The following is a 57671-nucleotide window of genomic DNA, read 5'->3' as shown; positions in this document are numbered from 1 at the left end:
CATTTGATAAAATCCCAATCTAATTGAAATTCATTATCAATTAATTTTGTATTCTTTATTACATATAAAAGGACTATCAGATGCCAAAACTTTTTGAGTTTTTAGAACAATATAGTGATTACATTATTATCGGGCTTTTACTTCTTATGAGCGTAATCATGCTTGCTACTGTGATTGAGCGTTTTATCTTTTTAAGCCGTGTCAATGTCGCTAAATATTCCAATATCCATTCACTTGAAATTGATTTAAATCGCAATATGACGATCATTTCAACCGTTGGTGCAAACGCACCTTATGTGGGCTTGTTAGGAACAGTAATTGGTATTTTGTTAACCTTCTATCAAATTGGTCAAGCTGGCGGTGATGTCGATGCAGGTGCAATCATGATGCATCTCTCTCTTGCCCTAAAAGCAACCGCTTTAGGTATTTTAGTAGCAATCCCTTCCATGATTTTCTATAACGGTTTAGGTCGTAAAGTTGAAGTTAACCGCTTAAAATGGAAAGTATTAAACGCTCAAAAAGATAAGGAATAATTGTGAAAAAATTTGATGAAATCAACATTATTCCTTTCATCGACATTATGTTGGTGTTATTAGCGATAGTGTTGATCACCGCATCCTTTATTTCTCAAGGAAAAATTCAAGTTAATGTGCCAAAAGCCAGTTCAACGGTCGCATTCAAATCAGATGAATTAGCCAAATTATTGACTGTAACGGCAGATAAACAACTTTATTTTAATGACAAACCTATCTCGCAAGAAGCGCTTGAAAAAGAGATCGCGGGTTGGAATAAAGATCAGAAAGTTACATTAAAAATTGATGCAGAAGCCTCTTTCCAAGATTTTGTGACGATTACTGACATGTTATCGAAAAACGAAATTAAAAATGTCGCGATTGTTTCGATGAAAGATAAAGGCGCTTCGAGCAAAAATGCGCCAGCAGTGGGAGGCGTCGGAGTAGGGCATAAACAATGAACAGCCAACAAGCTAAACGATCACTATTAGGCTTGCTTATTTCTCTATTAATTCATGGTGCCATTGTAGGCGCATTGCTTTGGAACTGGCATAAGCCAAGTGAAGCTGCAAGTAATGCTACAGGTGAAATATCTACAACGATTTCGATGGAAATGATTCAGGGAATGCGAGTAGAAGAACAGACTCCAGAGCCAGAACCTGAACCTGAACCTCAACAGGCAGAACCAGAACCTGAAAAGCAAGAAGTCGTCGCGGATCCAACAAAGCAACCAGAACCCGAGAAGAAAAAAGAGCCTGAGAAAAAGCCAGAAAAACCAATAGAAAAACCGAAACCGAAACCAAAAGAAAAGCCAAAGGATAAACCTAAAAATGAGGTAAAAGCAGAGAAAGCGGTAGAAATGCCGAAGAGCTTACCGATTGGCGATAAGAATATTAATTCAACGGCTACGGCAAATTCTAAAGCAACGACCACAGGTCAACCTGGTACAAATGGCGTTCAAGGTGGCTCAGGTACCAATACGGATGAACTAAATGCTTATCGTGCGGCTATTCGACGTGAAATTGAACGGCACAAACGCTATCCTGCTCGTGCGAAGATGATGCGTAAACAAGGTGTTGTGAGCGTGAGTTTTAGCGTAGGGGCAGATGGCTCCTTATCAGGAGAACGAGTAACGAATTCCTCTGGAGATGAAAGCTTAGACAACGCAGCACTGGAAGCGGTGAGAAGTGCAAGACCTGTTGGTCCAAAACCAGCTGGATTTACCTCTTCAGTCAGTGTACCAATTAGCTTCACCATTCAATAGATAAATAAAAAGGCGAACATCATGTTCGCCTTTTCTTTTGCTAATCTTAATTAGCCCATACCGTATTTTTTCAATTTCTTACGCAATGTACCACGGTTAATGCCGAGCATGTTTGCTGCACGGGTTTGGTTACCGCGGGTGTATTGCATAATCATATCTAACATCGGGTGTTCAACTTCCGCTAATACTAATTCGTAAAGATCATTCACATCTTGACCATCTAATTGTGATAAGTAATTGCGTAAAGCTTGTTTTACTGAATCACGTAATGGTTTGTTTGTTACTTGTGATTGAGAGTTTAAAACTGAAACGGTTAACGCTTCAGACGGACTACGTTGTTGTTCTAACATTTTTCTTTATCCAAAATTGAATTTAAAAAATCTTCCAGCACAATTAACTGCTCTTTCGGTTCATTAATTGCGTTAAAAGTCTGTCTAAAAACGGAATCGGGTTGAATTCCCTGTAAATACCAAGCGACATGTTTGCGGGCTATTCGATAGCCTTTTTGCTCGCCATAGAACTGATGAAGTTCTTGAATATGACGCAAAATATGACCGCACTTTTCACGTAAACTTAGTGTTTGAATTATCGTATCATGTTCTACTAGCGCTTCCACTGCTTGGAAAAGCCACGGATTGCCTAATGAAGCACGACCGATCATTATTGCATCGGCACCTGTATACTCAAGTACCTTTTTCGCTTTCGAGGCAGAATCAATATCACCATTCGCAATGACTGGAATTGAAATTGATTGTTTGACTGCTCGAATATTGTCGTATTCCGCTTCCCCTTCAAATAAGCATTCTTTCGTCCGCCCGTGAATGGTTAAAGCTTGAATACCAGATTGTTCTGCAATTTTGCCGATTTGCACACAGTTTCGGTTTGCCTTATTCCAACCTGTGCGAATTTTTAACGTCACAGGCACATCAACGGCATTCACTACTTCTTTTAAAATTTTTTCCACTAAATCAGGAAATTGAAGCAGTGCAGAGCCCGCTAATTTTCGATTTACTTTCTTTGCGGGACAGCCCATATTGATGTCGATAATTTCAGCACCATAGGCTACATTAATTGCTGCAGCTTGGGCCATTTCTAAAGGATCAGAACCTGCGATTTGCACCGCATTTAATCCTAGCTCTTCACTATGTGCTAAACGAAGTTTCGATTTCTCTGTATGCCAAACTTGTGGATTAGTTGACATCATCTCTGAAAACGTTAATCCTGCACCATAATGGGCACATAAACGTCGAAAGGGTTGATCCGTGATACCTGCCATGGGTGCCAATAAAATACGATTTTTTAATTCATAAGAACCAATTCGCATTTTATGTTATCCCCAATTACAAGTCCTATCTCCAGCAAGTCAGGCCACAATAGCAACCGACAAGGGGTGCTATATTACGCATTTTTCTTTTTTTTGCAAAGTGAATTTTGTTCAAAAAATGCACTTTTTTTAATTGACAAAAAGAAATTAAGCCGATTTTAATTTACCTGTAATACGGCACCATTCCTCTTTCACTGCAACAGGATCTAAATCAAATGATTGTGTATAAGCATCACATACCGATTGTGCTTGTGTTTCTAAAATGCCAGATAGTCCTAGATCCCCGCCCTCTTTCACTAATTGAGAAATAATTGGGTAAAGTTCTTTTAATGGACCTGCAAGAATATTCGCCACAACGACATCCGCTTTTAAATCAGCAGGTTTATCATCGGATAGGAAAAGCTGAAGACGATCTGCCACCCCATTTTGTTCCGCATTATTACGACTTGCGAGAATCGCCTGTGGATCGATATCAATACCAATCGCATTTTTTGCGCCTAATTTAAGAGCCGCAATAGCAAGAATTCCTGACCCACAACCAAAATCGATGACAGTTTTGCCTGTTAAATCTAAACCATCTAACCACTCTAAACAAAGTGCAGTTGTCGGGTGGGTACCTGTCCCAAAAGCTAAACCAGGATCAAGCATCACATTCACCGCATTTTGATCTGGCACTTCACGCCAGCTTGGGCAAATCCATAAACGTTGACCAAATTGCATTGGGTGGAAGTTATCCATCCATTCACGTTCCCAGTCTTTATCCTCGATTTGCTCAATTTTGTAAGCCGTATTTTCATCTAGATGATGCGCTTGTTTAAGCAGACTCACAATTTCATTCATATCCGTTTCTGCATCAAACAAGGCGATCACATCGGTGTTCCCCCACAAACGCGTTTCGCCCGGAAGTGGTTCAAAAATCGGCGTATCTTGGCTATCCATAAATGTCACCGAAACTGAGCCAATTTCTTCTAAAAAGTCGCTAATTTTCTCGGCTTTTTCATTTGTACTATTTAAGCGAATTTGAATCCACGCCATCTTCTTTTCCTTTTAATTAATTTCTTTATGTAACCATTTCGGTAATAAACTTACGCCTAAGGCTGAAACCACAATAATGATAATCCCAAGTGCTGAAACAAGTGAAACCTCTTCGTTAAGTAATAATACCGCTAAAAAGACACCAAAAATCGGCTCAAGTGCGGTCAAAATTCCCGAGATTTTTGCATCTACTGAATTTAAGCCTTTATTCCATAACCAAAAGGCAAACCAACTGCATGCTACGCCAAGATAAATCAAACCGAAGAAACCAAGCCAGTTAAAATGGATATCCCAGTTTTCAGTCATCAATAAAGTAAATGGCAGCATGGTGATAGTTGCCAACACAATTGAAATGGATGTATAAGCTTGTGCTGAAACCGTTGCCACCACTTTTTTCGTCCAACGTAAACAACAAGCAAACACAATACTTGCCGCCACTACTAAGGAGCAACCCAATAAACTAATTTCACTTGAGCCTTCATTGCCTTGACCACCTAAAATTAAAATAGCCACGCCTAAAAAAGCAAAAGCGCCACACACCCAATGATACCATTTAGCACGATCTTGAAAGAAAAAATGCCCTATAAAAATCACACATAACGGCTCTAATCCAATCATGGTCGTTGCGCTCGCCGCGCTCGTATATTTTAAGCCAATAAATTGCAGCAAAAAGGTCGCGGTATAATTAAAAAAACCTAACCACCAAAGCTGTTTTCGCATCGGTTTTGAAACACCTTTCCAACGACGAAAAAAGAGCGGCATCACAATAATCGCCGCCATGAATAAACGGGCTTGAATCATCAAAATAGTATCCATCATTGTGAAGGTGTATTTAGCGGCAACAAAGGCACTACTCCAAATAAACAATGCGAGGATCTGGTAAATCATAAAGTGCAGTCCATTTTTACTGTTTTTTAGCGCCTAATTGATTGCCTAAGATAAACGCAACCAAACCAAATACAAGCGCGGGGACAATGGCATTAAAACCAAATAGTTTGATACCAAATTGAGTCAGCAGCACATAACTGCTTAATCCCACCACCATTGAACTTATTGCACCGGCAGCATTTGCTTTATCCCAATAAATGCCTAATACGATCACCCAAAGGAATGCTGCTTCTAATCCCCCGAAAGCAAATAAATTCAACCAAATAATCATATCAGGTGGATTGAGTGCTGCGAGAATTAGTAATGCCGATAAAATCAGCGTGATGACTGATGAAATACGGCTAATTCGTTTTTCATTCTTCGCCGCTTCTGGTTTACTTGCTAGATATAAATCTTTCACAAAGATTGAAGAGGATTGAATCAGTTGTGCATCGACTGTGGACATAATCGCAGACATCGGTGCGGCTAAGAAAATCCCTGCAACAATGGGCGGAAGCACTTCCAACATTAATGTTGGAATGACTTTATCTGATATGGTCAAATCAGGCACAACGGCACGTCCTAAAGCGCCCACCAAGTGCATACCAAACATAATGACTGAAAGGACAATCGTCCCAATAAGCATGCCTCGATGTAAGGCTTTACTATCTTTGAAAGCCATGCAGCGGACTGCAGTATGCGGTAAACCAACCACACCGAAACAAACTAAAATCCAAAATGAGGCCATAAATTGAAAATCAAGCATCTCATTCGGACCGTAAGGGCTTACTAAACTCGGATCAATTTCAGTTAATTTATTGACCGCACTTTCTACGCCACCGAGATGGTAAATCACGCCCACTAATAGCACGATTGTGCCCAAAATCATTACCGTACCTTGAATTGTATCGGTTAACACGACGGCTCGGAAACCACCAATAAACGTATAAATACCAACCGTTAAGGCAAAAATAAGCAAGGCGTGAGTATAAGGAATCCCTATCGTGGTTTCGAGCAATCTTGCCCCACCAATAAATTGCACAACCATAGCAGCAAAGAAGGCAAGCAACAATGCTAGACTGGAAATCCAAACGAGATATTTATTTTTATAACGATAGAGAAATAAATCATTGATAGTAAGCGCATTGGTCTCGCGAGAAAGTAATGCAAACTTTTTGCCCAATGCACCTAAGGCTAACCAAACAGCCGGTACTTGGATCATGGCGAGTAATACCCAACCTAGCCCATATTTATAAGCTGCCCCAGGTCCACCAACAAAAGAACTGGCACTAGCATAAGTGGAAGCCGTTGTCATCGCAAGCACAAAGCCCGTCATGGAGCGATTTCCTACATAATATTCCGTAAGGAAATCACCTTTACTGCGTTTTACATAAGCAAATAATGCCGCACCAAAGATAAAGACTAAATAGATAGCTAAGGGGAGAATAATACCTAAATTCATTATTTATTCTCCTTTGACTCAACATCTAGCGGAATATCTAAAAAGACAATTTTGACAATCCAATACCCAATGACGACAAACAAAATAGGTAAATAAATGCAGGATAATTCAAACCACAACGGAAAACCTATCGGTCCAGGCGAGTCTTTGGGTAAATAAGCACAAACACACCATCCAATTACGTAAAAAATAGCTAAACCTAATGCCCAGCGAGCTTCCTTAGCCGCTTGCTTATACCGTTGTGATAAATCCATTATGAACTCCCGTTAGAATACTTTAACGTCAATAATTATATTAAACGACAAACAAAAAAGGCAGAAATATTCTGCCTTTGCCTAGAAAATTATAAATTAATCATACATCCCTAATTTCTTCTCTAAATAGTGGATATTTGCGCCACCTTTTTGGAAGTTTTCATCTTCAAGAATGAGTTCATGAAGTGGGATATTTGTTTTGATACCATCAATAATCGTTTCAGATAATGCATTTTGCATACGACGAATAGCTACATCACGAGTATCACCGTATGTGATTAATTTTGCGATCATGGAATCATAATGTGGAGGAACGGTATAACCGCCATACACATGAGAATCCCAACGAACGCCTAAACCACCTGGTGAGTGCAAGTGTGCCACTTTACCTGGAGATGGTAAGAATGTTTTTGGATCTTCTGCATTGATACGACATTCAATTGCATGACCTTTCACTTTAATATCTTCTTGTTTGTAAGAAAGTGGTAAACCAGCCGCGATACGCAATTGTTCTTTCACCAAATCCACACCAGTAATCATTTCTGTTACTGGATGCTCAACTTGAATACGAGTATTCATTTCGATGAAATAGAACTCACCATTTTCATATAAGAATTCAAATGTACCTGCACCGCGATAGCCAATTTCAACACAAGCCTTCGCACAACGAGAACCGATATCACGACGAACTTCTTCGGTAATACCTGGTGCGGGTGCTTCTTCCACAACTTTTTGGTGACGACGCTGCATTGAACAATCACGCTCAGCAAGATAGATTGCATTACCGTGTGTATCCGCTAAAACTTGGATTTCAATATGGCGTGGATTTTCTAAATATTTTTCCATATAAACCATGTCATTATTAAATGCTGCTTTTGCTTCAGCTTTTGTCATCGCAATTGATTCTTCAAGTGCATCTTCGCTACGAACAACACGCATACCACGACCACCGCCGCCGCCAGATGCTTTGATAATAATTGGATAACCAATACGTTTTGCAATTTCTTTATTTTTCGCGATATCGCTACCGACAGGACCATCAGAACCTGGTACACAAGGCACGCCCGCTTTTTTCATTGCTTTAATCGCAGAAACTTTATCACCCATTAAACGAATGACATCTGCTGTTGGACCGATAAAGATAAAACCAGAACGCTCTACTTGCTCTGCAAAATCCGCGTTTTCAGAAAGGAAGCCATAACCTGGGTGGATAGCATCTGCACCTGTTACTTCTGCCGCTGCAATAATAGCAGGAATATTCAAATAACTTTTTACAGATGGTGCTGGCCCGATACAAATCGTTTCATCCGCAAGTAATACGTGTTTTAAATCACGATCAGCGGTAGAGTGAACCGCCACAGTTTTAATGCCTAATTCTTTACAGGCACGTAAAATACGCAGTGCAATTTCACCACGGTTAGCAATCACAACTTTTTCTAACATAACAATTTCCACTTGTGTGAAAAAATGGCGAGAAAGCTCGCCATTTCAGATTGATAGGGATTATTCGATAACGATCAATGGTTGATCAAATTCAACCGCTTCGCCATCATTTACTAAGATTGCTTTTACCACACCAGCTTTATCTGCTTCGATACGGTTCATCATTTTCATTGCTTCAACGATACAAAGTGCATCGCCTACTTTGACTGTTTGTCCCACTTCTACGAAAGCTTTCGCTTCTGGGCTTGGGCTACGGTAGAATGTCCCTACCATTGGTGAACGCACTTGGTGGCCAGAAATTTCAGCCGCTGGCACTTCAGCAGGCGCTGCTGCCGCTGGAGCAGCGGCAGCAGCCGCAACGGGTGCTACAGGCGCCGCTGCATATTGAATTGCAGCCGGTGCAACAGCTGGTGCCGCACGACTAATACGTACTGTACCTTCTTCTTCTTGCACTTCTAATTCAGTGATACCCGATTCTTCTACTAATTCAATCAGTTTTTTGATTTTACGAATGTCCATACGCTCTTCCTAAAAATATTAATGAATTTTCAACCGCACTTTCAAAATTCACTCCAAAGTGCGGTCATTTTGAAACCTGTTTTTTGTGTCGGCAAGATTACCGCAAAATCACGCAATTTGCGATAAATTTCTGCGAAAATCTGTAAATTTTGTGAAATTTTATGCTTTTTTATTTAAAAAATCTAACGCGAATTGGAGAGCAAACTCATAGCCTTTCGCACCTAAGCCACAAATCACCCCTTCAGCCACATCACTAAAGTAAGAATGGTGACGGAATGGCTCGCGCTTATGTACATTAGACAAATGGATTTCAACAAAAGGAATTGACACAGCAAGCAACGCATCGCGCAATGCAACACTGGTATGCGTATAAGCTGCTGGGTTAATTAAAATAAAATCCACTTTCTGAAAACTTTGATGAATCTTATCGATTAACTTTTCTTCGCTATTTGCTTGAAAGCACTCCAAATTCACATCATGCTGCGCCGCAAGTTTTGCCACATTTTCTTCAATGGCAGACAACGAAAGCGAACCATAATGTTTCGGCTCTCTTGCGCCCAACATATTTAAGTTCGGGCCATTTAACAACAAAATATTGAATTTTTTTGACATTTTCACATCCTTTAACTTGTGCGAATTATAGCGATTTTTTGTGTAATGGTGGTCTTATCTCTAGACGATTTTGGTAATAAATTCTGAATTTAAATCAATTAGCGGTAAATCTGAGCCTGGCCACGCACGTAATACCTGATGTTGCATCAAATTTAACGTATCTAATCCTGGTGTTACATTGGGTGTATATTGTGCCGCAATACGAGCAAGTTGAGTCAATCCTAAGCTACTTTCAATACTCGAGCTAATCACTGCTTTTATGCCTAAGCTATGTGCTTGCGCAATCAACTTTTGACAATCTTGTAGCGAACCAACCAATGTTGGTTTAATTACAATGGCACTTAAGTGCGGTTCTTTTTCTAAAAGAAAATCTGGCTCACGTACACTTTCATCCCAAGCAATATTAATGCCTGTTTGAGCTGCAAACTGGAGGCTTTCTTCACGGGTTTTACAAGGTTCTTCCAAAAACTGAATACGTGAACGATGTTGTGGTTTTACTTTCTCCGCAAATTTTAACGCCTTTTCCAACGTCCATTGGCGATTCGCATCTAGACGTAATTGTAAATCAGGAATGGCTTCAAGAAACATATCCGTAATCAAGCCATCACGATTCGCTTCATACATACCGACTTTGATTTTAGCGACTTTGTCACCTGGCATTTGATTAAGTTCTGCATATAACTCATCAGGATCACCATAGCACAAAGGCGCGGTATGATAGTTACCTTCCTCATTTAAATAACGTTTCATCTCATCCATCGCCGTGCTAATACCAAAGGCAACAGAAGGATAACAGCCGTCAAGTGGAACTCTTGGTGCTTCGCAGCTTGCATGACACCAATTCGTCAGCCATTCAATGGCTTGCTCTTGCGCTTGTTCGATGGTTTCTTCACTAAACTCAGGTAAAGGTGCAATTTCCCCCCAGCCATCACGGCTGCAAGCTACACGCACAATCAAGCCTTCACGACGTTTTAAAAAACGTCCACGTAAAATTAACTGACTATCGACGGGAATAGAATAACGATAAAGATTAAATGATTTGGTTTCCATCTTATTCTCCTTGATGACAAAAGTGCGGTTAAAAATACACAGATTTTAACCGCACGCATTCTATTTAAAAGGCACTTGTTTCATAAATAATTTACGTTTTACTCTCATAAATTCGTTTATGATTCTTTCAAAGACTGAAAATTTCGTTTGATTTTCACAAACCGACTCTCTACCTTTTTGCAAACTACTTTCAAAAGGCTTATCCGGATTCACAACAAAATCTTGCACACAAATCCCTGGTGAAAGCTGAACCACTTTGTAATCCTTTAAATTCAAAAAATGCTCAAAGATAAGAGAATCAATGGCCACCTCAAGGGGTTTATTTTTTACCTGTTCGAGAAGATATTTAGCGCCTTTCGCTGTCACGGTATAACCCGCCGTTCCTGATTGCTTAAATGTTATGGGATAAATCTTTCTATCATACTTTGCTGATCTAGGCGCGCGAAATACCATTCTTCCATTAGCTTCAAGCTTCAATACATCAATATCATCAGGCAAATAATCGACTTCTAACAGCTCTTTTGCATTCTCGCCTAAGTAAATATCATCTTCAAAAATATTGATATAATCCAAGTTCTTTTCTACTGCTAAATTCCATAGTGAGATATGACTTAACGCACAACCGATTTCCCCATCCCATAATTTAGCTTCTGAAGAGCGATCTAAAATAATATTAAATTTCTTTGCAACATCCTCAATACGATCTGGTGTCACTGCATCAAAAAATGAAAAAAGGATATTTTGCCGACCAAATTCTTGTTCAATATGTTTGCGACGTTTTGTTTCTCTGGTTAAGCTAATCACATAATTATGTTGTTTCACACAGGACATAAAATAATTCTAAAATATGAATAAGGATCGAGATATATCATGACAAGGCGGTTAAAAACACACTGATTTCTAACCGCACTTCTTATGATTAAAATTAAGGATTGCGTCTGAATTTGCTGAAGTCTGGTGCGCGTTTTTCGTTGAACGCGTTACGACCTTCTTGCCCTTCTTCAGTCATATAGAACAACATGGTTGCGTTACCCGCGAGTTCTTGTAAACCAGATTGGCCATCACAGTCTGCATTTAATGCAGCTTTCAAGCAACGTAATGCAATTGGGCTGTTACGTAACATTTCACGACACCAACGCACGGTTTCTTTTTCTAAATCTGCATAAGGTACTACGGTATTCACTAAGCCCATATCTAATGCTTCTTGCGCATTATATTGACGGCATAAGAACCAAATTTCGCGAGCTTTTTTCTGACCAACTAAACGCGCCATATAGCTTGCACCCCAGCCACCGTCAAATGAACCTACTTTAGGACCAGTTTGACCAAAAATCGCATTCTCTGCTGCGATGGTTAAATCACATAACATATGCAATACGTGACCGCCACCAATTGCATATCCAGCCACCATTGCCACCACTGGTTTTGGACAAGTACGAATATCACGTTGGAAATCCAATACATTTAAATGATGCACACCGCTTTCATCTTTGTAACCGCCGTAGTCACCACGAATTTTTTGGTCACCGCCAGAACAGAATGCTTTTTCGCCTTCGCCAGTTAACACAATCACGCCAATTTTTTCATCGAAACGCGCGTTAGAAAATGCATGGATCATTTCTTTAACTGTTTGCGGACGAAATGCATTGCGTACTTCTGGACGATTAATGGTAATTTTTGCAATACCATCAGTCGATTTGTGGAAACGAATATCAGTGTAACCTTCGCTGTGATCAACCCACTCAACTGGTGCATATAAAACATCATCTTTTGGATTTTGCATTGTTCTTTCCTTTATAAGTGTAAAAAGTGCGGTCATTATAGCGGAAGTTTTTTAGTTCGGGAAAGAAAATCAATTATTGAAGACTTTACAATTATGTCGTTGTTGTTAAAATTCCGCCATTCCAACTTTAGTAAGGAAATTTAAGTGAAAAAAATTATTTTTTTAAGCAGCGTTATGCTATTGAATGCTTGTAGTTTATTCGGTTCATCACAGTCAACTATTCCTGCTGAATTCGCACAAGCAGACTATCTCCTGTCTGATGCCAATGCAAAAACATGGGCTATCGCAAGTAAACAAGCTGAACAATGTATCTATCCGAATTTAACTCGCATTCAGCAACAACATTTTGCCAAAGAAGATAGCTATATTCATTCCCAATATGTCTTTTTCTATCCGTTAGAAAAAATCATCGGTGAAGACTATGTAAAAATGATTCAAAAAGATGAAAAATCAATGAATTACGCGACCTATCAATTTAAGAAGTTCCGCGCAGAAATTGGGGATGTCGATGCATTAGAGCCAAAAGCTTGCCAAATTTTACGTACTCAGGCAAAAGAAGACTTAGATGTCGTGAAAGGCCAATATGTAAATGGCATGGTAGATGAAACGAAAAATGATGATGGTACATTGAAGAAAACGGGTGATGGTATTGCCACCAATCAAAACAAATTCTTCTTTGATATTATTAAATGGGGTTCAGCCCTTCTTCTCTAATTTTTATTATTTTATATAAATTTATATCTCACTCACGGCGTAAATATTTTTACGCCGTTTTTATATCAAGAGAAAACGGTTGCGATCAAAAAAAGCTTAAATTTTCAGTAAAAAAGCAAAATAGTCATTTAAATTAAAGTCATTTTCAGCTAGTCTAACAAGAATTAGTTTTTACAAGGAGAAAACATCATGACAACGCTTTTTGATATTGCACAAAACTGGTTAAACCAAGATCCTGATGCAGAAACTCATGCAGAATTAACCGCACTTTTAACCGCGGCGAAAAATGGTGATGAAAAAGCACAATCTGAATTACAAGCTCGCTTTAGTGGCCGTTTACAATTTGGTACTGCTGGGCTTCGTGGACCATTACAAGCAGGCCCTATGGGGATGAACCGTGTTTTAGTAGCACAAGCAGCAGGTGGTTTAGCGGATTATTTAAAAGATTACGACAAACAACCTTCTATCGTGATTGGTTACGACGGTCGTAAAAACTCTGATGTTTTCGCACGTGATACGGCTGAAATCATGGCGGGTGCAGGCGTGAAAGCTTACTTACTTCCACGTAAATTACCCACTCCAGTATTAGCTTACGCAATCCAATATTTTGATACCACTGCGGGTGTCATGGTGACTGCAAGTCACAACCCTCCGGAAGATAACGGTTATAAAGTTTACTTAGGTAAAGCGAACGGCGGTGGCCAAATCGTTTCTCCTGCTGACAAAGATATCGCAACTTTGATCGATAAAGTAGCAGCAGGCAATGTAAAAGATTTACCTCGTAGCCAAGATTATGTGATGTTAGATGATGAAGTAGTTAATGCTTATATCGAAAAAACCGCTTCTCTTGCTAAAGAGCCTAAATCAGATATTAACTACGTTTATACCGCAATGCACGGTGTAGGCTATGAAGTATTAAGCAAAACCTTAACCAAAGCAGGTCTTCCACAACCTCATATCGTGGCAGAGCAAGTATGGCCAGACGGTACATTCCCAACGGTAAACTTCCCTAACCCAGAAGAAAAAGGTGCATTAGACTTAGCGATTAAAGTGGCAAAAGAACACAATGCTGAATTCATTATTGCCAATGACCCAGATGCAGACCGCTTGGCGGTAGCTGTTCCAGATGCAGAAGGCAACTGGAAACCTTTACACGGTAACGTAGTAGGTTGTTTCTTAGGTTGGTATTTAGCAAAACAATACCATGCAAAAGGCGAGAAAGGCGTATTAGCGTGTTCTTTAGTATCTTCTCCAGCGCTTGCTGAAATTGCGAAAAAATACGGCTTCCAATCAGAAGAAACCTTAACCGGTTTCAAATACATCGGCAAAGTTCAAGGCTTATTATTCGGTTTCGAAGAAGCGCTTGGTTACTTAGTTGACCCTGATAAAGTACGCGATAAAGACGGTATTTCTGCGGCGATCGTGTTCTTAGATTTAGTTCGTCACTTAAAAGCACAAGGCAAAACCTTAGCGGATTATGCCAATGACTTCACACAAGAATTCGGTGCTTATGTAAGTGGTCAAATTTCTATCCGTGTAAGCGATTTATCTGAAATTGGTAAATTAATGACCGCTCTTCGTAACACGCCTCCAGCTGAAGTAGGTGGAGTTAAAGTGGCACAATTCATCGACCACACTAAAACTGATCGTCAAAGCGACATCCTCGTATTCGTACTAGCAAACGGTAGCCGCTTAATCGTTCGCCCATCAGGTACAGAACCGAAAATCAAGTTCTATCTTGATGCTCGTGGTAAAGATCCAAAAGACGCGGATCAAGTTTTAGCACAATTTGATGAAGGCGTTCGTCAAATCCTTCGTCAAGATGCTTACGGCAAACAAGATTGCTAATTGAGTAAACTATTAAATAATAAAAAACGCTAGGTTTGATGCCTAGCGTTTTATTTTTGCTTATTTCAATGCAAGTTGTAACTTGCCCTGATGTTTTTCTAATAACGCCTCTGCTTGAGCACGATCTAGCCCACTCAAAATCATCATAATCGCTAATTTCGCATTTTGATCAGCCTGCTTTAATGTATCTTCTGCGAGAGCCTTATCGCAATCCGTGGCTTGCATGACGATACGAATGGCACGAGCTTTAAGCTTTTCATTGCTTGCCTGCACATCCACCATTAAGTTTTGATAGCATTTGCCCATTAAGATCATGGAAGCTGTCGTCAGCATATTCAGTACTAATTTTTGGGCTGTGCCTGATTTTAAGCGACTCGAACCAGTCAGCACTTCTGGCCCCACTACCGTATCAATAGCAATATCCACAATATTCGCCATCGCTGAATTCGGATTACTTGCAATCGAAGCGGTCACTGAACCTAAACTTTTCGCATATTCCAATGCACTGATCACATAAGGGGTTCGGCCACTTGCGGCAATGCCCACCAACACATCTTTTGAGGAAAATTGAATGGTTTGTAAGTCAACCACGGCTTGCGATTTACTGTCTTCCGCCCCTTCAATTGGATGACGCAATGCGCGCTCGCCGCCTGCAATAATACCTTTCACCATTTCAGGTAACACGCCAAATGTTGGCGGGCATTCAGAAGCATCGAGTACGCCTAATCGACCACTAGTCCCTGCACCAATATAGACTAATCGACCACCTTGTTGAAATGCAGCAACAATACATTCGACTGCTTGGGCAATTTGAGGTAAACATTTTTCAATTGCCAAAGGTACTTGTTTATCTTCCTGATTCATTAACTGCACAATTTCTAATGCAGACAAGCTATCCACATTCATGGAATTAGGATTCCGTTGTTCAGTAATTAAAGTTGAAAGGGTTTGTAATAAATTCTCTGCCATGGTTTATTCCTTTGGAAAAATCGCCCCTAAACTGACCGCACTTGTGGCGCCCGTCACACTCGGCAAATTAGCCGGCAAATTATGCATACGACGATAAGCCAACCAAGCAAAAGCCGCAGCCTCCACATAATCGATATCAAGTTCTAATTCAGTCGTCAGTTGAATACGCCAATCTGGTAATGCCTGTTTTAAACCATTCATGATTGCCTGATTTTTAGCACCTCCGCCACAAACAAGTAATCTGCATGGTAATGTCGTCTGAATATTATTAAGGGCTAAAACAATACTTTGCACGGTAAATTCTGCCAAAGTGGCTTGCACATCTTGTGGTAAAAGTGCGGTCGTTTTTTCTGCTATTTTTTGAATTTTATTCTCTAACCAAGTTAGATTAAATAATTCACGTCCGGTACTTTTCGGTGGTGGAAGCTGAAAGAAATCTTCATCTAATAATGCCGCTAACAAATCTGGATTCACTTGACCTGAAGCCGCCCATTCACCATTTTTGTCGTAGGCTTTGCCTTGATGCTTTTCGATCCATTGGTCAAGCAAGGTATTACCCGTTCCCGTATCAAAGCCAATGACAGGCTGTTCAGGTATCAATAACGATACATTGCTAATACCGCCAATATTCAGCATCACCGTTGCCCAATGAGGATCAAAAAATACCGCTTGATGAAAAGCGGGTACCAAAGGTGCGCCTTGTCCACCAAACGCCATATCTTTACGGCGCAAATCACCAACGACCGTAATGCCTGTTTTAGCGGCTAATAAATTCATATCACCGATTTGCATGGTAAACGGAAATTGACCTTTTGGGGAATGCCACACTGTTTGTCCATGACAGCCAATGGCTTCGATCTGTTCTGGTTTTAACTGGTATTTATGTAAAAAGGTATTTACGCAATCGGCATACAGTAAACCAAATTGATGGTCAAGTTCTCCCAGAGCCTGTAACGTAGTTGTGCCTGATTGAATAAGTGCGGTCACTTTTTCGCGTAAATTTGCCGGCATCGGTGTAAAATCTGCCGCAATTAATTTGGTTTGATTAGATTGGATATCAATAAGGGCAATATCCACTCCGTCAAGGCTGGTGCCAGACATGATGCCAAGATAATAAGTCATAGTGTTCAATTCATGAGTTTTTCAGAATTATAGCGGATTTTAAAAAAATAAAAAAAGAGAGAACATTGCGGCTCTCTCTTTTCATCATTAATGATGCTTATAAGTCATCAATGACTAAATCGTTTTTTAGCTATTGATGGAATAAGGTAATGGTTCAATTTTCAGAACGGTTCCATCTTCAGGTAAACGGAAATGCGTCCCTTCTTCTAAATCGTTATTCATCACCACGTGTAACCATAAAACGCCGTCAAAATTGACCGCACTTACGATCGTACCGGTTTTACGCCAAGCTGTTTCTAACTGCATTTCTATTTCGCTACCGATTTTCGGTGTAACCGTGGTTTCCCCCGAAAGCACATACATCGCACGTTTATTGGCGCCACGATATTTGGCACGTGCGACGGTTTCCTGCCCGATATAACAGCCTTTAGTAAAAGAAATCGCTTGTTCAATCGCTTGTAGATTTAATGCCTGCGGGATAAATTCATTTTGCGTTTCTGCGCTCAAGCTTGGTAAGCCCGCTTGAATATCCGCACAAAGCCATTGTTTTTCATCGCCATTAAAAGTGACATCTAACGGTGTTGGATTGATCAAAATTGCACGGTTTTCATCAATATCTAATTGAATCTGCGCGTAAATTCGACCGCACTTTTCACCAATCAAGCCGACAATTTGCCAATCCAATACTTGAAAGGTCACTTTTGAAAACACCGCATATTTTTTTAAATGATCGAGTGGAGCTAATAAAGCTTTCGGCATTAAAATCAAAAACTGCTCTGCTGAAAGCTTAATTAAGCGGAATAAGGAATTCATTTTACCTTTAGGATCGCAATGCGCTGTAAGCGTTGAAGCGCCAGCTGCTAAATGCACCACATCACAAGTTAATTGGCCTTGCAGATATTTTTCCGCATCCACGCCCGCCACTTCCACCAAATCATAGTGGTTTAATGAAATAAATGTTGCCATGATTTTTCCTATTCAAGGTTTTGAATTTGTTCACGCATTTGTTCAATTAATACTTTCAACTCCACAGCAGAAGCGGTAATATCGGCATTAATGGACTTTGATGCCAAAGTGTTAGATTCACGATTCAGCTCTTGCATCATAAAGTCCAGTTTACGGCCCACTGCCCCGCCTTTTTTCAAGATATTATTGGTTTCTTTCACGTGCATTTGCAGACGATCTAATTCTTCCGCCACGTCCACACGTTGCGCCAGTAAAATCATTTCTTGTTCGACTCGTTGTGGATCTAGTTGAATCTTCGCTTCTTCAAAACGTTGCAATAAACGCTCACGCTGCCATTGTAAAACCGCCGGCATTTGTGACCGCACTTTTTCAGCTTCTACCGTAATACCATCAAGACGTTGTTGAATAATGGCTTGCAATTTTTCGCCTTCACGCCCACGCATTGCAATAAATTCCACCAACAACTCATCAAAAGCTGTCAACAAATCTTGACTGATAGCATCTAAATCTTGCTCAGCCGCTTCTACCACGCCGGGATAACGCAATACGTCCGCTAAATTGATTTCGCCCTCACCAGCTTGTGCCTTAATCCATTGTAAAGATTGAATAACTTGATTCGCTAATTCTTTATTTAAATTGAGCTCAGCCGCCGCTTGTTTTTTGCTATCAATACGCAATGAACATTCAATTTTACCGCGAGTGAGATTTTGACGAAGTTTCTCACGCAAAGCATTTTCCAAGCCACGAAATTGCTCTGGCAAGCGGAAAAAGTTTTCCAAATAACGTTGGTTAACCGAACGAATTTCCCAAACTGCATCACCCCAATCTTTCTTGATTTCAAGGCGTGCAAAGGCTGTCATACTATAAATCATAAGAGCTCTCCTACTATTGTCTCTTGTCTTAATTGATTCGCCGGCTATTTTATCGGGAAAGTGCGGTCATTTCTACCGTACATTTTGTAGAAGAATTTTGTTTTCCCTACTTTACACACTGTAAAGATTAAAATACAATCATCGTAAATTTATTATTACAACCTAAGGAAGATAAAATGAACAAGACCGTGGGAAGTACCTTACTTGTTGCAGGAACCATGATTGGTGCGGGGATGTTGGCAATGCCACTCACCTCTGCAGGGATTGGCTTAACTGCGACTGTTTTCTTATTACTTGGCTTGTGGGCAGTGCTTACTTTCACCGCACTTTTATTCGTGGAACTGTATCAAACCGCTGACAGCGATGCGGGAATCGGCACACTTGCTGCACAATATTTTGGTAAAGCAGGGCGAATTATTTCCACTGCTGTTTTAATTGTCTTTTTATATGCCTTAATTGCCGCTTATGTGAGTGGTGGTGGTTCCTTATTAATGGATTTACTCCCAGCCATGGACGATAAAGATACCATGAATAAAATCGCGGTGCTTGTATTCACCATTTTCTTCGGTAGTTTTATTGTCATCGGCACCCACAGCGTGGATAAAATCAATCGCGTGTTATTCTTTGTGATGATTGCTGCTTTTATCTTAGTGCTCGCGTTAATGCTACCGAACATCAAATTTGATAACTTAATGGCGATGCCAATTGATAACGCTTTAATTATTTCTGCAAGCCCTGTATTTTTCACGGCATTTGGTTTCCACGGTTCCATTCCAAGTTTAAATAAATACTTAGACGGTAATGTAAAATCCTTACGCATTGCGATTTTAGTGGGTTCTGGCATCACATTATTTGCTTACTTTTTATGGCAGCTTTCTACGCACGGCTTACTCAGCCAAAATGAGTTTTTACAAATTTTACGTGAAGACGCCACGTTAAATGGCTTGGTGAAAGCAACCTTAGAAATCACCCAAAGCCCAATTATTGCGAATGCGGTAAAAATCTTCTCCACTTTAGCATTGGTCACTTCATTCTTAGGGGTGGCATTAGGTTTATTAGAATGTATCGAAGACTTGCTCAAGCAATCTTTTGATATTCATGCAGGGCGTATTTCATTAGGTTTAATGACCTTCATTCCACCAGTGCTTTTCTCCCTTTTCTATCCGGAAGGTTTTATTCTCGCTCTGGGTTATGCTGGTCAAATGTTCGCGTTCTACGCAGTGGTTTTACCGGTAGCATTAGTTTGGAAAGCACGTGCGATTCATCCTAACTTGCCATACAGAGTGTGGGGCGGTAAAGCATTGTTAGTACTTGTATTGGTGCTTGGGGTGATTATTACTTCAATTCCTTTTGCCATCCGAGCGGGTTATTTACCTTTTGTTGTCGGTTAAAATGAGCGAAAAAAAGACCGCACTTTTAAGGTGCGGTCTTTTTTATTTGTTTTCATATACATGTGCCACTAACTGACCATTCAAGTATTCGCCAATATACACTTGCTCAATCGTCATGTTCTGTTTTTCTAACTCAGCTTTAACCCATTCTTCATCACGATCAATAATTTCTAAAACATCATCATCTAATTGTCCATCAATAATTAATGGATAACGTAAATCATCATCACCGTATCGAATAATCGAAAGTTGTCCATTTTGTTCAAATACCGCACGTTTAACCGTTTTGATTTCATAAATACCGGCAGCACGTAACTTAAACATGAGGTCATTAGCAGTAATACTGTTTTTCATACATTCAGCAGTTTTTACCTTGCCGTTTGAAATCACCCAAACAGGTTTACCATCAATCAACGATTTAACTAATTTGTTATGATTTTTGATAAAACGGAGGGTAAAAACCAATAATGTCCAAAGCACGAGCACGAGAGAGAACTGGAATACCCCAATACTATCGCTATAAATCACACCACCAATAATGCCACCTAGCACATAGTTTTGTACCTGATCCATCGCGGAAGTCGGTGCAAGGTTACCTTTTCCCATTAAGTTAATTTGGAGTACCAGTCCAATAATACCCATGGCCAATTTCAAGCCTAATAATGTGTAGCCATCCATTATTTATCCTCCTTATCAATCACAGTAACATTAGGGTTTACTAAGTTAATTGGGGATAAGGTATACGCTGAAAAATCATTATTAAAATGGACTTCGAAATACTGATCCCGAATATTTAAAATCATGCCGTTCATTAATGTACGGCTATTGGTACGAATATCTTCTTTCTGTAAATTTTGACTATCTTTCACCGAATTTAAAAATGTCACCACGCTAGAGATATCAGCTGCATAGACTTCATTTTGCTCATATTGCTTATATTGCACACCGAGCAAGAAAATAATTAATAAAAGAAAGATAATACTGAGATCGCGATATTTGGTTTGTAACCGATGACGTAAATATAAGCTTGTCACCACAAGCAATGCACCTAACGAGACAAAAATGGCGATATATTTAAAATAACCTTCAAAAGACATCGCATTTTCTAAAAAAGCAAAAGAGAAAAAAGACATTTGTCATTCCTAATTTTAAAGAGAAAAACAGGTTACCACTGTAGCACAACTAAAACTGACTAGCTATTTTTATCACAGAAATTAAATTCGTTTTTCCGAAAAATCCCTTTTATAATGACCGCACTTTTGAAACAAAAAGAGAAAAATATGAATGCAATTCAGCCCGAAGATCAGGGATATTGGCTGCTCACCAAAGGATCGACACTTTATTGGCAGGAAAATGATCTGCCTTTCGGAACAGCAAAGGAACTCGGCCTCACAACGCAAAAAGCAATGTTGCTCGGGAAATGGAAATCACAACCTTTATGGCTTGTGGCAGAAAATGATCAAGATGAACGAGAATACCTTTCCTTACGGAGTTTGTTATCTTTACCGACTGAAGATTTTTATTTATTAAGCCGAGGCGTGGAAATCAATCATTTTTTGAAAACCCACCAATTCTGCGGAAAGTGCGGTCAAAAAGCGGAACAAACTCACGATGAGCTAGCGGTTCAATGCACAAGTTGTGGCTATCGTACTTATCCCGTTATTTGCCCTTCGATTATTGTCGCCGTTCGCCGTGGCACAGAGATTTTATTAGCCAACCATAAACGCCATTACACGCCAGGCAAAGCAGGTATTTACACCACGCTAGCCGGTTTTGTAGAAGTGGGTGAAACCTTCGAAGATGCCGTTCATCGTGAAGTGTTTGAAGAAACTGGTATTCGCGTGAAGAATATTCGCTATTTCGGTAGCCAACCTTGGGCATTCCCTAATTCACAAATGGTGGGCTTTTTAGCTGATTACGACAGCGGAGAAATTCAACTGCAAGAAACAGAACTGCATGATGCACAATGGTTTTCTAGTACTGCCCCCTTGCCAGAATTACCGCCAACAGGTACTATCGCACTCAAATTAATTAATGCTACGCTTGAGCTTTGTAAAGCGGAACAAAATAAATAAAGGAAAGCCCATGTCTGAATTAAAAAATGATCGTTATTTAAAAGCCTTATTACGTGAACCTGTGGATATGACCCCCGTATGGATGATGCGCCAAGCGGGACGCTATTTGCCTGAATATAAAGCAACACGTGCAGAAGCGGGCGATTTTATGTCTCTTTGCCGCAATGCGGATTTAGCTTGTGAAGTTACCTTACAGCCACTTCGTCGCTATGCTTTAGATGCGGCTATTTTGTTCTCAGATATTTTAACTATTCCTGATGCAATGGGCTTAGGCTTAAGTTTTGGTGCAGGTGAAGGCCCCAAATTTGCTCATCCAATTGAAAACAAAAGTGCGGTCGAAAATTTACCGATTCCTGACCCTGAAGGCGAACTTCAATATGTGATGAATGCTGTTCGCACAATTCGTCGCGAACTAAAAGGCGAAGTGCCACTTATTGGTTTCTCTGGTAGCCCGTGGACACTGGCAACGTATATGGTTGAAGGTGGTAGCAGCAAAACCTTCAATAAAATCAAAAAAATGATGTATGCCGAACCGCAAACCTTACATCTTTTATTAGATAAAGTAGCGGATTCCGTGATTTTATACCTAAACGCACAAATCAAAGCAGGTGCACAAGCGGTCATGGTGTTTGATACCTGGGGCGGTGTATTAGGTCATCGTGAATATTTAGACTTCTCTCTGCAATATATGCATAAAATCGTTGATGGTTTAATTCGTGAACACGATGGTCGTAAAGTACCGGTAACCTTATTTACTAAAGGCGGTGGGTTATGGTTAGAAGCCATGGCTAATACAGGCTGTGATGCGCTAGGATTAGACTGGACAGTTAATTTGGCTGATGCGAAAGCGCGTGTGGGTCATAAAGTGGCGCTACAAGGCAATATGGATCCAAGTGTGTTATATGCACCTGCAGAGCGTATTGAGCAAGAAGTGCGGTCAATTTTAGCTGATTTTGGACAAGGCAGCGGCCATGTATTTAACTTAGGTCATGGAATCCACCAAGATGTGCCAGAAAGTGCACCAAAAATCTTCGTGGATGCCATTCATGAATTCTCAAAAGCCTATCATAAATAAGCGAGAAAAAAATGCGAAATCCAATTCACAAGCGCCTGGAAAATGTTGAAAGCTGGCAACATCTGACCTTTATGGCCTGCTTATGCGAACGCATGGCACCAAATTTTGCGCTGTTTTGTCAAATGACCGAACAGGAGCAAGCAGAAAAGACCTATCACAACATTTTAAATTTAGTGTGGGAATTTCTAACCGTTAAAGGGGCGAAAATCAATTTCGAAAACCAATTAGAGAAGCTCGAAGAGATTATTCCTGATGTGAATGAATATGACTTCTTTGGTGTGGTACCTGCTCTTGATGCTTGTGAAGCGCTAGGTGAATTGTTGCATGCTATTATCGCTGGCGAAACACTTGAAAAAGCGATTCAAATTAGCCAAATTTCGTTAGGTACGGTTTGTTCTTTGTTAGAAACTCAAGAAAATCGTGATCTTTCTGAAACCGAGCTAAAAGCTCGCGAAGAAATTGAAGAGGAGCTAGACCTTCAATGGCAAATCTATCGCTTACTCAAAGACTGTGAAAAACGCGATATAGACTTGATTTTATCCCTCCGAAACGAGATTAAACAGGAGGGAATCTCCAACATTGGTATAAAAATTGAGCAATAACGTGAGATTTGTCACAAATTTTGCAAATCGGGCTTTTATTTCCCGCCAAGTTCGATTAGACTTGCCCAAGCCGTAGCAGTTAAAAGCTACGCTTATTTGAATAGAGTCAATTTTAATTTAACAGAAGGTACAAATTTATGAACAAAACAGATTTAATCGATGCAATTGCAAGTGCAGCTGAATTAAACAAAAAACAAGCCAAAGCTGCATTAGAAGCTACTTTAGCCGCTATCACTGGTAGCCTTAAAAAAGGTGAACCTGTTCAATTAATCGGTTTCGGTACATTCAAAGTGAACAAACGTGCAGCACGTACTGGCCGTAACCCACAAACTGGTGCAGAAATCAAAATCGCAGCATCTAAAGTTCCAGCATTCGTATCTGGTAAAGCATTAAAAGACGCAATCAAATAATTGGTCTTAAAACGAATTTTAATTGAACCCTGCTTTGTCAGGGTTTTTTGTTGCCTAAATTTTAGCTTTACAATCATTATTTTGCCGATATAATTCCGAACCGAAACTTATTATGGAATATAAATAATGAAACGAAATATTCAACACCGAAATACCCAACAACGCAGACATGCCATTATGCAGCTACTGCAAGAACAAGGTGAAGTCAGTGTAGAACAGCTTGTACAATTATTTGACACTTCTGAAGTGACGATTCGAAAAGATCTCACTGCATTAGAAAGTAATGGTTTCCTTCTTCGTAAATACGGTGGTGCCATTTTAATGCCACAAGAAATCATCGAAGAAGAACAAGATAATGAACTTTCGCAACGAAAGTTAGTCTTAGCAAAGGCAGCTGCAGAACGTATTCGTGATCACAATCGCATTATTGTGGATAGTGGTAGTACAACCGCTGCATTGATTAAACAACTTAATCGCAAGCAAGGCTTGGTTGTGATGACGAATTCGCTTTCGGTGGCCACCGCATTACGTTCACTCGAAAATGAACCGACACTCTTAATGACGGGAGGCACTTGGGACACACGCTCTGAATCCTTCCAGGGCAATATTGCCGAACAAGTGCTACGTTCTTATGATTTTGACCAATTATTTATTGGTGCCGATGGCATTGATTTAGAACGTGGTACAACGACATTTAATGAGTTGGTTCGCTTAAGCCAAGTGATGGCTGAAGTATCTCGCGAAGTGATCGTGATGGTGGAATCACAAAAAATTGGCAGAAAAATGCCAAATGTGGAATTAACCTGGCAGCAAATTGATGTGCTGATTACTGATAACAAATTATCTCAGGCTGATAAAGACGCCATAATGGCGCAAGGCGTAGAAGTAATTTGTGTAGATGTGGCATAAAGTGCGGTCAGAAAAATAAGACTTTTAATTTTAGTAAATAAGGAAAAACTATGTGTGGTATTGTTGGTGCGGTAGCACAACGTGATGTAGCAGAAATTTTAATTAATGGTTTACACCGCTTAGAGTATCGTGGTTATGACTCTGCAGGTGTTGCTGTTGTGGATCCAAACCATGAATTACACCGAGTGCGCTGCTTAGGTAAAGTAAAAGCCCTTGATGAAGCCGTTGCAGTAAAACCATTAATCGGTGGTACAGGGATTGCGCACACACGTTGGGCAACTCATGGTGAACCTTCTGAAGCCAATGCTCACCCGCATACTTCAGGTAACTTTGCTGTTGTCCATAACGGTATCATCGAAAATCACGAAGAATTACGTGAATTACTTAAATCACGTGGTTATGTGTTTAATTCTCAAACTGATACCGAAGTAATTGCTCACCTTGTTAATTGGGAAATGCGTACAGCCTCAAATCTTCTTGAAGCTGTCCAAAAAACCGTAAAACAACTTACTGGTGCATACGGCATGGTTGTACTAGATCGTGAGCATCCAGAACATTTAGTGGCAGCGCGTTCAGGCAGCCCATTAGTAATTGGTTTAGGAATTGGTGAAAACTTCCTGGCATCTGACCAACTTGCGCTATTAAGCGTAACTCGTCGTTTCATCTATTTAGAGGAAGGCGATATCGCAGAAATCACACGTCGTACCGTGGATATTTACGATGCGAATGGTCAAAAAGTAGAACGTGAAGTACACGAGTCTAACCTTGAAAATGATGCAGCAGAAAAAGGCAAATTCCGCCATTTCATGCAAAAAGAAATCTATGAGCAACCAAATGCATTAATCAACACCATGGAAGGGCGTATCCTTCATAACAACGTGATTGTGGATGCTATTGGTAATGGCGCAGCTGAAATTTTAGAAAAAGTTGAACACATTCAAATTGTGGCTTGTGGTACCTCTTATAATGCAGGGATGACTGCTCGTTACTGGTTTGAAGCACTTGCTGGCGTGAGCTGTGATGTCGAAATCGCGTCTGAATTCCGCTATCGCAAATTTGTCACTCGCCCAAATAGCTTGTTAGTGACTATCTCTCAATCAGGTGAAACAGCGGATACTCTTGCCGCACTTCGCTTAGCAAAAGAAAAAGGTTACATGGCAGCCTTAACGATCTGTAACGTATCAAGTTCATCTTTAGTACGCGAATCTGATCTTGCATTCATGACACGTGCTGGCGTTGAAGTCGGTGTGGCATCAACTAAAGCTTTTACCACTCAGTTGGCTGCATTATTAATGTTAGTGACTGCAATCGGTAAAGTAAAAGGCAATATCTCAAACGAACAAGAAGTGGAAATTGTAAAAGCGTTACAATCACTTCCGGCTGAAGTTGAAAAAGCCCTTGCATTTGATAAAGATATCGAAGCATTAGCAGAAGACTTCGCAGAGAAAAACCATGCACTTTTCTTAGGTCGTGGTGAGTTCTACCCTATCGCAATGGAAGCTTCATTGAAATTAAAAGAAATTTCTTATATCCATGCTGAAGCTTATGCGGCAGGTGAATTAAAACACGGTCCATTAGCCTTAATCGATGCAGACATGCCGGTTATCGTGGTCGCACCAAATAATGAATTACTTGAAAAAGTGAAATCAAACATTGAAGAGGTACGTGCTCGTGGTGGTCAGCTTTATGTGTTCGCTGATAAAGAAGCAGGCTTCACACCAAGCGAAGGCATGAAAATTATCACCATGCCAAAAGTGAATGAAATTATTGCACCAATTTTCTACACCGTTCCTATGCAATTATTGTCATACCATGTGGCATTAATTAAAGGAACCGACGTGGATCAACCTCGTAACTTAGCAAAATCGGTAACCGTAGAATAAAGTGCGGTTGAAAATTAGCACGTTTTAATACAAAAAAGCACAGGTTTAATCCTGTGCTTTTTGTTTAAATAAACCGATAACCGTTTTTTGTCACTTCCAAAATTGAGGCATAATCCTTTCGCCAATCGCCTAACACAATTCGCGTGTATGTTTCCTCCTGATGAATGGCTTCTCGATGTGTATGGCCGTGAATTAACCGATTAACGCCAAATTCTTTCACTGTTTGTGCCGTAAACGCTAAATTCACATCCATGATATCCAGCGCCTTATATTGCTTATCCTGTTTACTCTTCGCGCGGATTTTTTCTGCAATTTTTAACCGCACTTTTAATGGCAAACATAAAAACAATCTTTGTCGCCATTTTTGATGCACTTTTCGGCGAAATTGTTGATATTTCACATCATCAACACATAAGGTATCGCCATGACAAATTAAGGTTTTCACGCCATAAAGATCAACACAATAATAGTCAGGCAATAACGTTAAACCACAATCTTGAGCAAATTTTTTTCCCACTAAAAAATCTCGATTGCCATGAATGAAATAACAAGCAATGCCTTTTTCTGTAAGATTTTTAATTCGCTGCTTAACTTGTGAAATTAAAGGTGAAGTTTCATCGTCACCAATCCAAAAATCAAAAAGATCCCCCAAAATATAAACCGCTTGCGCTTCTTGTGCTTTGTTTTGCATAAAATCGTTAAAAAGTGCGGTTAATTCTGGCTGGGTTTCGCTCAAATGAAGATCTGCAATAAAATAAATGGGTTTCATAACTATTCCGTCATTTTTTTCATTAGATTAGCACACATTTTTGTGTAATTTGCTATACTTTCCAAAAATTTTAATTAGGTATTTTCTATGTTAAAAATCGCCAGAATTCTCATCGTTGCACTTTGCTGTATTTTAATTTGTGTGCTCGGTACGATCTATTCCTTTATTCGTTTCAAAAACCCAAGCAATGTGGGCGTTATGGCTCGCTGGTTTGGTCGTTTATACCCTTTATTTGGCTTAGAAGTAGAACACCGCTTTCCACAAAATAAAGAGAATATGCCGCGTTGTATTTATATCGGTAACCACCAAAATAATTTCGATATGGTGACCATCTCTTACATGGTATTACCTCGTACGGTAAGTGTAGGTAAAAAAAGCCTAATTTGGATTCCTTTTTTCGGCATTTTATATTGGGTAACCGGCAATATTCTCCTAGATCGTGAAAATCGTTCTAAAGCACACAGCACCATGACTGAACTTGCTCGTCGTATCAATAAAGACAACCTGTCAATTTGGATGTTCCCTGAAGGTACACGTAGCCGTGGTCGTGGTTTATTGCCATTCAAAACAGGAGCATTCCATGCAGCGATTGCAGCTGGCGTACCAATCGTGCCTGTTGTGTGTTCGACGACGCATAACAAAATTGATTTAAATCGTTGGGATAACGGTAAAGTGATTTGTGAAATGATGGAGCCAATTGATGTGTCAGCATACACAAAAGACAATGTGCGCGAACTCGCTTCTTACTGCCACGATTTAATGGAAAAACGCATCGCCGAACTCGATGCTGAAGTTGCACAAGGAAAATAATATGTTGCGTCTTTCTCGTCGCCAATTATTAAAAACTACCGCAATTTCAACCGCACTTGCTGCCACACCTCAATCGGTATTAGCAGCATCCCGTGAAAAATTAACCATTCCTCCGTTGATGGAAACAAAACGTGGCCGCCCAATTATTCTCAACATGGAAGAAACCGGCTACAAGTTAGATGGCTCCCATAGTGTCAGTGTATGGGGCTTTAACGGCAATTATCTTGGCCCCACTATTCGCATCAAATCGGGTTCCTTTGCAAAACTCAATTATCACAACAATTTGCCACAAAGTATTGCTCTCTCTATTCAGGGATTACAAGCCAGTGGTGAATTATTTGGTGGTGCTGCAAAAGTCCTCAAAAAAGGGGAATCTTGGGCACCCATTATCCCAATTGACCAACCTGCCGCGACTTGCTGGTATCGCTCTGCGACCCTGGCGAACTCGGCTTATCAAACCTATCGCGGCATTGTGGGAATGTGGTTGATTGAAGATGATCAAAGCCTAAAATCACAACTTCCTCACAAATATGGTGTGGACGATATTCCATTAATCTTGCAAGATATGGAATTTAACGGCGACGGATTACAATTATTTAAGCAAAATCAACCGCACTTTGTCGGTAATCGTCTCCTCGTTAATGGTCAAGAAGCGCCTTATCTTGATGTCCCTCGAGGCTGGGTGCGTTTGCGTTTGCTCAATGCTTCATTAGCAAGAGCCTATGATCTCCGTTTAGATAATGAGCAAGAGATGTTACTTATTGCGAAAGATTTAGGTTTTCTACCTCAAGGTAAAGCGATTAATTCTCTCATTCTTGCACCGGGAGAACGTGCCGAAGTGTTAGTCAATTTAAGCGAAGGAGAAGGTGTATCGCTTATCTCCGGTGCTAAACGTGGTATCTTTGACAAAATCAAAAATGTGTTCAGTTCAGGTAATGATTTTGCAGATAACACCGTTTTAGAACTTCGACCACAAGGTGAAATCTCCGCATTCAGTAAAAAAATGAATGAGCAATTTAATACTGATGCCACGGCTATGCTCGAAAGTAAAATCGCCCAAGAACGCACCTTTGAATTGGATGTCACGAATGGCTTAATCAATAAACAACGTTTTGACCCGCGTCGTGTTGATGTTTCGGCTAAAGTCGGCACCGTCGAACGTTGGATTATCAACAGCTCGCTGCCTGTGGGCTTCACCATTCAAGGCGCTAAATTTGTTATTGAAAGCCAAGATGATGTCAACGTTGATGTGTCGGAGCTAGCCTGGAAAGACACGGTTTGGGTGAAAAAGAAAGTACAAATTTTAGTAAAATTTGAACAACCTTCGTCAAATACTCATCCATTCTTATTTGGCTCATCCAATTTAATGCTGGCAGATATGGGATGCCTTGGTATAATGATTGTTCAATAAAATAATGATATAAAAAGGAATCTAACATGAAAAAAATCTCAACATTCGCTTTAATTGCGACCTTATTCTCAACTGGCACATTTGCTGTAGCACCAGAATCAAAAGACACAGCTAAAGATACTGCAAATGAGCCCACTATTTATCTCTCGGTGTTTGATAGAACTCAGGAGCCATCACCTGATTTAAATAAAAAAGAAACCTCTCGTTCTAATAAAACTGAGAAAGTATGTTGGGTAGCAACGGGGAATTTTGGTAAAAAAGCAACGGTAAGTGAAACCTTTAAAGCTCAAGCCCAAAGTGAATTCACTAGTTCGATTGAGAATGCAAAAGTGGTGTCATCACCAAATAAAAAACTCCATACTATCACTTATACCAGACCAACATTAGAAAATGGTAAATACATGATGAACTGCTGGACATTCGACCACCGAGATCCAATCGGCAAATATGTGCTGACTGTCAAAATCGGTAAACACGAATTTGAAAAACAAGTTTTCCATGTGACTGAGTAGTTAAAAATAGACAACGAAACGATCGCACTTATATGTGTGCTCTTTTAAGGCTAAAGCAAGGACTGTCTGAAATTCAATTTTCAGACGGTCTTTCTTTTCTCTGCTTTACGACTGATAATAACTCCATTCATCATTCAAGGAGTAACCCATGCACCAAGCACAACAAATCTTTGATTATGCGGCTAATCAATATGCGACACAGCCAGAATATCTTTGGGAAAAATACCCCGAATATGCCATCTTGCGCCATGGTAATGCCAAAGGGAAATGGTATGCGCTTATTGGCAAGATCAGTAAAACTAAACTTGGTTTAAAAGAAGAAGGAGAGACTGATTTTATCAATCTCAAATGTCCACCCGATATGGTGAGTATTTTGCGACAATCACCTAATTTCTTGCCCGCCTACCACATGAACAAAACTCACTGGCTAACGATTATGTTAGATCATGGCGTAGAAATAGAGGAAATCTTCAAGTTGTTGGATTGGAGCTACGACTTAACAAAGTAGAAGAATTTAAAAACACCTAAAAATCTAACCGCACTTTTGTCTTTCTTTACTTTAGTCACAGCTAGTAAGATAATTAATGAAAACTATTATCAAAATACAAGTATTAGACTTGTTTCATTATAAGGAGATAACCATGACAATGAATAGACGTGATTTTTTAAGAATGAGCGCAGCACTTACGGCAGCAGGCATGTCGCCCTCTCTCTTTGCAGCAACAAAAGAACAATTTACCATTTATGGTGCACCCGCGATGCCAAGCGTGACCATTGCGGTGGCGGCAGCACAAGGTAAATTAGCCAAACAAGCGGATGTAGCATTGGAAATTTGGCGTTCGCCTGATCAGCTGCGTGCGGGTGTGGCTAGTGGGCAATTTAAAGTGATGATGAGCCCAAGTAATGTGGGCGTGAATTTACGCAATCAAGGGCAACAAGTTGGCATGGTGAATATTCTCACCAATGGGATTACGCAGTTGATGTGTAAAGGTGGGGCTATTACTTCACCGCAAGAATTGGTGGGTAAAAAAATCCTAGTGCCATTTAAAAACGATATGCCTGACATCGTATTGCAAGCTTTACTGAAAAAATTGAATATTGATATTAATAAAGTGGATATCACCTATGCAGCAACGCCAACTGAGGCAATTGGTTTGTTCTTACTGAAAGATTTCCATACGGCTATCTTGCCAGAACCGATGGCGAGCGCCGTTGTGCAGAAAGCTAAAATTGTCGGTACGGAGATTGTACGTGGCTTTGATTTAGTGAAAGAATGGGGACAGGCATTTAACACTAAACCACTTATTCCAATGGCGGGCATTATTGCTAACGAAGAATACTTCCACGCACACAAGGCGGAGTTTGATCTACTTCACCAAGATTTAAGTGATGCGTTAAACTGGATTATGGCTAACCGCAAAAGTGCGGCTGAAATTGGCGCTAATTATCTTCCTGCTCCAGAAGCCGCTATTGAAATGGGCTTAGACGGTGCGCGCTTAACGGTGACTAAAGCCAGTGAACTGAAAAATGAAATCATGCAATTCTATGAAACCTTGATGGAGTTCAATCCAAAACTCTTAGGTGGTAAATTACCAGATGATAAATTCTTCTTGGCTTAATTGGAAACTGAATCACATAACATGATTAAAACTGACAAAATCCGTAAACCACAACCTGTCCTGTTTTACATCATCGACTACCTCTGGAGCGGCTTTACTGGCTTGAGTGTGGCGATGATGGTTGTTGCCTTGTGGGCTTGGGGCAGCTCAGTATTTGGTGAATTTATGCTGCCTGCTCCCGCGGATGTTTTTCAAAAAGCCCTTGATTTGCTCGATCATTTCCAACAAAACGAAATCGGTATTTCATTATGGCGTTCTGTGGTGGGTATTGCCATTGCATTAGTCGCAGGCTTAGCCGCAGGGTTGATTGCAGGCAGCTTTAAAACGGCTATGGCATTGCTTAAACCCGTAATTACGATTTTGTTAGCTATGCCGCCAATTATTTGGGTCGTGATGGCATTATTTTGGTTTGGCTTTGGCAACCCAAGTGTACTATTTACCATTATCGTATTAGTCGCCCCGCTGACCTTTGCCAGTGCAGCCATGGGCATGGCAAGTGTAAACAAACAACATGAAGAATTGTTTGATGCGTACAAGCTCGGATTGTGGAAAAAAATCCGCTATTTATATGTTCCCCATCTCACGGGCTATGTAATTTCCAGCATTGGCGTCGCGGTTGCGATGGGCGTAAAAGTGGTAATTATGGCAGAGCTTTTGGGTGCCAATGAGGGGGTGGGAGCACAGATTGCCGATGCCAGAGCCATGTTAGATACGTCAACGGTCATGGCTTATGTGCTGTTGGTGATTGTATTTGTTTCACTCTTTGAATATTTGATTACCAAGCCATTGGAAATCCTATTTATGCCGTGGAGAAGATAATGCTGAGTTTAAAAAATGTGCGTTTTGAAATTCTCCGCGATCCCATCGTGCGCGATTTCAGTATGGATTTACAACCGGGCGAAGTGAAAACTTTATTCGGCCCAAGCGGTTGTGGTAAAACTACGGTACTGCGTTTAATTTCAGGTTTAGAAACACCAAAATCAGGCGAAATCCATAATACATTCCGTAAAACGGGGTTTCTATTTCAAGAAAATCGTCTATTAGAAAATCTCACTGCCATGCAGAATATCGCCATTTTTATGGATAATCCTAATGAAAATGAAATCATTGCGCTGGCAGAAAAGATCGGGCTTTCTTCGGGTGATTTGAATAAATACCCGACCGAATTATCGGGCGGTATGGCAAAACGCGTGGCATTTTTGCGTCTATTGCTATGTGGCTGTGATTTAGCCTTATTGGACGAACCTTTTGTCGGTTTGGATCGTGATTTACGTGATATTTTAGCCGCTATGTTAGTGGAAAAAATTGAGCAGCAAGGCATGGCTTGCATTTTAGTGACGCACGATCGTTTTGAAGCAGCTCGATTAAGCCGAGAGATTATGCAGCTTTCTCCAAAAGGGATGGATGTGCAAAATGTGATTACCTTGCCAACGCCATTATCCGAACGTAACTCAGCCTTTGAAGAAACCGTAGTCGCATGCGAATTTCAAGGAATCCATTATTATGAATAATTTCTTTACCCATCCGATGCGACCCTTCTTTGTTGGTGCTGCCATTCTTGCGATTGTTGGTGCTTTGAGCTTTTTCATCAGCCCCGATGATCTCATCCTACACCGCAAAATTTTCTTAGAATTTATGCTACCAGCCGCATACGGCGGCTTTCTGACGGCTTCCATGCTCGAATGGACAAATTACAAAGGCAATTTAAAACCTATTGCGACAATATTAGCAGTGCTCTTGCTTGCAGGATTGATGTTATTGCCATTTTCCCCGCAAACCGCCTCGTTTTTAGTGGCTGCTTATTGGCTCGCGTTGTTACTCTTTTGTGCTTGGCTGTTTTGGTTGGATCGCAATACCGACAATTTTACTTTACTGATGTTACTTGCAGCATTTATGGTTTGTCAGACAGCTTACGCCATGACTGATAGTCTGAAATTATTGCGGGCACAGGTGCATTTGAATATGGCGGCAGTGATGTTTGTATCAATTCGAGTCAGCATTCTATTAGGCGCAGAGGCACTGAAAGAAAGTACATTGAAAGATCCTGTATTTATCCCGAATGTCGTGTATAAAAATATCGCGATTACATTTTTATTACTTCATGCGGCAGCAGAGCTTTGGTTGCCTGCGCAAACAGCCGCGTTTACAGCCTTTGCCGTTGGCTTTATCTTGCTTGCCAAGTTACGCGAATTACATCATCACGAACTGCTACGTAAACATTATGTACGCACTTATTATTTCCTTCAACTGTTCGCCGCGATTGGTTATTTATGGATTGGCATAAATAAATTAATTGATGAACCTACTGCCGATCCATTACACATGGTGACACTCGGCGGTATTCTCGGCAGTATGATGATGATTTGGCTCACTGCGGGATTATGGCATAGTGGCTTTACGAAACTGGATTACCCAAAACTCTGTCGCCTTGCCGTGCTTTGTCTTTTTACCGCAGCGCTTTCGCGAGCTTGTTTAATGTATGTGGACGAGCTGTTTTTTATCGCGATTCCGGCTATTTTAATTGCTATCGTGTTTGTACTGTATCTCGCAACCTTTGTGCCGATATTCCGAAACAATGCCTTTACGGATGATCCGGAATAGTGACCAATCCGCACATCAACGTGCGGATTTTTGATATTTTTTAGACCGCACTTAATAGGCTTTTAATTGTGCCATGGCTTTACAATCTGCAGCTTGATGATCATCTTCGGTAATTAAACTTTGTAGGAAATGTTTAATTTCAGTCAGCTCGGCAATTTTTTCTTCGACTGAAACCAAATGTTTTGCCAACATACTATCCACTTCACAATGTTGAGATTGTTGCGTTTTCATCTCATTAAAAAATTTAATTTCGGCCAAGCTAAAATCTAACGCTCGGCAGGTTTTAATAAACTTTAATTGTTTCAAACTGGCTTCATCATAATCTCGATAACCATTTGCCAGCCGTTTAGGCTCCGGCATTAAGCCCATTTTTTCATAATACCGAATCGTTTCTAAATGAATACCGCTTTGTTTGCTGAGTTCATTAATTTTCATTTTTTTAAAATCAAGCCTTGACCTTGTAGTTACTACGGACTTTATACTTTATCCCAAGTTAATCAAAGACACAATGAGGAGCAATATGTCTCACCATCATTCTCATGAACATCACGAGCACGCTCATGAGTATCACGACCATATTCCACAAAATAAAAAAATTTTGGCATTCAGTTTTATCGTCATTACAGGCTTTATGATCATTGAATTTCTTGGGGGGTATTGGTTTAACAGCTTGGCACTCATGGCTGATGCGGGACACATGGCAAATGATAGTTTATCGTTATTTTTAGCCTTGCTAGCGTTGTTTCTATCTACTCAAAAACAAAGATACATTGCCCTACTTAATAGCGGCTCATTGATTGTTGTGGCATTGATGATTTTAGTTGAAGCCATTCAACGCTGGCAAAATCCCATCGAGATGATGGCATTACCAATGCTTGGCGTGGCATCTCTAGGATTATTGGTGAATCTTTTCGTTGCAAAGATAATGTTGAACAGCGATCATGATAATCTCAATATTAAAGCAGCGTATCTACATGTACTCACCGATTTATTTGGTTCCATTATTGCTATACTTTCGGGTCTCAGTACCTATTTTCTGGGATGGTTATGGGTTGACCCATTGGCAAGTATGATATTGAGTATTCTTGTGCTAAAAAGCGGAATTGGAGCATTTCGCTTGGCATTAAAAAACACTTAAAAAATTAACCGCACTTTGGTTTGATATTTCCAAAGTGCGGTCAATTTTCAGCGATTATTTCAACTCACCGCGCTCTACAATGATCCCCACATTACTTGCTTGAGCAACGGCTTTCGGTTTGCTTAATTTAAGACGTAACCATGAAATCCCGAAACGTTGTTGTAATTGTTCTGCTACTTCATAAGCCACTCGCTCAATCAATAAAAATGGCTTAGCTTGCACATAGTCTAAAATAAATTGACTGACTTCGGCATAATTGAGGCAGTATTGTACATCATCCGTTTCTGCAGCTTTTTGACAATCCCATGCCATTTCCAAATCAAAAACAAGCTTTTGCTTGATTTGTTGCTCCCAGTCATATACGCCGATTTGTGCGAAGACCACTAATTCTTCAATAAAAATACGATCCATCTCTCATTCCTGTAAAAATATAGTGGGCTTATGCTATCAAGTTTGGTTAAAATAACGAACAAGTTTTTCAAATACAATCAAGATTGTGGAGCACAAAATGAGCCTATTTGCCCTTTTTTATATGATTTTTGCTTATTTACTGGGTTCAATTTCCAGTGCAATTTTGATTTGTAAGGTAGCAGGCTTGCCTGACCCACGAAAAAACGGCTCTCATAACCCTGGTGCGACCAATGTATTGCGTATTGGCGGACGTTGGGCAGCGCTCGCAGTATTAATTTGCGATATTTTAAAAGGGATGTTACCTGTTTGGGCGGGTTATTATTTAGGGCTCACGCAATTTGAATTAGGCATGGTTGCCTTGGGTGCGTGTTTAGGACATATCTTCCCTATTTTCTTTCAGTTTAAAGGCGGGAAAGGTGTAGCGACTGCATTCGGTGCCATTGCACCCATCTCTTGGGGCGTCGCTGGCTCAACACTAGGTACGTGGTTGTTAGTCTTCTTAATTAGTCGCTATTCTTCATTAAGTGCGGTTATCACTGCACTTCTTGTACCGTTTTATGTTTGGTGGCTTAAACCGGAATTTACCTTCCCCGTTGCCTTAGTTTGCTGTTTGCTGATTTATCGTCACCACGACAATATTCAGCGCTTATGGCGAGGCCAAGAAGATAAAATGTGGGGAAAATCCAAAAAGAAATAAATAAAAAAACCTGTCGATAATCGACAGGTTTTCTTTTTATCAAAATGGCTTAGAAATCAACCGCACTTTTAAGTTTTTTCAGTGCGTTTGCTTCAAGCTGACGAATACGTTCTGCAGACACATTATATTTTGCTGCAAGATCATGAAGGGTGGCTTTATCATCATCTAACCAACGCGCTTTGATAATATCTTGGCTACGTTCGTCAAGATTTGCTAAAGCTGTTCCTAACTTTTCTGTTGCTTGTTCTTCAAAGTTTTCGCTTTCAAGTTCTGCCGCAAAGTTTGAGCTTTTATCTTCTAAATATAAAGAAGGTGCATAAGCTTCGTCATCATCGTCTGTTGGCAAATCAAAGCCTACATCAGCCCCTGTCATACGGGATTCCATTTCGATGACATCTTCTTTTGACACACCAAGCTCATTCGCCACCATATCCACTTCGTTTTCATTGAACCAACCTAAACGTTGTTTAGTTTTACGTAGGTTAAAGAACAATTTACGTTGTGCTTTCGTGGTCGCGACTTTCACAATACGCCAGTTGCGAAGGACATATTCATGGATTTCAGCTTTGATCCAATGCACCGCAAAGGACACAAGGCGAACACCCACTTCCGGATTAAAACGTTTTACCGCTTTCATTAATCCGATATTACCTTCTTGAATTAAATCTGCTTGCGGTAATCCATAACCTGAATAACCACGCGCAACATGAATAACAAAACGTAAGTGTGATAAAACTAACTTTTTCGCTGCTTCAATATCACCTTCATAATACAAACGTTCTGCTAAGCTTTTTTCTTCCTCTGCAGTCAGCATCGGATATTCGTTTGCTGCTCGAATATAACCTTCGATGCTACCTTGAGGTACTAACATCATTTGAGTTTCTTTATTCATTCTTCTCCTCACAGCATGCGGAGCTAAGCTCCAACTTATTAATCGTCTAGTTATAGCACAATATTTAAAATTATTGTAGCTTTAATTTGTTCTATTTGACAGTTTTTAGCGATTAAAAGTTCAAATTTATTACAAAAAATTTATTAAACTATTTTAATGGAATGAGTGAATAATTCAATTCTTCCGCGACGACTTTAAACAATAAGTCGATGTTAGGGTGCTTGCCTGGATTTTGTTTGGCATCTTCAACATGCTCTGCAAACCATTCTATGCCTTGCTGCGCTGAAATGCGGTCTAATTTTCCGTTAAATTTTTCTGCCAGTGCATTATAAAGACGAAGTGAACCTAACTTGCCTGGTGCAGCAGGAATATGATGAATCACGGTTTCATCGTTTAATACGTCTAAACCTGTTAGATGATCAATGGTGGGTAAAGTCTCTAAAATGTCTTTAAAGTTCATGATTGGTTTCCTCTATAAATTAACTAATGGCTTGCTCTGAATTCACTTCGCCATTCTCGCCCATAAAGCGTACTTCAGGCTGTAAATATACACCAAATTTATCTGCCACGGTTTGGCGGATATGATGTGCTAACTTAACAACATCCTGCCCAGTGGCATTGTCTTTATTAATCAGCACTAAAGCCTGCTGTTGATGAACGGCTGCGCCACCGATTTGAAAACCTTTTAAATGGCATTGATCGATTAACCAACCTGCTGCAAGTTTCACAGAGCCATCCGGTTGTGGAAAGTGCGGTAGATTTTCGACCTGTTTTTGGATTTTCACAAATTGCTCTGCACTCACTACAGGATTTTTGAAGAAACTGCCCGCGTTGCCAAATTCTTTTGGATCGGGCAATTTACTGCGGCGAATATGGCACACTTCATCAAACACTTGTTTTGCCGTTACAGTTTGAGGATCAAAATTCACTAATGAGCCATATTTTAAAATTGGTTGCCAATTTTTGGCTAATTTCAATCCAACCGCTGTAATCACATAACCTTGTGCATAGCGATGCTTAAAAATACTTTCACGATAACCAAATTCACATTCGTTCGCCTGTAAACGGAATTGTTCGCCCGTGTTGAGATTCAATACATCCACGTAATCGCACACATCTTTAAATTCTACGCCATACGCTCCAATATTTTGAATCGGCGCTGAGCCGGCACAGCCGGGAATGAGTGCGAGATTTTCTAAGCCGTCAATCCCTTGAGAGAGCGACCATTCCACTAACTGATGCCAATTTTCGCCACCATTAACATGCAAATAATGGTAATCACTATCTTCTGTATGTTGAATACCTGATAAACGGTTAACAATTACAACACCTTGGAAATCGTCTAAAAACAGCATATTGCTGCCTTGTCCTAAAAATAAGACAGGTAGATTTTCAGCTTGTGCTTTTTGCCAAGCTTGTTGGATTTGTTCAATCGATGTGGCTTCAATAATTTCACGTGCATTTGCCGGAATATTGAAGGTGTGAAACGGCTGTAAACTTTGCATTAACTTTCCTTAAAAAAACGTGTGAGGAAGCGTGATTTTAACGATAGTACCACCTTGCTCCCCTTTTGAAATACTGAACTGAGCATTTAATTGTCGACTGCGCTCAGTCATGATATTTAAACCATAATGCCCTTCTGGCTCGTCTAATGTCGGAATCCCGACACCATTATCTTGCACAAGAATTTCATATTCACCCTCGGCATTAATATGGGCTTTCACTTCAATCAGCGTGCCTTTTGAGTGTTTAATCGCATTTAACGTTGCCTCACGTACAATTTGCAGAACGTGCACTAATTCTTGTGGATTTAAACTTTGTGAGGGCAAACTGCATTCTACGGTCATTTGCATCTTCGTTTGTGAGCGCAAACTTTCGATAACTTGTTCCAAGGCAACCTGTAAATTGGCTTCTTGCACCGTTAAACGGAAGGTCGCCAATAATTCTCGTAATTGAGAATAACCATCTGATAAGGCTTGTTCAAATTCACCAATGATGGCAATACTTTTTTCTTTTGATTCCTCGTCTTCTTTCTTCAAATTATGCTTTAACAGCGTTAATTGAATTTGTAAGAAAGACAATACTTGAGCCAACGAGTCATGTAATTCCCGTGCAATAATTGACCGCTCTTCCATTAATAAGAGTTGCTCTTGTTGACGTTGCGTTTTGTGTGAATACAACGCTTTTGCCACCATTTGTCCTAGGTTTTTCATCATTCGCGGATCGGGACAAGGTAAACCGGCTTGCCATGAGAGCACTGCTAAGTTTTCATTTTCAATGGAAAGTTCTTCGACTTGAAGTGATTGTTTAGGATCTTTTTGACCAAAAGAAATTTCCCAATGTTCTGATCCGAAAATTTCTAACTCAATGTAGCGTAAATGTTCGCTGACACGAATATGATTGAGCACTTGGCTGAGAATTTTATCATTAATCTTCGTGGGCGTAAGTAACTGTGAGCTTTGATAAAGTGTTGTTAAAGAGCGGTTGGTTTGACGCAACTTTTGCGTTTGCTCATTTACCGCATCTTCTAAACGCGAATAAAGTCGCCCTAACTCAGAAGACATTTGCGTAAACACTTTCGCTAAAATACCCAGTTCATTATTGCTTTCTGTATCAAGCTGGATATGGTTAAACTGCCCCATTTGTACTTGCATGCTGGCTTTGGTCATCTGCTCTAAAGGCTTCACGACTTCGCGCTTCATATACCAAATCACATAAGACACCATCGCAAGAATCAATAGCATAGAAACACACAATACCGAAACCGCAATAATCCATTTTAGTTCAGCAAAGCGTTGTAATTCCAACACGAAATCATCGACATCTTGTACATAACTTTTTAGTTCGGCGTGATATTTTTCAATTTGATGGCTACGCGCAAAATCGGACATCACCGTCCAGCGTTTAAGGATTTCTTGATAGGACTCTCTCACACCTGATGGCGCAAAAAGCTGATTTTGCACTGTCAGCAAAGCATCGGCATTGAGACTGCGTTGATAACGCACTAAATTTTGTTCTACCGTATCCAGCGAACGTTCCATTTCCGTTAATAGCCGATAACTTTGCATACGCAAAGAACCGGAAATATTAATGGCTTCCGCATCCGATTTATTACTGGCCATCACGATAAAACTCAATGAGCTAATAATGCCCATGAAGATAATGACCACAAATAAATATTTAGCAATACGGGTAGAAACTGAACGTTTAGCGTACACGATAATTCTTCAAAATTGGAAAAAGTGACCATAGTTTAGCACAAAGTGCGGTTGAAATTGGCTGATTTTTCACAAATAAAAAACATCGGCTTTAACCCCGATGTTTTCAAAAACTTGAATTTTTTTGACCGCACTTAGCTTAATTCTTTGCCTTTTAATTCTGGCACTAAGAAGACTGTCGCCACCATGTCGATAACATAAATTACCGCCAAGAAAGCAATTGCAATACTGAATGAGTACGCAGAGACAATCGCCCCGACAACAACTGGTCCAAAACCACCAACAGCACGACCTAAGTTAAATAACACATTTTGTGCCGTTGCACGCGCTTCTGTCGGATAGGCTTCAGCCATTAACGCGCCATAACCGCCCATCATGCCGTTTACAAACATCCCCAAGAAGGCACCGGCCACTAACATTGCCGTTGGGTCAGTTAATTGAGAGTAAGTGATGATGCTGATCACTGCACCAAGTTGGAATAATAAGAAACTTGGTTTACGTCCGATTCTATCGGCTAAGCGACCAAAAATCCAAATCCCTGCCATCATGCCGCATACGGTCACCGCCGTCCATAAACCTGATTTCGTTAAACTAAAGCCAAGTTGTTTAGATAAGAAGTTTGGCATCCAAATCATAATGCCGTAGTAACCAAAGTTTTGTACGGAAGTTAACACTACTACACCTAGGCTCACTTTTGTGGTTGCTTTGTCTTTTACTAAGAGTTGGAAAGATTCCAATTTGGATATTTTTTGGATAGAAAGTGCGGTCTGTTTTCGTGAGAAAATTTCAGGTTCGTGTAAACGGGTACGTAAATACCAGGCCACAAACGCTGGGAAGATACCAACAACGAACATGCCGCGCCAGCCAATATGTGGAAGCAATACTGGGGTGAGTAACGCAGCCGCTAACACACCAACTTGCCAACCTAATGCCACATAAGACGCTGCTTTTGCACGGTGTTTTGCTGGCCACGCTTCAATGGCTAATGCCATACCGATACCAAATTCACCGCCCAAACCGATACCCGCAATGGTGCGATAAATTAATAAATCCCAATAGCCTTGTGCGATTGCACATAAACCGGTGAATACAGCGAAGAGGACGATTGTCCAAGTCAGCACGCGTACACGCCCATAACGATCGCTTAATGCACCAAATACAATACCGCCCACCACGGCACCAATAAGAGTCCAGGTAACTAATGAGCCAGATTGTGCGGGAGTTAAATTAAGATCTGCCGAAATGGCACTAAGCATAAATCCAAGAATAAGAAGATCGAATCCATCCATCGCATAGCCGACAGCTGATCCAACCAAGGCTTTCCAGCCATATTGATTGACGTTTGTCATGATTGAGGTTCCTTTTGCTACTCACGGGTAGCGTTTAAAGTGAAATAATGAGGAAAGAAATTTTCCGACGCGTAGTTTAGAGAAATTAAAGGAATTTTGCAAGAATAAGAAAAGTAAAGTGCGGTTGATTTTATTCAACTTTTTATTTTTTCAATAAAATTCGAATTAATAAGGCAATCGCTGCCGCATCATCGACTAAACCTAATGGGCCAAGCACCGCTTCAGGCAAAATATCAATGGGACTGAACAGATAAATCAGAATGATGACGATTTTAATTAACTTTGTTTTATTCATAGTCATTGGACGAAAAGAAAAAGATCAGGTAAATTCTACAACTTATCTGAATGGTGAATCATCACAAAACGTTCCCAAAGCTGCTCTTCGCTTTCTTGGTGCTCAGGATCTGGCTTGATGCAGTTTGTAATCGGGCAAACTTTTTGGCAAGTTGGCGTGTCATAATGACCAACACATTCCGTACAAAGTACAGGATCGATCACATAGATCTCCTCGCCGATTGAAATTGCTTCATTCGGACATTCGGGGAGACACATATCGCAGTTTGTGCATTTGTTTGTGATCAGTAACGCCATACTATTCCTTTATATGAGAAAGCGGCGAATTATAGCCGACAAAAGCAAAATTGACAAAATTTAAACAGGATTTTTATGAAAAAACAGGTTTCCACTCTTTCCCTTATTGCCCTTGCCGCATTTAGTATTTGGCAATATTTCACTGAACACAAAAAAGACACAAAACCCGTCCCAACAACCACACAACAACAAAGCCAAAGTGCGGTCAAAAATACCCAAGATTTTGGTAATTATGATGTCATCATGCGTGATGATGCCATTGGACAAAATAAAAATGCCCCAGTTGATTACTATATGTTAGCCTTATCTTGGTCGCCGGCATTCTGTGAAAAACAACGTGCGCAATATGGCAATAATTTACCCGATTCAGCGCAATATCAATGTAGTACAAAAAATCAATTTGGCTGGGTAGTGCATGGCTTATGGCCTCAAAATGCGAATGCACGCTCTGTTACAGATCACCCTCGTTTTTGTAAGGGTGATTTAGCGCCGCTTCCAATTGAAACGCTCGAGCCTTACCTTTCAATCTCGCCAGGCGCAAAATTATTGCAAGGCGAATGGGAAAAACACGGTAGCTGCGCGTTTGATTCAGCAGAAGCTTATTTCAAACAAGAGAAAGCATTATTTGAATCGCTTTCCTTGCCAAACGAACAATTAAGCCGTAAAGAATTATTTCAATGGATGAAGCAACATAATCCGCAATTAAAAGGCGCTTATTTAGGGGCGAGCCATAATGAACTATTCATTTGTTACAATCGCCAGTGGGAAGTAATCGATTGCCAAAAATAAGCATAATTCGCTTTTTTATTTGATCTACATCGTTACAACCTAGTCAGAACTAGGTATAATGTCCCCGTTTAATTTTAACTAACCCAAGAGGAAAGCTTATGTCAGTAATCAAAATGACCGACTTAGATTTAAAAGGTAAACGTGTATTTATTCGCGCGGACTTAAACGTGCCAGTAAAAGATGGCAAAGTAACATCTGATGCGCGTATTCGTGCGACTATCCCGACGTTAAAACTGGCTTTAGAGAAAGGCGCAAAAGTGATGGTTACCTCTCACTTAGGTCGTCCAACTGAAGGGGAATTCAAACCTGAAGATTCTTTACAACCAGTTGTTGATTACTTAAAAGATGCAGGTTTCAATGTGCGTTTAGTGCAAGACTACTTAAACGGTGTGGATGTTAAAGAAGGCGAAATCGTTGTTTTAGAAAACGTACGTGTGAACAAAGGTGAGAAGAAAAACGATCCTGAATTAGGTAAAAAATATGCCGCACTTTGCGATGTATTCGTGATGGATGCATTCGGTACAGCTCACCGTGCGCAAGCATCAACTTACGGCGTAGCGGAGTTTGCACCGGTTGCTTGTGCAGGTCCATTACTTGCAGCAGAATTAGATGCGTTAGGTAAAGCATTAAAAGAACCTGCTCGCCCGATGGTTGCGATCGTAGGCGGTTCCAAAGTTTCCACTAAATTAGAAGTATTAAACTCTCTTTCAAAAATTGCTGACCAAATTATCGTAGGCGGTGGTATTGCAAATACGTTCATCGCGGCAGCAGGCCACAATGTGGGTAAATCTTTATATGAAGCAGATTTAATCCCTGTAGCAAAAGAATTAGCAGCAAGCACTGACATTCCAGTACCAGTTGATGTACGTGTAGGTACTGAATTCTCTGAAACTGCACCTGCAACAGAAAAATCAGTGACTGAAGTGAAAGATGATGAATCTATCTTCGATATCGGTGACAAATCTGCTGAACAATTAGCTGAAATCATCAAAAATGCAAAAACTGTTTTATGGAATGGTCCAGTTGGCGTGTTTGAATTCCCTAACTTCCGTAAAGGGACTGAAATCATTTCTCACGCGATTGCAAACAGCGATGCATTCTCTATCGCAGGTGGCGGTGATACTTTAGCGGCTATCGATTTATTCGGTATTGCAGATAAAATCTCTTACATCTCTACCGGTGGCGGTGCATTCTTAGAATTCGTTGAAGGTAAAGTATTACCTGCAGTAGAAATTCTTGAAAAACGTGCGAACGGTTAATTGGAAAAAATTGCTAATCTAAGGTCTAGTTTATGATAAATAAGCCTAAAGCCTCAGCTCCCTGTCTATTAGTTAGTGTTATATTATTAACTGCTTGTAGTGATGGAAGTTCCAGTGTCTACAATACAAGGCACTTATCTGGCTCCAGTTTGGAGCGACAAGCACAGTTGGAATGTATTCATAATATTGCAGATCAAAATACAGGCACCTCTCAAGGTTATTTAGCTAAGTGTCCAAGATCTGCTAAATGGCATTCTGACAAGACAATGGAGCGTATTTATCTTAAGCGACCTATGTTTAAAAAGTGATCACCTTCTCACAAACGTCAATGATGGATTTAATCCTCCCAAACATATAAGGAAAAAGTAAAAATGGCTAAATTATTAGATATCGTAAAACCTGGCGTAGTAACAGGTGAAGATGTTCAAAAAATCTTTGCTTATGCCAAAGCAAACAACTTCGCGATCCCTGCAGTAAACTGCGTGGGCTCTGACTCCGTAAATGCTGTATTGGAAACTGCTGCACGTGTGAAAGCGCCAGTAATTATCCAATTCTCAAACGGTGGTGCAGCTTTCTACGCAGGTAAAGGTATCAAACCAACAAGCGGTGCACGTCCAGACGTTTTAGGTGCAATCGCAGGTGCGAAACACGTTCATACTTTAGCCAAAGAATACGGTGTTCCAGTTATTCTTCATACCGACCACGCGGCGAAAAAATTACTTCCATGGATCGATGGCTTACTTGAAGCGGGTGAAAAACACTTTGCAGAAACTGGCCGTCCATTATTCTCTTCTCACATGCTTGATTTATCTGAAGAGCCAATGGAAGAAAACATGGCAATCTGCCGTGAATACCTTGCTCGTATGGACAAGTTAGGTATGACCCTTGAAATCGAAATCGGTATTACCGGTGGGGAAGAAGACGGCGTGGATAACTCAGATGTCGATGAATCTCGCTTATACACTCAACCATCTGATGTGCTTTATGTTTACGACCAATTAAACCCTGTAAGCCCTAATTTTACCGTTGCTGCAGCATTCGGTAACGTACATGGTGTTTACAAACCAGGTAACGTAAAATTAAAACCATCTATTTTAGGTGCGTCACAAGAGTTCGTTGCAAAAGAACGCAATCTTCCTGCTAAACCAATCAACTTCGTCTTCCACGGTGGTTCAGGTTCTAGCCGCGAAGAAATCCGCGAAGCAATTAGCTACGGTGCAATCAAAATGAATATCGATACGGATACTCAATGGGCTGCATGGAATGGTATCTTAAGTTTCTATAAAGCAAACGAAGCATACCTCCAAGGTCAATTAGGTAACCCTGAAGGTCCTGATGTACCAAACAAAAAATACTACGACCCACGTGTTTGGTTACGTAAAATGGAAGAGTCAATGTCTAAACGCTTAGAACAATCTTTCGAAGACTTAAACTGCGTTGATGTTTTATAATCCATAAAAATAGACTAAAATGAAACCGCACTTTGTTAGTGCGGTTTTTTAGTTTTACATAATCTAAACATCGGCCATTATCTATGCAAATAACAAAACAAAATTGGTTAGCCACCCTAATAAACTTTGCGGTAACGCTTTTCTTTCTTTCGATATTTATTGTCAAAGGTGGATATAATGCTGCGCCTGCTCTATTGATGTTAATCGGTTTAGGTTATGGCGTTTATGCTTTGATCAAGAAACCACTTTTAAACTTATCGAAAGTTGATAAATGGTTAATTTATAGCTACCTTTTTTATTTTCTTACATTTGTACTTTCTCTCTGCATTAATGGGGGGAAAATGCGCGATCTTGATACTGCAAGCCGCGTTGTTTTCTTTGTTCCTGTTTTACTTTTATTATTAAAATACCCTATCAAAACTTGCGTTTTAAGTTACTCTATTCCGCTTGGTAGCATTATTTCCCTTTGCGTAGCACTTTATGATAAATTTATCTTGAATCTACGTCCGGAGCAAAACCCTCGAATTATGCATATTCAAGGTGGTGATATTTCGATGTCATTAGGCATTTTGAGCCTAATTATTGCTCTCTATGCCCATCAGAAAAAAGACGTAAAACTGACCGCCCTTAGTGTGATTGGTGGTTTATGTGGCATCGTAGGAAGTTTGCTTTCTACCGCTCGAGGCGGGTGGGTGGCACTTCCCGTCTTACTTATTGTTATCCTTTATATTTATCGCCATTCTCTTTCAAAACGTTTTTTCCTGACTTTCTTTGGAATCATTGCTATAGCAAGCGTTGGCATTAGCCAAATGCCAAATAACCGCATCATGGAACGAATTAATGTTGCTCAAAAAGATATCCAACTTTATCTAGACAAAAATAATGGAAACACCTCTCTAGGCGCTCGTTTTGAAATGTGGAAAAGTGCGATTGCAATGGCAAAAGAAAAGCCTTTATTTGGTTGGGGCATTCAAGGGGCAACAGAAAAACGTAAACAAGAAACAAAAGAAAAAATTGCCACAGGTAACATTGGGCAATTTACTCATGCCCATAACCAATATTTAGATGACCTATCCAAACGAGGAATTGTTGGGTTACTCGCCTTGCTTGCTGTTTTATTTATCCCTCTATGTACCTTTATGAAAAACCTGAAAACAGCAAATAATGAGATCAAGCTAATTGCAACGTTAGGCGTTGCCCATATTTTATCTGTGATGATTTATGGCTTAAGCCAAGGTTTCTTAGTTCATAATTCAGGTACTATTTTTTACTTTTTCTTAACGATTGTATTTTATGCTGCAATACGAACACATCAGAAGGCAGAATAATGAAAATTTTAGTCATTCGCAACGATAAACTAGGCGACTTTGTTCAAGCATTCCCTGCTTTTGCGATGTTGAAAGCCTCCAATCCCGAGCTAAAACTGACCGCACTTGTGCCGGCTTATACTGCCCCGCTCGCCCAAATTTGCCCCTATTTAGATGATGTCATCATTGATAGTGCCAAGAACGACAAAGCGGATTTCAATCGGCTTGTTAAAGAAATCAAAGAGCAGCAATTTGATGGCATGATTAGCTTCTTTTCCAATACCCATAACGGTAAATTAGCCTGGAAAAGTGGGATTCCTTATCGTCTTGCGCCTGCGACAAAATGGGTGCAAATCCTTTATAACCATCGTTTAACACAACGCCGTTCACGCTCAGAAAAATCTGAAGCAGAATACAATCAAGATCTGGCTCGAACGTTCTTAAAGAAACATAACATGCCGATTGTGGAACCCAAACCACCTTACCTTTCACTTCCTGAAAGTGCGGTTAAAAATCAACGTGTTTTTCTTCAAGAACAATTCGGTTTATCGGCAGATAAAAAATGGGTATTTGTGCATAGCGGAACAGGTGGTTCAGCAACAAGTCTTTCGTTGACACAATATGCTCAATTGATACAAGGTTTGTTAAGTGAATTTGATTGCCAGATTATCTTAACAGCAGGACCTGGTGAAAGTGAAAAAGCCCATGAGTTAGCGGCAAAAATCGACAGCCAAAATGTGGTTGTTTACGATAAGAATAAAGGATTGGTTGATTTTGCACATTCTCTGGCTTGTGCGGATTTATTCATTGCAGGCTCAACTGGACCATTGCATTTAAGCAGTGCATTCAATGTGCCAACAATCGGATTCTATCCAAATAGTCGCTCATCTCAGCCTCGTCGTTGGAAACCGATTAACGATGCAGACAAACACCTTGCTTTCTGCCCGCCAAAAGGGAAAGACGAAATGAACTTAGGTTTGATTTCTATTGATGATGCCTTAGTGGACATTATCCCCTTCGTGCGAAAGATGTGGCAAGCGAGCAATTGAGTTTAAGCATAACTGCACAATCCAACCTATTGCGGCGGCAAAAACAACGGTACCAATCCCGACTGTGCCGCCGAGAATATAACCTAATACACAAACCGACACTTCAAGGCTTGTTCTCACAATCCCCACTTTTAAATGAAGACGTTGACAAAGCCCCACCATTAAACCATCCCGCGGGCCTGCCCCCTGATGACAGGTTAAATACAATGCCGTCCCTAATCCATAGAGTAAAAGCCCAATTCCACCAAATAAAATTCGGCTAAAAAGTGCGGTTGGTTCCGGCACAATTTTCGTGGTTAAGCCAAGGAAAAAGGCAATCACAATGATATTCAGAATAGTGCCAAGCCCAAGCCTTAATTTGAGGGGAATCCAGGCTAACATCACCAAACAGCTAATCCAAAATGATGACCAACCGATACTCACTTTAGCTTGTAATGCCACACCTTGAGAAAGCACGGTCCAAGGTGAAGAACCCAAATTAGCAAGCACAATCAAGCCATCTCCAATGCCCAGTATTGCCAATGCAAATAAGAGCATCGACATCGTTTTACCTTCGACTGACCATAGCGATTTGGCTGCCCAACTGGTGTGGGGAATCACCCGTGCTTTTTTCATATTATTCCTGTTTATGTTTAACGCCGACATCATAATGGGAAACCCAATAAAACCCAAACATTTTAACGTCATATGATATAACCGAATTGACTGATAAATATCATAAATGTGATGCAGATCACATTGTCAAAATTGTCATCACTCATTCACTGACTTAAAATAAGCTACCCTTTTTAATCAGGACATTATTATGCTTGCATCTCTTCAAGATATTTTGGATACCGTAAAATCCAACACGCTCACCTATCAACAAAAACTCATGTGTTTAGGCAATATTGCCGAGCGATTATTTGACCCTCGTGAATTATTAGGTTACACGGATGAAGAATGGCAATTCCTTCAAAATCAAATGATCTGTGATTTAAATGAAGGCTATGCGATTTATCGCCCACGTTATATTTTGCCGGATTACAATGTGTATATTAAAAAAGGCTGTGAATTCCTTGAATTGCCCGCGCCAAAAGATCTTGATGAAGCATTAGATGGCTTATTGATTTTATATTCTCATGTGCCATCAATTACCACATTTCCGGTTTATATTGGGCGTTTAGACATGCTACTTGATCCGTTTATTACCGATGAAGAACAAGACTACATCAAAATTAAACGTTTCTTAAATCATGTGGATAAAACTGTGCCAGATTCATTCTGTCATGCCAATATTGGCCCTTATGACACCAAAGCAGGGCGTTTGATTTTAAAAGCGGTGATTGAGCTAGAAGCACCAACACCCAATATGACCATTCGTTACGATAAAAGTAAAACAAGTCGTGAATTTGCAGAATTAGCGGCAAAAGCGTGCTTATTAGTTTCTAAACCGTCTTTTGCCAATGATGCTTACTACATTTCTGACTTAGGCGAACAATATGGTATTGCAAGTTGCTATAACGCACTGCCCGAATGCGGCGGGGCTTATACCCTCACTCGCTTGCGCTTAGGGACTATCGCTCGCGCCTGTAAAACTGTGGATGAAATGGTCAATGAGCTTTTACCTCGTGTAGCAAAATGTGCGCTCTCCACAATGGATAAACGCCATAAATTTGTAGTAGAAGAAAGCAACTTCTTTAATACCTCATTCCTCGAAAAAGAAGGTTTTATCAAACGGACTAATTTTACGGGGATGTTTGCCATTGTAGGACTTGCAGATGCGACAAATCATTTATTGCAACAAGAAGGCTTAAACGAAACCTTTGGTAAAAGCCAACGCGGTGATGAAATTGCAACCTTGATTATGGATAAATTAAAAGAAGTCACGGATAACCATGAAGGAGTGTATGCTGAACGCACGGGCAATCGTTATTTATTACATGCTCAAGTAGGCGCAAGCAATCATGAAGAAGATAAACGTAATGCGCCAGCACATCGCATTCGTGTGGGTGAAGAACCAACGTTACTGGCTCATTTGAAACAATCGGCGCCATTCCATAAATACTTCCCATCAGGTACGGGAGATTTGTTTGCCTTTGACCAAACCTATGTGGATCATTTAGATGCCGTTGTTGATATTATCGATGGTTCATTTGCTCAAGGTTACCGCTATATCACCACTTACCTTAAAAACACCGATTTGATTCGTGTAACGGGCTATTTGGTGAAGAAAAGCGAAGTGGAAAAATACCGTAAAGGTGAAGTAGCATTGCGCGATACGACTTGGTATGGCGCTGGCACCGATGATTGCGCACAAGTCTTTGACCGTCAATTACGCGATGAACAAGATGTAAGTGCCAGCTAGAAAAAAAGTGCGGTCGAAAAATTCTTTGTTTTTTTTGACCGCACTTATTCTTTTTCTGCCTTTTCTAAAATTGCTTTGTGCTCTCGAATCAATGCCATAAACGGCTGTCCAAAGCGTTCCAATTTGATCGCACCCACCCCATTAATTTGTAACATTTCAATATTACTTGTTGGCATGTATTGTGCCATTTCCTGCAACGTCGCATCGTTAAAGACAATATAAGGTGGAATATTTTCCTTATCCGCTAGCTGCTTCCGTAAGAAACGCAAGCGAGCAAACAGATCTTTATCGTAATTTGCTACCGTATTTTTATGAGACGTATGCACAATTTTATTAATAGATGAAATGCGTGGCATCGCTAATTCAAGCGGCACTTCACCTTTTAAAACAGGACGTGCGCTTTCTGTGAGCTGAAGCGTTGCACTATTAAACTCACCGATCACTTGTTGAATAAAACCAAGATGAATCAGTTGGCGAATCACGGATTGCCAATGTTCTTTGCTTTTATCTTTACCAATGCCATAAACACTTAACTTATCATGTTGGCGTTCTACAATTTTTTGATTATGCATCCCTCGCAATACCGCAATCACATATTGCACACCGAAACATTGACCCACACGATAAATCGTTGACATCACTTTTTGCGCATCAATTAAGCCATCATATTTCTTTGGCGGGTCAAGACAAATATCGCAGTTTTGACAAGGCGTTTGACGATATTCACCAAAATAATTGAGTAACACTAAACGACGACAAGTCTGACTTTCAGCAAATTCACCAATAGCTTCTAATTTATGTTGCTCAATTTGACGTTGTGGCGTCTCTGGCTTTTCAAGCAGAATTTTCTGTAACCAAGCATAATCAGCCGGTTCGTAGAAAAGTACTGCTTCCGCAGGTAAATCATCTCGCCCCGCACGACCGGTCTCTTGATAATATGATTCAATGCTTCTCGGCAAATCAAAATGGGCAACAAAACGTACGTTAGATTTATTAATCCCCATGCCAAACGCAATCGTTGCAACCACAACTTGAACATTGTCTCGTTGGAAATCTTGCTGAACGCGTTCACGTAGTGCAGTTTCCATTCCCGCATGATACGCTGCAGCCGAGACGCCTTTATTTCGCAAAGTTTCTGCTATACGTTCCACCTTCGAACGGCTATTGCAATACACAATGCCGCTTTTTCCTTTTTGAGCTAACACAAAACGCGTAAGCTGCTCCATCGGCTTAAACTTTTCTTCCAACGTATAACGAATATTCGGACGATCAAAACTGCCTATGTATTTGTGAGGATTGTCTAATTTAAGATGAGTGAGAATATCCTGTCTCGTCGCGTAATCCGCTGTCGCCGTTAATGCCATAATTGGCGCATTTGGAAACGCTGCTTTTAACCCGCCAAGTTGGGTATATTCAGGGCGAAAATCATGCCCCCACTGTGAAATACAATGTGCTTCATCAATGGCGATAAAGGAAATTTGAGCATAAGAAATCAGCTGAAAAAAGCTGTTTGTCATCACTTTTTCAGGCGAAACATATAATAATTTTAATTGTCCTGAAATCAGCTTATTTTCAACTTGCTGTTGTTGTTCTGGCGTCTGACTAGAATTTAGAAAATCGGCTTCAATACCGTTTGCTTGGAGTTGATCCACCTGATCTTTCATTAAAGAGATCAAAGGCGAAATCACTAATGTGAGACCGGGAAAACAAAGTGCTGGAATTTGATAACACAAGGATTTTCCATTTCCTGTGGCCATCACCACTAAGGCATCCTGACCGCTTAACGCAGCGTGAATCACTTCTTCCTGCCCTTTGCGGAAAGATTGGTAACCAAAAACAGACCGCAACGTATTAAGTGCGGTCGTTTTTAAGTCTGTTTTTTGCGGGGCATGTTCCGCGAGTTCGGTCATTAGAATGTTACCGTTTCTCCGTGAGCAGCAACCGCCTCGGTTAACGAATCCCAAAAGTGTTTACCATCATTTGCCACCCAATCATTATTTTTATAGGCAAAATGGAATCCGCCCAAACGGCTCGCAAGCCAAAGTTCAAGAAGTGGTTCTTGCTTATTGATAACAATTTGTGAACGATCATCAAATGTAATGGTAAATACCGAACCTTGCGTTTCGCAATCTACATCACAACCTTGATTCTCTAGCTCTTCTTCAATTTTTTGCCAAACCTGTTCAATATTTTGGTGAAATTCTGCAACATTCATAAAATTTTCCGATTAAATCTGATAGAATGCCGTGAATTATAAAGCCTTTCGCCTCGTTGGCAAAGGCAGATTTTACTTATTAGAGAGATTGAAAAATGAAAAAATTACTTTCTATTTTATTACTCAGTGCATTCTGTACTTTAGTGACAGGTTGTGGTGTAAAAGGGCCATTATATTTTCCTGAAAAAGAACAACCGCAAAACACGCAAAAAACACAATAAAAACTGACCGCACTTAAAGGATTCCTCATGGATTTTTTCCAATATAAAAACGAGCAACTTTATGTTGAAGATTTGCCCGTCAAACAACTCGCTGAAGAATTCGGCACACCGCTTTATATTTATTCGCGCGCTACGCTTGAGCGCCATTGGCATGCCTTTGACTCAGCCTTAGGAGAGCATCCACACTTAATTTGCTATGCCGTAAAAGCTAATTCTAATATTGGTATATTGAATGTAATGGCAAAATTAGGCTCAGGCTTTGATATTGTTTCACAGGGCGAATTAGAACGAGTCTTAGCAGCTGGCGGAGAGGCTTCAAAAGTGGTTTTTTCTGGCGTGGCAAAATCTCGTGCCGAAATTATGCGTGCGTTAGAAGTGGGCATTCGTTGTTTTAATGTGGAATCTATTGCGGAACTACACCATATCAACCAAATTGCGGGTGAAATGGGTAAAGTAGCCCCTATTTCTTTACGCGTGAACCCCGATGTTGATGCCCATACTCACCCTTACATTTCTACGGGATTAAAGGAAAATAAATTTGGTGTGAGCGTAGATGAAGCACGTGAAGTCTATAAATTAGCTGCAACCTTACTTCATGTAAAAATTACGGGTATGGATTGCCATATTGGCTCTCAGCTGACTGAATTACAACCCTTCTTAGATGCAACTGATCGCCTTATTCGTTTAATGGAACAATTAAAAGAAGATGGCATCACGTTAAAACACTTAGATCTCGGTGGTGGTTTAGGCGTAACTTATACTGATGAAACGCCACCTCATCCAAGTGATTATGCGACTGCGCTGCTGAATAAATTAAAAGATTATGAAGATCTCGAAATTATTCTAGAACCTGGTCGAGCGATTGCGGCGAATGCGGGTATTTTAGTGGCTAAAGTTCAATACTTAAAAAGTAATGAAAGCCGTAACTTCGCGATTACCGATACTGGCATGAACGATATGATTCGTCCAGCGCTCTATGAAGCTTATATGAACATCATTGAAATTGATCGCACTTTAGAGCGTGAAAAAGCCATTTATGATGTTGTAGGCCCTGTATGTGAAACCTCTGATTTCTTAGGTAAACAGCGTGAGCTCGCCATTGCTGAAGGGGATTATATTGCTCAACGCTCTGCTGGAGCTTATGGTGCAAGCATGTCTTCAAACTATAATTCTCGTCCACGTACGGCAGAAGTACTAGTGGATGGAGAGAAAGCTCATTTAATTCGTCGCAGAGAAAGCCTCAGTGAATTATGGGCTCTAGAAAGTATTGCAAAATAAACAGATAGAAATAAAAAACGGTCGAGGCTTACATCTTGACCGTTTTTTGTATAACTAAATAATTCGAGAGAACTGTTGTCGTTTTGCCGCTGCTCTTGAATAGGTATCAAAGCATAAACAAATATTACGGATTAATAAGCGACCCTTAGGCGAAACTTGTAAGCCTGTTTCCGTTTCAGAAATTAATCCATCTTCAAGTAATGGTTTTAATAACTGTAAATCTTCAGCAAAGTGCTTTTTGAAATCAATATTATATTGATTTTCAATTGGTGCAAAATCAAGCTTAAAGTTACAAATCAACTGCTTAATCACATCACGGCGTAAGCAATCCTCTTCTGTCATCGCTAAACCTTTATGTAATGCAATTCCTGAATTTTCCACATCATGATAATAATGTTTTAATTCTTTTTGGTTTTGAGCATACGTATCACCCAATAAACTAATGGCTGACACACCTAAACCGAGCAAATCACATTCTTCTTGCGTGGTATAGCCTTGGAAATTTCGGTGTAATACACCTTTCTCTTGAGCAATTGCTAATTCATCATCTGGTTTAGCAAAGTGATCCATACCGATAAACTTATAGCCTGCATTGCCTAAGGTTTCGATCGTTTTCTGTAAGATTTCTAATTTTGTTTCCGGTGCCGGTAATTGATCTTCTTTAATTTTTGCTTGTCCCGCAAATCGACTTGGTAAATGAGCATAGTTAAAGATACTTAAACGATCTGGATTTAATTCAATCACTTTATGCAATGTAAACATAAAACTTTCCACATTTTGAAGTGGTAATCCATAAATTAAATCAAGGTTCGTCGATTGAAAACCTAACTCACGAGCACGAACAAGCAATGCATTCACAAACTCTTCATCTTGTTCACGGTTTACCGCTTTTTGAACCGCTTTATTGAAATCTTGTACGCCCATACTGATTCGGTTAAAACCAATATTGCGTAAATGATCAAGCATGTCGAGTTCAATCTCGCGTGGGTCCATTTCAATACTGACTTCTGCATTATCCGCAATCGTAAAATGGTCTTTAAGCATCGTCATCAAACGAGCTGATTGTTCCTCTGTCAAATAAGTCGGTGTACCACCGCCCCAATGCACTTGAGTCGTAACACGATTTTTGAATAATTCTGAGCGCACTTTGATTTCTTTTTCAAGGTAATCAAGATAAATATCCGCCTTATGTTGATGACGAGTAATCACCTTATTACAGCCACAGAAATAGCAAAGTTTGTGACAAAACGGAATGTGTACGTAAAGGGAAAGTGGTCTTTCCGGATAACGATTAGCCGCTGCAATAAAATCTTCGTTTGTGTAACTTTCATTAAATTCTAATGCAGTTGGATAAGATGTATAACGAGGTCCTGATTGGTTATATTTTTGAATTAACGCAAGATCCCAAATAATTTCAGACATTAAGCTTCCCCAAATTTTTCTACATCATTTAAAAACTGACGTAACTCCAACATAATTTCTTCTTCAAATTTTGCTTCTGCACTTTCTCGCTCAAGATCGAGTTTCATTCTTTCTTTTTTTAACAATGCTTTCCGAGCTTCATGCGTAGGCATTTCTTTTACAATATTATAAAGTGCATACATCGCTTGATATGGCTGCAAAGATTGTCCAAAAGGGAGTAAAAGCATTGATAAACGAATCACCCCTTCTGAATGGTTACAATCTCCATTTTGCATCGCTTTAGCGATAATTACCATACTCTCTTTTAGGCGTTTTGTACGCGCTATTTTAGCCTGTTTAATGATAGTGTTTTGATGGCGTAACTTCCTAAGTAATTTGAAAGCATAAAATGATACGCCAGCAATAATTCCCAAGGCAATGATACTTAAAATAATCGGCCACATGACAATTATCTGAATTGGTTGATATCAATTTTCTCGAAGGTTAGATAGAGGTCATCCTCTGTTTCTTCTTCATCTTGAATACCCAATTCTTCCATTAACTGAGCAATACGATCTAAGCATTCATCCACAAATTGTTGATCTGCTTTACTAATCGTTTTACCTTCATCTAAGGCATCCAACAATTCATTTAGAATTTCATTATTTTCTAAGCGTTCTAATTCAACTTCAGGCGCAAGTTTTTTCGGTTCTTTGACTGCTGGAATTGTCATCCCTTTCTCAGGGTTATTCACAAATTCAACAATCAGTGGAACCTTTTTACGACTGCCAATACGCGGATCTTTTTGTTCAACGACTTGATTATGCTTATTTTGCTCAGCGTTACTATGACGAGAACCCGATGCTAAACCTTTATGTTTACGTTTTTTCTTATCTTCTCTTGCTTTAGCATCTAATTCATAACGTGTTAATTTCTTACCTGATAACTTCGGTGCTTCAGGTTTCTTATCCGATTTACGAATTGGCATAATATCGCTAATTTTACGACTTTTCTTTTTACGAGCCATTTGTGTTATTTATCCTATAAAAAATTTTGGTGATTGTACCATTCCACCTATATTTTCTCATTAAAAGATTTAAACATCTTTTAATAAAACTCTTCTGATTTTGACCGCACTTATATTGTCAAAGTAATCTTTAACAAAACTCCATAAACAAAAACCCCAAGCCATTCAGCTCGGGGTTCTACATTCAGTACCTGGCGGTGTCCTACTCTCACATGGGGAAGCCCCACACTACCATCGGCGCATCGGCGTTTCACTTCTGAGTTCGGTATGGGGTCAGGTGGGACCACCGCTCTATCGCCGCCAGGATTATTCCTTTAATAACTTTTCTATTTCTCTCTGCTCCGCTAT

At 40.1% G+C, this 57671-nt stretch carries 64 protein-coding genes and 1 rRNA gene; 30 read left to right on the top strand and 35 right to left on the bottom strand.

The annotated features are described in order from the left end of the window. Positions 1-80 precede the first annotated feature (80 nt). The 3 genes from exbB to DPV85_RS00320 are packed head-to-tail and all read left to right on the top strand — an operon-like array spanning position 81 to position 1776. The gene (exbB, locus tag DPV85_RS00330) at positions 81-533 is read left to right on the top strand and encodes a TonB-system energizer ExbB (protein ID WP_111326355.1); all 453 of its coding nucleotides are present in this window, start codon (positions 81-83) and stop codon (positions 531-533) included. Positions 534-535: 2 nt separating this feature from the next. After that, on the top strand, positions 536-973 hold the full coding sequence (gene exbD / locus DPV85_RS00325; protein ID WP_070583513.1) for a TonB system transport protein ExbD: 438 nt from the start codon (positions 536-538) through the stop codon (positions 971-973). Then, on the top strand, positions 970-1776 hold the full coding sequence (locus tag DPV85_RS00320; RefSeq protein WP_111326354.1) for a TonB family protein: 807 nt from the start codon (positions 970-972) through the stop codon (positions 1774-1776). The genes exbD and DPV85_RS00320 overlap by 4 nt, the downstream gene beginning before the upstream one ends. A 50-nt stretch (positions 1777-1826) precedes the next feature. On the opposite strand, the gene fis is transcribed toward DPV85_RS00320, so the two are convergent. The 12 genes from fis to menB form a co-directional block, all read right to left on the bottom strand. Beyond that, positions 1827-2126 (bottom strand): DNA-binding transcriptional regulator Fis, encoded by a 300-nt coding sequence (gene fis / locus DPV85_RS00315; RefSeq protein WP_005696908.1) that lies wholly within the window; start codon positions 2124-2126, stop codon positions 1827-1829. After that, positions 2120-3100, bottom strand: a complete 981-nt coding sequence (dusB, locus tag DPV85_RS00310) for a tRNA dihydrouridine synthase DusB (RefSeq protein ID WP_111326352.1) — start codon at positions 3098-3100, stop codon at positions 2120-2122. The genes fis and dusB overlap by 7 nt, the downstream gene beginning before the upstream one ends. Positions 3101-3247: 147 nt before the next feature. After that, positions 3248-4135: a 50S ribosomal protein L11 methyltransferase gene (gene prmA, locus DPV85_RS00305; RefSeq protein WP_111326351.1), complete on the bottom strand. Its 888-nt coding sequence runs from the start codon at positions 4133-4135 to the stop codon at positions 3248-3250. A gap of 12 nt (positions 4136-4147) precedes the next feature. After that, a complete protein-coding gene (locus DPV85_RS00300) occupies positions 4148-5023 on the bottom strand; it encodes a DMT family transporter (protein WP_005696911.1) in 876 nt (291 codons plus the stop codon). A gap of 16 nt (positions 5024-5039) precedes the next feature. Next, positions 5040-6464, bottom strand: a complete 1425-nt coding sequence (panF, locus tag DPV85_RS00295; RefSeq protein WP_111326349.1) for a sodium/pantothenate symporter — start codon at positions 6462-6464, stop codon at positions 5040-5042. Continuing rightward, entirely contained in the window at positions 6464-6718 is a 255-nt protein-coding gene (locus tag DPV85_RS00290) for a YhdT family protein (protein WP_070583508.1), read from the bottom strand. The genes panF and DPV85_RS00290 overlap by 1 nt, the downstream gene beginning before the upstream one ends. 96 nt (positions 6719-6814) lie before the next feature. Beyond that, positions 6815-8161, bottom strand: a complete 1347-nt coding sequence (gene accC / locus DPV85_RS00285; protein WP_111326348.1) for an acetyl-CoA carboxylase biotin carboxylase subunit — start codon at positions 8159-8161, stop codon at positions 6815-6817. Positions 8162-8221: 60 nt separating this feature from the next. Further along, complete coding sequence (accB, locus tag DPV85_RS00280) at positions 8222-8680, bottom strand: acetyl-CoA carboxylase biotin carboxyl carrier protein (protein WP_111326346.1); 459 nt, start codon at positions 8678-8680, stop codon at positions 8222-8224. A gap of 159 nt (positions 8681-8839) precedes the next feature. After that, positions 8840-9292, bottom strand: coding sequence for a type II 3-dehydroquinate dehydratase (gene aroQ, locus DPV85_RS00275; RefSeq protein WP_014064728.1), 453 nt, complete (start codon positions 9290-9292; stop codon positions 8840-8842). A gap of 60 nt (positions 9293-9352) precedes the next feature. Further along, positions 9353-10342: an o-succinylbenzoate synthase gene (gene menC / locus DPV85_RS00270; protein WP_111326344.1), complete on the bottom strand. Its 990-nt coding sequence runs from the start codon at positions 10340-10342 to the stop codon at positions 9353-9355. 60 nt (positions 10343-10402) lie between these two features. After that, on the bottom strand, positions 10403-11173 hold the full coding sequence (locus tag DPV85_RS00265) for a glycosyltransferase family 25 protein (protein ID WP_111326343.1): 771 nt from the start codon (positions 11171-11173) through the stop codon (positions 10403-10405). A gap of 94 nt (positions 11174-11267) precedes the next feature. Further along, entirely contained in the window at positions 11268-12125 is an 858-nt protein-coding gene (menB, locus tag DPV85_RS00260; protein ID WP_014064726.1) for a 1,4-dihydroxy-2-naphthoyl-CoA synthase, read from the bottom strand. A 144-nt stretch (positions 12126-12269) separates the two neighbouring features. Between menB and DPV85_RS00255 the strand changes: the two genes are divergently transcribed. Together DPV85_RS00255 and DPV85_RS00250 are read left to right on the top strand one after the other, a co-directional pair. Beyond that, a complete protein-coding gene (locus DPV85_RS00255) occupies positions 12270-12839 on the top strand; it encodes a DUF5358 domain-containing protein (RefSeq protein ID WP_111326341.1) in 570 nt (189 codons plus the stop codon). A 189-nt stretch (positions 12840-13028) separates the two neighbouring features. Further along, the gene (locus DPV85_RS00250) at positions 13029-14687 is read left to right on the top strand and encodes a phospho-sugar mutase (protein WP_111326340.1); all 1659 of its coding nucleotides are present in this window, start codon (positions 13029-13031) and stop codon (positions 14685-14687) included. Between the two features lie 60 nt (positions 14688-14747). Here the strand turns inward: DPV85_RS00250 and murQ are convergent, their stop codons facing one another. The 4 genes from murQ to DPV85_RS00230 form a co-directional block, all read right to left on the bottom strand. Beyond that, positions 14748-15656: an N-acetylmuramic acid 6-phosphate etherase gene (gene murQ / locus DPV85_RS00245; protein ID WP_111326338.1), complete on the bottom strand. Its 909-nt coding sequence runs from the start codon at positions 15654-15656 to the stop codon at positions 14748-14750. Positions 15657-15659: 3 nt separating this feature from the next. Continuing rightward, positions 15660-16778 carry an anhydro-N-acetylmuramic acid kinase gene (locus DPV85_RS00240; protein WP_111326337.1) on the bottom strand — a complete coding sequence of 373 codons (1119 nt, stop codon included), beginning with the start codon at positions 16776-16778 and terminating at the stop codon, positions 15660-15662. A 126-nt stretch (positions 16779-16904) separates the two neighbouring features. Further along, the gene (gene ygfZ, locus DPV85_RS00235) at positions 16905-17744 is read right to left on the bottom strand and encodes a CAF17-like 4Fe-4S cluster assembly/insertion protein YgfZ (RefSeq protein ID WP_111326335.1); all 840 of its coding nucleotides are present in this window, start codon (positions 17742-17744) and stop codon (positions 16905-16907) included. A gap of 8 nt (positions 17745-17752) precedes the next feature. Beyond that, positions 17753-18616, bottom strand: a complete 864-nt coding sequence (locus DPV85_RS00230) for a YicC/YloC family endoribonuclease (RefSeq protein ID WP_070868573.1) — start codon at positions 18614-18616, stop codon at positions 17753-17755. 176 nt (positions 18617-18792) lie between these two features. On the opposite strand from DPV85_RS00230, the gene DPV85_RS00225 reads away from it, so the two are divergent. Then, a complete protein-coding gene (locus DPV85_RS00225) occupies positions 18793-20007 on the top strand; it encodes an aromatic amino acid transport family protein (RefSeq protein ID WP_111326333.1) in 1215 nt (404 codons plus the stop codon). 42 nt (positions 20008-20049) lie between these two features. Here the strand turns inward: DPV85_RS00225 and DPV85_RS00220 are convergent, their stop codons facing one another. Together DPV85_RS00220 and DPV85_RS00215 are read right to left on the bottom strand one after the other, a co-directional pair. After that, on the bottom strand, positions 20050-20685 hold the full coding sequence (locus DPV85_RS00220; RefSeq protein ID WP_054419033.1) for a DUF421 domain-containing protein: 636 nt from the start codon (positions 20683-20685) through the stop codon (positions 20050-20052). Beyond that, the gene (locus tag DPV85_RS00215) at positions 20685-21140 is read right to left on the bottom strand and encodes a DUF3290 family protein (RefSeq protein WP_049365274.1); all 456 of its coding nucleotides are present in this window, start codon (positions 21138-21140) and stop codon (positions 20685-20687) included. The genes DPV85_RS00220 and DPV85_RS00215 overlap by 1 nt, the downstream gene beginning before the upstream one ends. Positions 21141-21287: 147 nt before the next feature. On the opposite strand from DPV85_RS00215, the gene nudC reads away from it, so the two are divergent. From nudC to glmS, 6 genes are all read left to right on the top strand, one after another. After that, positions 21288-22082 (top strand): NAD(+) diphosphatase, encoded by a 795-nt coding sequence (nudC, locus tag DPV85_RS00210; protein WP_111326332.1) that lies wholly within the window; start codon positions 21288-21290, stop codon positions 22080-22082. A 10-nt stretch (positions 22083-22092) separates the two neighbouring features. Further along, on the top strand, positions 22093-23157 hold the full coding sequence (gene hemE, locus DPV85_RS00205; RefSeq protein WP_054419031.1) for a uroporphyrinogen decarboxylase: 1065 nt from the start codon (positions 22093-22095) through the stop codon (positions 23155-23157). Positions 23158-23168: 11 nt separating this feature from the next. After that, positions 23169-23759, top strand: coding sequence for a YjaG family protein (locus tag DPV85_RS00200; protein ID WP_111326330.1), 591 nt, complete (start codon positions 23169-23171; stop codon positions 23757-23759). Between the two features lie 137 nt (positions 23760-23896). After that, the gene (locus tag DPV85_RS00195; protein WP_005696943.1) at positions 23897-24169 is read left to right on the top strand and encodes an HU family DNA-binding protein; all 273 of its coding nucleotides are present in this window, start codon (positions 23897-23899) and stop codon (positions 24167-24169) included. 126 nt (positions 24170-24295) lie between these two features. Further along, a complete protein-coding gene (locus DPV85_RS00190; protein WP_070868558.1) occupies positions 24296-25078 on the top strand; it encodes a DeoR/GlpR family DNA-binding transcription regulator in 783 nt (260 codons plus the stop codon). 50 nt (positions 25079-25128) lie between these two features. Then, entirely contained in the window at positions 25129-26961 is a 1833-nt protein-coding gene (glmS, locus tag DPV85_RS00185; protein WP_014064713.1) for a glutamine--fructose-6-phosphate transaminase (isomerizing), read from the top strand. 64 nt (positions 26962-27025) lie between these two features. Here the strand turns inward: glmS and lpxH are convergent, their stop codons facing one another. Beyond that, complete coding sequence (gene lpxH, locus DPV85_RS00180; protein WP_111326328.1) at positions 27026-27730, bottom strand: UDP-2,3-diacylglucosamine diphosphatase; 705 nt, start codon at positions 27728-27730, stop codon at positions 27026-27028. 87 nt (positions 27731-27817) lie between these two features. Between lpxH and DPV85_RS00175 the strand changes: the two genes are divergently transcribed. The 8 genes from DPV85_RS00175 (at position 27818) to DPV85_RS00140 (ending at position 34683) form a co-directional block, all read left to right on the top strand. Further along, entirely contained in the window at positions 27818-28540 is a 723-nt protein-coding gene (locus DPV85_RS00175) for a 1-acylglycerol-3-phosphate O-acyltransferase (RefSeq protein ID WP_111326327.1), read from the top strand. Position 28541: 1 nt separating this feature from the next. Further along, positions 28542-29951 carry a multicopper oxidase domain-containing protein gene (locus tag DPV85_RS00170; protein WP_111326325.1) on the top strand — a complete coding sequence of 470 codons (1410 nt, stop codon included), beginning with the start codon at positions 28542-28544 and terminating at the stop codon, positions 29949-29951. A gap of 26 nt (positions 29952-29977) precedes the next feature. After that, complete coding sequence (locus DPV85_RS00165; protein ID WP_111326324.1) at positions 29978-30463, top strand: PM0630 family protein; 486 nt, start codon at positions 29978-29980, stop codon at positions 30461-30463. A 148-nt stretch (positions 30464-30611) separates the two neighbouring features. Continuing rightward, on the top strand, positions 30612-30971 hold the full coding sequence (locus DPV85_RS00160) for an MmcQ/YjbR family DNA-binding protein (RefSeq protein ID WP_111326322.1): 360 nt from the start codon (positions 30612-30614) through the stop codon (positions 30969-30971). A gap of 133 nt (positions 30972-31104) precedes the next feature. Beyond that, positions 31105-32082: an ABC transporter substrate-binding protein gene (locus tag DPV85_RS00155; protein ID WP_111326321.1), complete on the top strand. Its 978-nt coding sequence runs from the start codon at positions 31105-31107 to the stop codon at positions 32080-32082. Between the two features lie 21 nt (positions 32083-32103). Further along, complete coding sequence (locus DPV85_RS00150; RefSeq protein ID WP_111326319.1) at positions 32104-32901, top strand: ABC transporter permease; 798 nt, start codon at positions 32104-32106, stop codon at positions 32899-32901. Continuing rightward, the gene (locus tag DPV85_RS00145) at positions 32901-33593 is read left to right on the top strand and encodes an ATP-binding cassette domain-containing protein (protein ID WP_207798029.1); all 693 of its coding nucleotides are present in this window, start codon (positions 32901-32903) and stop codon (positions 33591-33593) included. The genes DPV85_RS00150 and DPV85_RS00145 overlap by 1 nt, the downstream gene beginning before the upstream one ends. Next, complete coding sequence (locus DPV85_RS00140; RefSeq protein WP_111326317.1) at positions 33586-34683, top strand: NnrS family protein; 1098 nt, start codon at positions 33586-33588, stop codon at positions 34681-34683. The genes DPV85_RS00145 and DPV85_RS00140 overlap by 8 nt, the downstream gene beginning before the upstream one ends. A 51-nt stretch (positions 34684-34734) precedes the next feature. Here DPV85_RS00140 and DPV85_RS00135 read toward each other — a convergent pair whose 3' ends face one another. Further along, positions 34735-35118, bottom strand: a complete 384-nt coding sequence (locus DPV85_RS00135) for a MerR family transcriptional regulator (protein ID WP_111326316.1) — start codon at positions 35116-35118, stop codon at positions 34735-34737. An 85-nt stretch (positions 35119-35203) separates the two neighbouring features. On the opposite strand from DPV85_RS00135, the gene DPV85_RS00130 reads away from it, so the two are divergent. Continuing rightward, positions 35204-35821: a cation diffusion facilitator family transporter gene (locus DPV85_RS00130; protein ID WP_111326314.1), complete on the top strand. Its 618-nt coding sequence runs from the start codon at positions 35204-35206 to the stop codon at positions 35819-35821. A 54-nt stretch (positions 35822-35875) separates the two neighbouring features. Here DPV85_RS00130 and folB read toward each other — a convergent pair whose 3' ends face one another. Next, on the bottom strand, positions 35876-36232 hold the full coding sequence (gene folB, locus DPV85_RS00125; RefSeq protein WP_049356175.1) for a dihydroneopterin aldolase: 357 nt from the start codon (positions 36230-36232) through the stop codon (positions 35876-35878). A gap of 97 nt (positions 36233-36329) precedes the next feature. Between folB and plsY the strand changes: the two genes are divergently transcribed. Continuing rightward, entirely contained in the window at positions 36330-36929 is a 600-nt protein-coding gene (plsY, locus tag DPV85_RS00120; protein ID WP_014064698.1) for a glycerol-3-phosphate 1-O-acyltransferase PlsY, read from the top strand. Between the two features lie 49 nt (positions 36930-36978). Here the strand turns inward: plsY and rpoH are convergent, their stop codons facing one another. The 7 genes from rpoH to DPV85_RS00085 all read right to left on the bottom strand — a co-directional run bounded on the left by rpoH (position 36979) and on the right by DPV85_RS00085 (position 42979). After that, positions 36979-37821: an RNA polymerase sigma factor RpoH gene (rpoH, locus tag DPV85_RS00115; RefSeq protein ID WP_049356179.1), complete on the bottom strand. Its 843-nt coding sequence runs from the start codon at positions 37819-37821 to the stop codon at positions 36979-36981. Between the two features lie 148 nt (positions 37822-37969). Next, positions 37970-38281 carry a DUF2322 family protein gene (locus DPV85_RS00110; RefSeq protein WP_111326312.1) on the bottom strand — a complete coding sequence of 104 codons (312 nt, stop codon included), beginning with the start codon at positions 38279-38281 and terminating at the stop codon, positions 37970-37972. Positions 38282-38300: 19 nt separating this feature from the next. Further along, positions 38301-39326: a UDP-N-acetylmuramate dehydrogenase gene (gene murB, locus DPV85_RS00105; protein ID WP_111326311.1), complete on the bottom strand. Its 1026-nt coding sequence runs from the start codon at positions 39324-39326 to the stop codon at positions 38301-38303. Positions 39327-39335: 9 nt separating this feature from the next. Next, positions 39336-41039 carry a nitrate/nitrite two-component system sensor histidine kinase NarQ gene (gene narQ / locus DPV85_RS00100; protein WP_111326309.1) on the bottom strand — a complete coding sequence of 568 codons (1704 nt, stop codon included), beginning with the start codon at positions 41037-41039 and terminating at the stop codon, positions 39336-39338. Positions 41040-41173: 134 nt separating this feature from the next. Continuing rightward, positions 41174-42388 (bottom strand): MFS transporter, encoded by a 1215-nt coding sequence (locus DPV85_RS00095; RefSeq protein ID WP_111326307.1) that lies wholly within the window; start codon positions 42386-42388, stop codon positions 41174-41176. 142 nt (positions 42389-42530) lie between these two features. Next, complete coding sequence (locus DPV85_RS00090; protein ID WP_111326306.1) at positions 42531-42683, bottom strand: DUF1232 domain-containing protein; 153 nt, start codon at positions 42681-42683, stop codon at positions 42531-42533. A gap of 35 nt (positions 42684-42718) precedes the next feature. After that, positions 42719-42979: a YfhL family 4Fe-4S dicluster ferredoxin gene (locus tag DPV85_RS00085; RefSeq protein ID WP_014064693.1), complete on the bottom strand. Its 261-nt coding sequence runs from the start codon at positions 42977-42979 to the stop codon at positions 42719-42721. 75 nt (positions 42980-43054) lie between these two features. Between DPV85_RS00085 and DPV85_RS00080 the strand changes: the two genes are divergently transcribed. The 5 genes from DPV85_RS00080 (at position 43055) to DPV85_RS00055 (ending at position 48834) form a co-directional block, all read left to right on the top strand. After that, positions 43055-43768: a ribonuclease T2 family protein gene (locus DPV85_RS00080; protein ID WP_111326304.1), complete on the top strand. Its 714-nt coding sequence runs from the start codon at positions 43055-43057 to the stop codon at positions 43766-43768. Between the two features lie 98 nt (positions 43769-43866). Beyond that, entirely contained in the window at positions 43867-45027 is a 1161-nt protein-coding gene (gene pgk / locus DPV85_RS00075; protein WP_005696971.1) for a phosphoglycerate kinase, read from the top strand. 371 nt (positions 45028-45398) lie between these two features. Continuing rightward, the gene (fbaA, locus tag DPV85_RS00065) at positions 45399-46478 is read left to right on the top strand and encodes a class II fructose-bisphosphate aldolase (protein WP_054418981.1); all 1080 of its coding nucleotides are present in this window, start codon (positions 45399-45401) and stop codon (positions 46476-46478) included. 83 nt (positions 46479-46561) lie between these two features. Next, positions 46562-47806, top strand: a complete 1245-nt coding sequence (locus DPV85_RS00060) for an O-antigen ligase family protein (protein WP_111326301.1) — start codon at positions 46562-46564, stop codon at positions 47804-47806. After that, on the top strand, positions 47803-48834 hold the full coding sequence (locus tag DPV85_RS00055) for a glycosyltransferase family 9 protein (RefSeq protein WP_111326299.1): 1032 nt from the start codon (positions 47803-47805) through the stop codon (positions 48832-48834). Before DPV85_RS00060 ends, DPV85_RS00055 begins: the two co-directional genes overlap by 4 nt. Here DPV85_RS00055 and yczE read toward each other — a convergent pair. Then, complete coding sequence (yczE, locus tag DPV85_RS00050; protein ID WP_111326298.1) at positions 48784-49449, bottom strand: membrane protein YczE; 666 nt, start codon at positions 49447-49449, stop codon at positions 48784-48786. The two genes, DPV85_RS00055 and yczE, sit on opposite strands and share 51 nt — an antisense overlap. Before the next feature lie 190 nt (positions 49450-49639). Here yczE and DPV85_RS00045 point away from each other — a divergent pair, with 190 nt between their 5' ends. Then, entirely contained in the window at positions 49640-51181 is a 1542-nt protein-coding gene (locus DPV85_RS00045) for a YjjI family glycine radical enzyme (protein ID WP_111326296.1), read from the top strand. A gap of 44 nt (positions 51182-51225) precedes the next feature. On the opposite strand, the gene recQ is transcribed toward DPV85_RS00045, so the two are convergent. Together recQ and cyaY are read right to left on the bottom strand one after the other, a co-directional pair. After that, a complete protein-coding gene (gene recQ / locus DPV85_RS00040) occupies positions 51226-53091 on the bottom strand; it encodes a DNA helicase RecQ (RefSeq protein WP_111326295.1) in 1866 nt (621 codons plus the stop codon). Then, on the bottom strand, positions 53091-53396 hold the full coding sequence (gene cyaY, locus DPV85_RS00035) for an iron donor protein CyaY (protein WP_111326293.1): 306 nt from the start codon (positions 53394-53396) through the stop codon (positions 53091-53093). The genes recQ and cyaY overlap by 1 nt, the downstream gene beginning before the upstream one ends. A gap of 95 nt (positions 53397-53491) precedes the next feature. Between cyaY and lptM the strand changes: the two genes are divergently transcribed. Then, entirely contained in the window at positions 53492-53617 is a 126-nt protein-coding gene (gene lptM, locus DPV85_RS00030; RefSeq protein ID WP_111326292.1) for an LPS translocon maturation chaperone LptM, read from the top strand. A gap of 27 nt (positions 53618-53644) precedes the next feature. Continuing rightward, on the top strand, positions 53645-54895 hold the full coding sequence (gene lysA / locus DPV85_RS00025; RefSeq protein WP_111326290.1) for a diaminopimelate decarboxylase: 1251 nt from the start codon (positions 53645-53647) through the stop codon (positions 54893-54895). A 54-nt stretch (positions 54896-54949) separates the two neighbouring features. Here lysA and hemN read toward each other — a convergent pair whose 3' ends face one another. From hemN to rrf, 4 genes are all read right to left on the bottom strand, one after another. Further along, entirely contained in the window at positions 54950-56317 is a 1368-nt protein-coding gene (gene hemN / locus DPV85_RS00020; protein WP_111326288.1) for an oxygen-independent coproporphyrinogen III oxidase, read from the bottom strand. Beyond that, positions 56317-56760: a DUF2489 domain-containing protein gene (locus tag DPV85_RS00015; RefSeq protein ID WP_111326286.1), complete on the bottom strand. Its 444-nt coding sequence runs from the start codon at positions 56758-56760 to the stop codon at positions 56317-56319. Before DPV85_RS00015 ends, hemN begins: the two co-directional genes overlap by 1 nt. A 5-nt stretch (positions 56761-56765) precedes the next feature. Further along, entirely contained in the window at positions 56766-57323 is a 558-nt protein-coding gene (yihI, locus tag DPV85_RS00010; protein ID WP_111326284.1) for a Der GTPase-activating protein YihI, read from the bottom strand. A 189-nt stretch (positions 57324-57512) separates the two neighbouring features. Further along, positions 57513-57628, bottom strand: a 5S ribosomal RNA gene (gene rrf, locus DPV85_RS00005). Between the last annotated feature and the right edge of the window lie 43 nt (positions 57629-57671).

Origin of the sequence: Haemophilus parainfluenzae (genome assembly GCF_003252725.1) — a bacterium.
GTDB lineage: Bacteria > Pseudomonadota > Gammaproteobacteria > Enterobacterales > Pasteurellaceae > Haemophilus_D > Haemophilus_D parainfluenzae_L.
The sequence above is the reverse complement of the archived record's forward strand: the minus strand, read 5'-3'. Positions and strand labels throughout refer to the sequence as shown.

Bases quoted from the DNA above. Each gene is read 5' to 3' on its own strand.
- folB (WP_049356175.1), bottom strand. From the start codon at position 36,232: ATGGATCGTATTTTTATTGAAGAATTAGTGGTCTTCGCACAAATCGGC.
- nudC (WP_111326332.1), top strand. From the start codon at position 21,288: ATGAATGCAATTCAGCCCGAAGATCAGGGATATTGGCTGCTCACCAAA.
- fis (WP_005696908.1), bottom strand. From the start codon at position 2,126: ATGTTAGAACAACAACGTAGTCCGTCTGAAGCGTTAACCGTTTCAGTT.
- aroQ (WP_014064728.1), bottom strand. From the start codon at position 9,292: ATGTCAAAAAAATTCAATATTTTGTTGTTAAATGGCCCGAACTTAAAT.
- hemE (WP_054419031.1), top strand. From the start codon at position 22,093: ATGTCTGAATTAAAAAATGATCGTTATTTAAAAGCCTTATTACGTGAA.
- plsY (WP_014064698.1), top strand. From the start codon at position 36,330: ATGAGCCTATTTGCCCTTTTTTATATGATTTTTGCTTATTTACTGGGT.
- pgk (WP_005696971.1), top strand. From the start codon at position 43,867: ATGTCAGTAATCAAAATGACCGACTTAGATTTAAAAGGTAAACGTGTA.
- lpxH (WP_111326328.1), bottom strand. From the start codon at position 27,730: ATGAAACCCATTTATTTTATTGCAGATCTTCATTTGAGCGAAACCCAG.
- DPV85_RS00150 (WP_111326319.1), top strand. From the start codon at position 32,104: ATGATTAAAACTGACAAAATCCGTAAACCACAACCTGTCCTGTTTTAC.
- DPV85_RS00215 (WP_049365274.1), bottom strand. From the start codon at position 21,140: ATGTCTTTTTTCTCTTTTGCTTTTTTAGAAAATGCGATGTCTTTTGAA.
- DPV85_RS00085 (WP_014064693.1), bottom strand. From the start codon at position 42,979: ATGGCGTTACTGATCACAAACAAATGCACAAACTGCGATATGTGTCTC.
- DPV85_RS00135 (WP_111326316.1), bottom strand. From the start codon at position 35,118: ATGAAAATTAATGAACTCAGCAAACAAAGCGGTATTCATTTAGAAACG.
- DPV85_RS00320 (WP_111326354.1), top strand. From the start codon at position 970: ATGAACAGCCAACAAGCTAAACGATCACTATTAGGCTTGCTTATTTCT.
- DPV85_RS00200 (WP_111326330.1), top strand. From the start codon at position 23,169: ATGCGAAATCCAATTCACAAGCGCCTGGAAAATGTTGAAAGCTGGCAA.
- hemN (WP_111326288.1), bottom strand. From the start codon at position 56,317: ATGTCTGAAATTATTTGGGATCTTGCGTTAATTCAAAAATATAACCAA.
- yczE (WP_111326298.1), bottom strand. From the start codon at position 49,449: ATGAAAAAAGCACGGGTGATTCCCCACACCAGTTGGGCAGCCAAATCG.
- accC (WP_111326348.1), bottom strand. From the start codon at position 8,161: ATGTTAGAAAAAGTTGTGATTGCTAACCGTGGTGAAATTGCACTGCGT.
- DPV85_RS00250 (WP_111326340.1), top strand. From the start codon at position 13,029: ATGACAACGCTTTTTGATATTGCACAAAACTGGTTAAACCAAGATCCT.
- menB (WP_014064726.1), bottom strand. From the start codon at position 12,125: ATGCAAAATCCAAAAGATGATGTTTTATATGCACCAGTTGAGTGGGTT.
- glmS (WP_014064713.1), top strand. From the start codon at position 25,129: ATGTGTGGTATTGTTGGTGCGGTAGCACAACGTGATGTAGCAGAAATT.
- accB (WP_111326346.1), bottom strand. From the start codon at position 8,680: ATGGACATTCGTAAAATCAAAAAACTGATTGAATTAGTAGAAGAATCG.
- DPV85_RS00130 (WP_111326314.1), top strand. From the start codon at position 35,204: ATGTCTCACCATCATTCTCATGAACATCACGAGCACGCTCATGAGTAT.
- DPV85_RS00170 (WP_111326325.1), top strand. From the start codon at position 28,542: ATGTTGCGTCTTTCTCGTCGCCAATTATTAAAAACTACCGCAATTTCA.
- lysA (WP_111326290.1), top strand. From the start codon at position 53,645: ATGGATTTTTTCCAATATAAAAACGAGCAACTTTATGTTGAAGATTTG.
- DPV85_RS00195 (WP_005696943.1), top strand. From the start codon at position 23,897: ATGAACAAAACAGATTTAATCGATGCAATTGCAAGTGCAGCTGAATTA.
- fbaA (WP_054418981.1), top strand. From the start codon at position 45,399: ATGGCTAAATTATTAGATATCGTAAAACCTGGCGTAGTAACAGGTGAA.
- murB (WP_111326311.1), bottom strand. From the start codon at position 39,326: ATGCAAAGTTTACAGCCGTTTCACACCTTCAATATTCCGGCAAATGCA.
- DPV85_RS00015 (WP_111326286.1), bottom strand. From the start codon at position 56,760: ATGTGGCCGATTATTTTAAGTATCATTGCCTTGGGAATTATTGCTGGC.
- recQ (WP_111326295.1), bottom strand. From the start codon at position 53,091: ATGACCGAACTCGCGGAACATGCCCCGCAAAAAACAGACTTAAAAACG.
- ygfZ (WP_111326335.1), bottom strand. From the start codon at position 17,744: ATGGCAACATTTATTTCATTAAACCACTATGATTTGGTGGAAGTGGCG.
- DPV85_RS00175 (WP_111326327.1), top strand. From the start codon at position 27,818: ATGTTAAAAATCGCCAGAATTCTCATCGTTGCACTTTGCTGTATTTTA.
- DPV85_RS00110 (WP_111326312.1), bottom strand. From the start codon at position 38,281: ATGAACTTTAAAGACATTTTAGAGACTTTACCCACCATTGATCATCTA.
- cyaY (WP_111326293.1), bottom strand. From the start codon at position 53,396: ATGAATGTTGCAGAATTTCACCAAAATATTGAACAGGTTTGGCAAAAA.
- DPV85_RS00290 (WP_070583508.1), bottom strand. From the start codon at position 6,718: ATGGATTTATCACAACGGTATAAGCAAGCGGCTAAGGAAGCTCGCTGG.
- DPV85_RS00230 (WP_070868573.1), bottom strand. From the start codon at position 18,616: ATGATTTATAGTATGACAGCCTTTGCACGCCTTGAAATCAAGAAAGAT.
- DPV85_RS00265 (WP_111326343.1), bottom strand. From the start codon at position 11,173: ATGTCCTGTGTGAAACAACATAATTATGTGATTAGCTTAACCAGAGAA.
- yihI (WP_111326284.1), bottom strand. From the start codon at position 57,323: ATGGCTCGTAAAAAGAAAAGTCGTAAAATTAGCGATATTATGCCAATT.
- panF (WP_111326349.1), bottom strand. From the start codon at position 6,464: ATGAATTTAGGTATTATTCTCCCCTTAGCTATCTATTTAGTCTTTATC.
- DPV85_RS00045 (WP_111326296.1), top strand. From the start codon at position 49,640: ATGCTTGCATCTCTTCAAGATATTTTGGATACCGTAAAATCCAACACG.
- prmA (WP_111326351.1), bottom strand. From the start codon at position 4,135: ATGGCGTGGATTCAAATTCGCTTAAATAGTACAAATGAAAAAGCCGAG.
- dusB (WP_111326352.1), bottom strand. From the start codon at position 3,100: ATGCGAATTGGTTCTTATGAATTAAAAAATCGTATTTTATTGGCACCC.
- lptM (WP_111326292.1), top strand. From the start codon at position 53,492: ATGAAAAAATTACTTTCTATTTTATTACTCAGTGCATTCTGTACTTTA.
- exbB (WP_111326355.1), top strand. From the start codon at position 81: ATGCCAAAACTTTTTGAGTTTTTAGAACAATATAGTGATTACATTATT.
- DPV85_RS00190 (WP_070868558.1), top strand. From the start codon at position 24,296: ATGAAACGAAATATTCAACACCGAAATACCCAACAACGCAGACATGCC.
- DPV85_RS00145 (WP_207798029.1), top strand. From the start codon at position 32,901: ATGCTGAGTTTAAAAAATGTGCGTTTTGAAATTCTCCGCGATCCCATC.
- rpoH (WP_049356179.1), bottom strand. From the start codon at position 37,821: ATGAATAAAGAAACTCAAATGATGTTAGTACCTCAAGGTAGCATCGAA.
- DPV85_RS00300 (WP_005696911.1), bottom strand. From the start codon at position 5,023: ATGATTTACCAGATCCTCGCATTGTTTATTTGGAGTAGTGCCTTTGTT.
- DPV85_RS00080 (WP_111326304.1), top strand. From the start codon at position 43,055: ATGAAAAAACAGGTTTCCACTCTTTCCCTTATTGCCCTTGCCGCATTT.
- DPV85_RS00160 (WP_111326322.1), top strand. From the start codon at position 30,612: ATGCACCAAGCACAACAAATCTTTGATTATGCGGCTAATCAATATGCG.
- DPV85_RS00225 (WP_111326333.1), top strand. From the start codon at position 18,793: ATGAACAAGACCGTGGGAAGTACCTTACTTGTTGCAGGAACCATGATT.
- DPV85_RS00220 (WP_054419033.1), bottom strand. From the start codon at position 20,685: ATGGATGGCTACACATTATTAGGCTTGAAATTGGCCATGGGTATTATT.
- DPV85_RS00095 (WP_111326307.1), bottom strand. From the start codon at position 42,388: ATGACAAACGTCAATCAATATGGCTGGAAAGCCTTGGTTGGATCAGCT.
- murQ (WP_111326338.1), bottom strand. From the start codon at position 15,656: ATGGCAGAGAATTTATTACAAACCCTTTCAACTTTAATTACTGAACAA.
- DPV85_RS00165 (WP_111326324.1), top strand. From the start codon at position 29,978: ATGAAAAAAATCTCAACATTCGCTTTAATTGCGACCTTATTCTCAACT.
- menC (WP_111326344.1), bottom strand. From the start codon at position 10,342: ATGGAAACCAAATCATTTAATCTTTATCGTTATTCTATTCCCGTCGAT.
- DPV85_RS00090 (WP_111326306.1), bottom strand. From the start codon at position 42,683: ATGAATAAAACAAAGTTAATTAAAATCGTCATCATTCTGATTTATCTG.
- DPV85_RS00140 (WP_111326317.1), top strand. From the start codon at position 33,586: ATGAATAATTTCTTTACCCATCCGATGCGACCCTTCTTTGTTGGTGCT.
- DPV85_RS00060 (WP_111326301.1), top strand. From the start codon at position 46,562: ATGCAAATAACAAAACAAAATTGGTTAGCCACCCTAATAAACTTTGCG.
- DPV85_RS00155 (WP_111326321.1), top strand. From the start codon at position 31,105: ATGACAATGAATAGACGTGATTTTTTAAGAATGAGCGCAGCACTTACG.
- DPV85_RS00240 (WP_111326337.1), bottom strand. From the start codon at position 16,778: ATGACTTATTATCTTGGCATCATGTCTGGCACCAGCCTTGACGGAGTG.